The sequence below is a fragment of the Pseudomonas sp. Pseusp16 genome (assembly GCF_047324915.1).
In the GTDB taxonomy this organism is placed as follows: domain Bacteria; phylum Pseudomonadota; class Gammaproteobacteria; order Pseudomonadales; family Pseudomonadaceae; genus Aquipseudomonas; species Aquipseudomonas fluorescens_CD.
The window spans coordinates 6,180,443-6,238,113 of sequence record NZ_CP168522.1 but is presented as its reverse complement, the minus strand read 5'-3'; the positions used below and the strand labels follow the sequence as shown (position 1 = coordinate 6,238,113).

The window sequence follows — 57,671 nt, the reverse complement described above, 5'->3', positions numbered from 1 at the left end:
CGACAACAAGATGGCCGAGTGGGTGGTGCGTCAGCACGGCATCCCTCAGGCGATCTTCGTCGACGACGGCTACATGAACCTCAAGGACCTGGCGAAGAAGCAACCCAAGTACGTCATCGAAACCGCGCCAGGGGTTTACCTGGCGAAGTTGCCGATCGTGGTCGGTCGCCACGGCATTCTGGAAATCGACAAGCAGACCCGGGAACTGCGCCTGTCCCAGGAGGCCGGTTCGTTCCTGGTCAACGACGGCCAACTGTTCGTGCGCGACACCAAAATCACCGGCTGGCGCGAGAAGGACAACGGCCCGGCGACGTTCAACTCTCCGAAGGAGTTCCGTCCGTTCCTGCTCGCCTGGGGCGGCACCGAGACTTACATCGCCAACAGCAAGATCGCCAGTTTCGGCTACGCCAACAGTAAGTCCTATGGCGTGAGTATTTCCCAGTACACGCCGAACATGGCCAAGGTGCTCAAGCGTCCTGAACCGACCGGCTGGATCGTCGGCTCCGAATTCTCGGACATGTGGTACGGCTTCTACTGCTATGAAACCCGCGACTTCGTGGTCAAGGGCAACACCTACAAAGACAACATCGTCTACGGCATCGACCCGCACGACCGTTCCCATGGTCTGATCATCGCCGACAACACGGTGTACGGGACCAAGAAGAAGCACGGGATCATTATTTCCCGTGAGGTCAACGACAGCTTCATCTTCAACAACCGCAGCTACGACAACCACCTCTCGGGGCTGGTGATCGACCGTAACAGCGTGAACAACCTGATCGCCCACAACGAGATCTACCAGAACCACACCGACGGCATCACCCTCTACGAGAGTGCCGACAACCTGTTGTGGGGCAACCGTGTGCTGAGCAACAAGCGCCACGGCATCCGTATTCGTAACAGCGTGAACATTCGCCTCTACGAAAACGTCGCCATGGCCAACGGCCTGACCGGCGTCTACGGGCACATCAAGGACCTGAGCAACACCGACCGTGACATCAAGCTCGACCCGTTCGACGCCCAGGTGTCGCTGATCGTGGTCGGTGGTGAGCTGGCGGCCAACGGCAGCGGGCCGCTGTCCATCGACTCGCCGCTGAGTGTCGAGCTGTATCGCGTGTCGATGCTCGCACCGACCAAATCCAGCGGCATCAGCTTCACCGGCATCCTTGGCGATCGTCAGGATGAAATTCTCGACCTGCTGGTGCGCCAGCAGAAAGCCGTGCTGATCGACCCTGTCGAACGCCAGACCGAAATGCGGGACTGAGGACAATCTTATGCACCCACACTTGATCAAATTACTCAGCCTGTCGGCCCTGACCGCCGGCATTCTCGCGGCCAGCGGCGGTGCGCGTGCCGATGAAGTCCAGGCACCGAAGTTCAGTGCCGAACCGTGCTGCAGCCTGTGCCCGGCCGCCCACGATGCAAAAAACTACACCACCCGTTACCAGCAGAACTTCACCACGCTGGTACAGGCCCAGGGCGACTGGTTGTTCCGCACCCAGGAAGACCTGCGCACCGAATTCGACACCACGCCCGCCGGCTACAAACGCATGAAACAACTGCACGATGCGTTCAAGAGCAAAGGCGTGGAACTGGTCATCGTGTACCAGCCGACCCGTGGCCTGGTGAACCGCAACAAGCTCAACCCGGCGGAGAAAGCCAGCTTCGACTACGACAAGGCGCTGCAGAACTACAAGACCATGCTCGGTCGTTTCGCGCAGATGGGTTATGTGGTCCCGGACCTTTCGCCGCTGACCAACGAATCGTTGCCCGACACCCTGCCCGCCCACGATTTCTACTTCCGTGGCGACCAGCACTGGACGCCATACGGTGCCCAGCGCACGGCGAAAATCGTCGCCGAGAAGGTCAAGCAGTTGCCTGAATTCGCCGACATTCCCAAGCGCGAATTCGAGACCAAAAAGTCGGGTCGCATGGGCAAGACCGGAACCCTGCACAACATGGCCGGTCAACTCTGTGGCACCAGCTACGCGATCCAGTACATGGATCAGTTCACCACCGAGCCGAAGGGCGAAGCGGGCGATGGCGATCTGTTCGGCGATTCCGGCAATCCGCAAATCACCCTCGTGGGTACCTCCCACAGCGGCAAGAACTACAACTTCGCCGGGTTCCTCGAAGAGGCCATCGGTGCCGACATCCTCAACGTGGCATTCCCCGGCGGCGGCCTGGAAGGTTCGATGCTGCAGTACCTGGGCAGCGACGAGTTTCAGAAGAACCCGCCGAAGATTCTCATCTGGGAATTCTCGCCGCTGTACCGCCTCGACCAGGAAACCATCTACCGCCAGATGATGGCGTTGCTGGACAACGGTTGCGAAGGCAAGGATGCGCAGATGTCCGGCAGCGCCACGCTCAAGCCGGGCAAAAACGAGTTGATGGTCAACAGCAAGAACATGGACCTGCGCAACAGCAGCCACCAGGTCGACATCCGCTTCGCCGACACCTCGGTGAAAACCCTGCAAGCCACCCTCTGGTACATGAACGGTCGCCACGAGGACATCAAGATCGACAAACCGGAAACATCCGAGACTGACGGGCGTTTCGCTTTCGAGTTGCGCACGGATGAAGACTGGGCCTCGCAGAACCTGCTGGCCGTTGAAGTCCAGGGCCCCGAAGCCGGTGCCGCACCACAGAAAGTCGAAGCGAAAATCTGCAAACGCAACGTATTCCCGGGCGCCGAGCAGCGTACTGCTTCGGTCGGGCAATGAGGTCTGCTATGCGCTATCCGAACTTTTCAACTCTGTTGGCACCGACGCTCCTGAGCCTGGCGATGTTCGCCGGGGCCACGCAAGCGGCTGCGCCACTGCGTCCACCCCAGGGCTATTTTGCGCCTGTGGATAAATTCAAGACGGGCGACAAAAGCGAAGGCTGCGATGCGATGCCGACGCCATACACCGGCTCGTTGCAATTTCGCAGCAAGTACGAAGGCTCGGACAAAGCCCGCGCGACCCTGAACGTGCAGTCGGAAAAAGCCTTCCGCGAGAGCACCGCCGACATCACCAAGATCGAGCGCGGCACCAGCAAGCGCGTGATGCAGTTCATGCGTGACGGTCGCCCGGAACAGCTGGAATGCACGCTCGACTGGTTGACCGCCTGGGCCCAGGCCGACGCGCTGATGTCCAAGGACTTCAACCACACCGGCAAGTCGATGCGCAAATGGGCGCTGGGCAGCATGGCTTCGGCGTATATCCGCTTGAAGTTTTCCGACTCCCACCCGCTGGCCACCCATCAACAGCAAGCGCAGTTGATCGAAGCCTGGTTCAGCAAGATGGCCGACCAGGTGGTCAGCGACTGGGACAACCTGCCGCTCGACCAGACCAACAACCACTCGTACTGGGCCGCCTGGTCGGTGATGGCCACCTCCATCGCCACCAACCGTCGCGACCTGTTCGACTGGGCGGTGAAGGAATACAAGGTCGGCGCCAACCAGGTCGACGCCGACGGCTACCTGCCCAATGAACTCAAGCGTCAGCAACGGGCCCTGGCTTACCACAACTACGCCCTGCCACCGCTGGCGATGATCGCCAGTTTCGCCCAGGTCAACGGTGTGGATCTGCGCCAGGAAAACAATGGCGCGCTCAAACGCCTGGGTGACCGGGTGCTGTCCGGGGTGAAAGACCCGGATGAGTTCGAGGAAAAGAACGGCAAGGAACAGGACATGACCGACCTGAAAGAGGACATGAAATTCGCCTGGCTCGAACCGTTCTGCTCGCTCTACACCTGCTCGCCCGAGGTGCTGGCGAAGAAACACAAGATGCAACCGTTCAAGACCTTCCGCCTCGGCGGCGACCTGACCAAGGTCTACGACCCAGCCAATGAAAAAGGCAAAGGCTCTTAGGCCAAGTGCTGTCCCTTGTGGGAGCGGGCTTGCTCGCGAAAGCGGTCTGACATTCACCATTGATGTCGACTGACACACCGCTTTCGCGAGCAAGCCCGCTCCCACAGTGAAGATGTGTCGCCCTCCAGATTTTCCTGGGGGGTTTGGGGGGGCCGTTGGCCCTTGACTGTTGATTCAAACAAGGAGAGATCGGGATGGTTTTTTCGTCCAACGTGTTCCTGTTTTTGTTCCTGCCGATCTTTCTCGGCTTGTACTACCTGAGCGGGCAACGCTATCGCAATTTGCTGTTGCTGATTGCCAGCTACGTGTTCTACGCCTGGTGGCGTGTGGACTTCCTCGCGCTGTTCGCCGGCGTCACGCTGTGGAACTACTGGATCGGCCTGAAAGTCGGTGCCGCCGGGGTCAGGACCAAACCGGCGCAGCGCTGGCTGCTGCTCGGTGTGGCCGTCGACCTGTGCATCCTCGGCTACTTCAAGTACGCCAACTTCGGCGTCGACAGCATCAACGCGATGATGACATCGGTGGGCCTGGAACCTTTCATCCTGACCCACGTGCTGCTGCCGATCGGGATCTCGTTCTACGTCTTCGAGTCCATCAGCTACATCATCGACGTTTACCGTGGCGACACCCCGGCGACCCGCAACCTGATCGACTTCGCGGCATTCGTGGCGATCTTCCCGCACTTGATCGCCGGCCCCGTGTTGCGTTTTCGCGACCTGGCCGACCAGTTCAACAACCGCACCCACACCCTCGACAAATTCTCCGAGGGCTGCACGCGGTTCATGCAGGGTTTCATCAAGAAAGTCTTCATCGCCGACACCCTGGCGGTGGTGGCCGACCACTGCTTCGCCCTGCAAAACCCGACCACGGGCGATGCCTGGCTCGGCGCGCTGGCGTACACCGCGCAGTTGTATTTCGACTTCTCCGGTTACAGCGACATGGCCATCGGCCTTGGCCTGATGATGGGTTTCCGCTTCATGGAAAACTTCAAGCAGCCGTATGTCAGCCAGTCGATCACCGAGTTCTGGCGGCGCTGGCACATCAGCCTGTCGACCTGGCTGCGTGACTACCTGTACATCACCCTCGGCGGTAACCGCAAAGGCACGCTGATGACCTATCGCAACCTGTTCCTGACCATGCTGCTCGGTGGTCTGTGGCACGGTGCGAACATCACCTACATCGTCTGGGGCGCCTGGCACGGCACCTGGCTGGCGATTGAAAAAGCCATCGGTCTGAACACCTCGCCACGCAGCTTCAACCCGATTCGCTGGGCACTGACCTTCCTGCTGGTGGTGATGGGCTGGGTGATCTTCCGCGCGGAAAACCTGCACGTTGCGGGGCGCATGTATGGCGCGATGTTCAGCTTCGGCGACTGGTCGCTGTCGGAACTCAACCAGGCCAGCCTCACCGGCCTGCAAGTGGCAACGCTGATCGTGGCCTACGTGACGTTGGCGTTCTTCGGCCTGCGCGACTTCTACAGCAATCAGCCACCGGTCAAGACCAAGCCTGCCGAGAACGTCGACGCCGACGGCCCGGCCGCCGCTACAGCCGGAACGATCAAGGCCGTGCCAGGGGATAACCCGGCAAGCATCCATCAGCCTGGCTACACCGTCGGCGTCGAAGCCCAGGTGCAACCGGCCTACTGGAGCGCTGACTGGTCGCGCTACGTGATGCGTGCGCTGGTGCTGCTGCTGTTCATCGCCTCGATTCTCAAACTCTCGGCGCAAAGCTTCTCGCCGTTCCTTTACTTCCAGTTCTGAGGGATCTGACCATGACCCGCTCATTACGTATCTTCTACATCGCGCTGTTCCTGGTGACCCTGCTGGTGCTCGGTCTGTGGTCGGTGCGCAGCTTCTTCGGCTTCAGCACCAACGCCGATGCGACGGTGCTCAACGGTCGCTGGACCAAAGCCGTGGAAACGCACTACGACGACGAGTTCCCGATCAAGCGCCTGGGCACCAATCTTTGGGCCGCGCTGGATTTCAAACTGTTCAATGAAGGTCGTCCGGGCGTGGTGCTCGGTCGCGATCAGTGGTTGTACAGCGATGAAGAATTCCACCCGGTAGTCAACGAAGAACTGAACCTGCAAGGCAACTACGCGCTGGTCGAAGGCGTGCGCCAGACCTTGAAGGAAAAAGGCGTGCAACTGGTTATGGCAGTGGTGCCAGCCAAGGTGCGCCTGTACCCGGAACACCTCGGTGAAGTGAAACCGGCGAGCATCCACGCCAACCTCTACAAGGACTTCCACCAGCGCCTGGCCGCCGACCGGATTCCGGCCCCTGACCTGCTCGGCCCGCTGCAACAGGCCAAACAGAATGGCCAGCAAGTGTTCCTGCGCACCGACACCCACTGGACCCCGGAAGGCGCCGAGATCGCCGCCAACCGCCTGGCCCAAACCATCGCCGACAAGTACCCGCTGAGCGGCGAGCCACAGCGTTTCGTCACCGAGCCTGCGGAGAAAATCACCCACAAGGGCGACCTGCGTCTGTTCCTGCCGCTGGACCCACTGTTCGAAAACCTGATGCCGGCGCAAGAGTCGCTGCAAAAGCGCAACACCGTGGCAGCGGATGACCAACCGGCCGGTGACGATGCCCTGTTCGCCAACACCGAAGTGCCGGTGGCCCTGATCGGCACCAGCTACAGCGCCAACCCCAACTGGAACTTCGTCGGTGCGCTCAAGCAAGCCCTGCACAGTGACGTGGTCAATTACGCCGAAGACGGCCACGGCCCGATTCTGCCGATGCTCAGCTACCTGAAAAGCGATGCCTTCAAGAACAGCCCGCCACAGGTGCTGATCTGGGAGTTTCCTGAACGATATCTGCCCGTGAACAACGAAATCGGCGACGCCGACCCGCAGTGGGTCGCAGAGCTTAAACAAGCCGGCGCGCGCCAACAAAACGTAGCCATCAACAACAAATCCGAGACGCCCGACCGGGCGCAAAACTGAAAGAGAGGTACACCATGACTTTCACTACAACTCCGCGTCGTCTCGCTAAAAGCTTTGCTCTGGTTGCCGGCCTCAGCGTGCTGTCGATACAGGCCTTCGCTGGTGGCGACGCAGCACTCTACGGCCCGACCGCACCGAAAGGCTCGACCTTCGTGCGCATCTACAACGCCAGCAACGCCGAAGTCAGCGCCACCGTCGGCAGCACCAACCTGAGTGACGTCGCGCCACTGTCCAGCAGTGACTTCAGCTTCATGCCGGGCGGTGACTACAGCGCCAAGGTCGGTAGCCAGACCCTGCCGGTGAAACTGGCCGGCGATCACTATTACACCCTGGTCAACAACGCCAGCGGCGCACCGCAACTGATCGAGGAGCCGCCGTTCAAGAACAAGCAGAAGTCCCTGGTACGCGTACAGAACCTCAGCGACAAGACGCTGACCCTGAAAACCGCCGACGGCAAGACCGACGTGGTCCCGAACGTAGCCGCCAAGGGCCGTGGCGAACGTGAAATCAACCCGGTGAAAGTCAGCCTGGCGCTCTATGACGGCGCAACCAAAGTCGGCGACGTGAAACCGGTCGCCCTGGAACGCGGTGAAGCCGCGGTGCTGTACGTCACCGGCAACGGCAGCAGCCTGTCGCCGGTCTGGGTGAAACGCCCGGTGTCGACGCGCTAATCAATTTTCCGGGTTGACGCATCCCTCTGTGGGAGCGGGCTTGCTCGCGAATACGGTCTGACATTCACCAACGATGTCGACTGACACACCGCTTTCGCGAGCAAGCCCGCTCCCACATTGATCCGGGGCGTCAATCCGGACACGGAACAAAAACAAGAGTGAAACGACACAAACGCGGTAGCTCTAACCAATCGATATTCAAGGAGTAACAACATGATTCCGGTGATCTTGTCAGGTGGTAGTGGCTCACGTCTTTGGCCGCTTTCCCGTAAGCAGTTCCCTAAACAGTTCCTGGCCCTGACCGGCGAGCACACCCTCTTCCAGCAAACCCTGGAACGCCTGGTGTTCGAAGGTATGGACACGCCTATCGTGGTCTGCAACAAGGACCACCGTTTCATCGTCAACGAGCAGTTGGCCGCGCGCAAACTGGAAACCCAGCGCATCCTGATGGAGCCGTTCGGTCGCAACACTGCGCCGGCCGTGGCCCTGACCGCGATGATGCTGGTCAACGAAGGTCGCGACGAGCTGATGCTGGTGCTGCCGGCCGACCACGTGCTGGAAGACCAGAAAGCCCTGCAGCGCGCCCTGGCCCTGGCCACCGTCGCTGCCGAGAACGGCGAAATGGTGCTGTTCGGCGTGCCGGCCACCAAGCCGGAAACCGGTTATGGCTACATCAAGTCGACCAACGACTCGCTGCTGCCTGAAGGCGTCAGCCGCGTCTCGCACTTCGTCGAAAAACCCGACGTGAAGCGCGCCACCGAGTTCGTCCAGTCCGGTGGTTACTTCTGGAACAGCGGCATGTTCCTGTTCCGCGCCAGCCGCTTCCTGGAAGAGCTGAAAAAGCACGATCCGGACATCTACGACACCTGCGTGCTGACCCTGGAACGCAGCAAGCAGGATGCCGACACCATCACCCTCGACGAAGCCACCTTCGCCTGCTGCCCGGACAATTCCATCGACTACTCGGTAATGGAAAAAACCCGACGCGCCTGCGTCGTGCCGCTGACCGCCGGCTGGAGCGATGTCGGCTGCTGGTCGTCGCTGTGGGAAGTCAATGAAAAAGACGCCAACGGCAACGTCAGCAAAGGCGACGTGGTGATCCAGGACAGCCGCAACTGCATGATCCACGGCAACGGCAAACTGGTGTCGGTGATCGGCCTGGAAAACATCGTCGTGGTCGAAACCAAGGACGCCATGATGATCGCCCACAAGGACAAGGTCCAAGGCGTGAAACAGATGGTCAACACCCTCAACGAACAGGGCCGCAGCGAAACCCAGAACCACTGCGAGGTCTACCGTCCGTGGGGCTCCTACGACTCGGTGGACATGGGCGGCCGCTTCCAGGTCAAGCACATCTCGGTCAAACCGGGCGCGTGCCTGTCGCTGCAAATGCACCACCACCGCGCCGAACACTGGATCGTGGTCAGCGGCACCGCCGAGGTGACCTGCGACGAGAACGTGTTCCTGCTGACCGAGAACCAGTCGACCTATATTCCGATCGCTTCGGTTCACCGCTTGCGTAACCCAGGGAAGATTCCACTCGAGATCATCGAAGTGCAATCGGGAAGTTATCTGGGTGAGGACGATATCGAGCGGTTCGAGGATATCTACGGGCGGTCTACGCCGGTTGAGCGTGGGGTTTCGGTGAAGACTATCGCGCAGTAATTGATTAATCAGTAAGGCCCCATCCGACCTGCTGCGTTCCCTATCCGCAGCGGGTTGGATGTTTTTTTTAATCATTGATTACCTTCGATTGACCACAACAATCACCGGGACATAGTCCCTCCCGATGTATTTTTGGGTATGTATTGACTCCACAGCGCCCGGTCTGTCCTCCAAGGTGCGTCCACAAGCTTACCCTGTTGATAAAACAATACTTTGTCTACCACCTTAGACCGATTGCGGTACAAATAACGCAACTCTGACGACGTTAACGATGGCTGGGTTTTTTTCACAACCTGATTCATATCCAACTCATCAAGTATAAAATGAACGGCACTCCCACCCTCAGATTTCAGTATCGTCGACAATCCGGCCTTACTCGCCCGACTGAGGAACTTATGATAAAAAATTGTACCTTCAGCATCGATATATTTCTGAAATGTTTCATTTGCAGAATACCTGCCACCGGCAAGTTCAGATGCAAATTCTTTGGAAAAGCCCCAATAAACCTTGCTCGACGCAATCGAACTTTGACTTGACTTTATACGGTCATAAAACCTGTTTTCAATCTCGACGATTTGACTGGTGATCTGCGCATGCTTCTTCCGCCAAAAGTCGTTTCCTTTTTGCACATTAACGGTTGCACGCTCCCGTAGCTCATGACTTCCAGCGAAAATTACACGTTCCAGTTCCTCCCGGCCTCCGGGAGAGGATAGATGCATAAAGAACTTAGCTTCATAATACGCTAAGCGAAACCGGCCCAGGCTACTTGCAAGATTCCCGGCATCCTTTCTTGTAAAGTACATCGCCAGTACATCGCCGCGATATGTCAATTTCGCGAACCAACTCAAATACCGTTTACTTACTACGCTGGACAGTCCAAAAATCAGATCTCCATACTCAGGCTTAAAAAGCTCCTTAAAATTACTTTCTCTGCCATCTGAGTCTTTAAGACTGGCAGGATTATTTCGTACCATACAATAAAAATTCAACCCGTCGACACTTCCCGCCGGATCCGGACTCAACCAGCGCTGCCACCAGGCTATGTAATACCTGAACCCGTAATAATAAAGCCCCGTCGCATCCCGCTCTTTCCCCGAATAGCGCACCGTTTTATAACTCGCCTCAACCTCCCCTCTTCCTGCAAACCATGCGGTTGTGCCAAACGGATGATAACGCTCCTGGCTGATCACCTCGCCCGCACTGTCGAGTTCCAAGGCGCAGGAACCCAGATGATCACTCAGGCTGTAGCGCAACTGATCGTTGTCATTGTCCTTCGGCGGTGCGGACTCCCAGTGCAATACCCGCACACTACTGCGCCCGGCCTGGACGTTGATCACCTGCAACACTTCGCCCGTGCCAGCATGAGTGCGCAATTCCAGATTGGGTAGATAACGAACTTCGGAGAGAAGTGTTCGAGCATAGGTTTGCGTTGAACGGATTTTGCGTACACGCATGCCGTCGGCGCCGTAGACATAGTGTTCATTGTCATCTTCACCGCCCTCACGTTCCACGGGCCGCACTTCGGATAACTGGTTACGCAGGTCCCAACTCAGGGCCCGGCCCGGTTGCAGGTTCAGCAGATTGCCGTTGCCGTCGAAGCCATTGCGAAAATCCTCTTCGCCGGGCTCCACACCCTCCAGTACCGGCAGGCAACGATTGCTGTGCGCCGCCGCGACCAGTCGATGCCCGTGGCTTTGCGGACCTTCGTGGACCAACTCCAGCAGATTGCCGCCTGCGTCGTAGTGATAGGTCTGGCGATAATTGGCGCGGGGCGCCGGGTCATCGAGGGTCGAAAACTGCGGGCCTTTGTTAGGGCCGCCCGCTTCCCAGCCGGTGGCTTCGATCAGTTGCGACAGGCTGTCGTAGGAGTAGCGGCTGATCGGTTCGACGCGCTGGTTGGCGAAGTAGCGAATCGGCAACGCGGCATCCTCGATGCTCAGCACATTGCCTACCGGATCATAGGCGTAGCGCAGGTCTTGCAGGGCTGTGTTGCCGCGCCGGACCTGGAGGCGGGTCAGGCGGCCATTTTGCGTGTCGTATTCCAGCGTGGCGATCACACCATTGCCAGCGACTTCCCGTTCGGTCTGGCCGTGGGCGTTGTAGTCGATGGCGCTGACCAGGGTTTTTGGTGTGGATGTACCGTTGAGTTGCAGGCGGACCTCGCGCAACTGGCCGTCAAGGGTCTGATGGAATAACTGACGGTGACCCTTGGCATCGGTTTGCTGGGAGACCTCGCCCAATGCATTGACCTGCGAACGAGTGATGGCGCCCTCGCCCGGTTCCAGCAGCAACTCGCGATCCGCCACCGGCTCAGGCCAGTCCGGCAGCGACACTGCTTTCAGAAAATGCCGCGTCTGCTCCAGCACTGCGCCGTGCAATCCAGACTCGGTAAACCGCTGCGTCCCCGCCGGATCATCGTGGCGAATCAATTGGCCGCATTGGTTGCGCTCGGCAGAAGCCTGATCGCTCGCGCCGTAACCCAAGCGCTCCGTGCAAATCGCATCACCGTCCACCGCCTGCTCGAACACCAATACCGGGCGCAACAGAGCGTCGTACCGCATCCTGCGCTGCGAACCCCGGCTATCCCAGGTATGAAGCGATTGCCCCGCCTCCCCCAACAGCGCCACACGCCACCCGGCATCGACGCTGTCCGTACTCAACACTGCACCGGACAGGGCATACGTCGTTTGCAGATTGGCCGCTGCCGAAGCGTCCGGAAACAGCCGCGGGTCCCGCTGCGCAATCGCGCGGCCCGCCCAATCATGGGCCGTACGGTTGACCCTCGCCTGAGGGGGCACGCCGTCGATGTCACGCCAGTACCCCACGGCGCGTACGGGTAACCCACGAGGGTCACTTGCCGTCAGGCTCGGGGTGTGGCGGTGGATTGACAGAGTCGCTGGCACAGTAGCCGCTCCGGAATCACTCCCGCTCATCTAAGCCTGTCGATCAAGTGCCCGGCTACTGTCAGAAATTACAGGGCCGACAGATGGTCTTCCGTACCGTCGACACACCCCGCCCATCGCCAACCCCACCTGTGCTTAGGTAGGATGACCCTCTCTATTCCCGAGATCTACGTCATGTTCATCGGCGTCCTGCTGGTCATCACCTGGCTGATCCTGTTGCTGCGCTATCCGGCCAAGGCCTTGCCTGTTTCCATGGCCGCCGCCGTGGGGCTGGGCATTGTCGCTACCTGGGTCATCTGGATGGACCACCGCGAACTCAAGCAATTGCAACGCCTGGAGTTGCGCATCAGTTACGCGCCGCAGCAATGTCCCGCCGACCGCCCATTGCAATTGACCCTGAATAACGGCAATGACGTGCCGCTGACGGAACTGCGCTGGCGGGTTGCGGCCTATGCACCGGGCGACACGGTGAACCTGGCCGACAATCAATACACCGCCCCGCGCTATCGTGGCCCCGGCGAATTGCAGGCCGGTGGCAACTGGGAAGACTGCTTGCCGCTGCCGCCATTGCGCCCAGGCTACCGTCCGGAGACGCTGGAGTTTCGCGCCGAGCGATTGCACGGTAGTTTTTCCGACTGATCCTTCCTCCATTTTTTTGCACAAGGAATGCGCCATGCCCGTTGCGTTGATCACCGGTTGTTCCAGCGGCATTGGCCGCGCCCTTGCCGATGCGTTCAAGGTCGCCGGTTATGAAGTCTGGGCCAGTGCCCGCAAGGCCGAAGATGTCGCGGCACTCACCGCCGCCGGCTTCACGGCCGTGCAACTGGATGTCAACGACGCCGCGGCGCTCGAAGCCTTGAGCGAGCGAATCAACCAACAGGCCGGTGGCCTCGATGTGCTGGTCAACAACGCAGGGTATGGCGCCATGGGGCCGCTGCTCGATGGTGGTGTGCCAGCCATGCAGCGCCAGTTCGAAACCAATGTGTTCGCCATCGTCGGCGTCACCCGCGCCTTGTTCCCGGTGCTGCGTCGGGCCAAGGGGCTGGTGGTGAATATCGGTAGCGTGTCCGGCGTACTGGTCACGCCCTTTGCCGGTGCCTACTGTGCCTCGAAAGCTGCCGTGCATGCCTTGAGCGATGCCTTGCGCATGGAACTGGCGCCGTTCGGCGTGCGGGTCATGGAAGTCCAGCCGGGGGCCATCGCGTCCTGTTTCGCCAAAAATGCCGGCCACGAAGCCGAACAACTGATCAGTGAACAATCGCCGTGGTTTCCCCTGCGCGAAGGCATACGCGCCCGGGCCAGGGCTTCCCAGGACAAGCCGACTCCGGCCAGCGAGTTTGCCGCCGGATTGCTCAAGGCTGTGCAGCAGGCCAAACCGCCACGGTTGCTTCGTCTCGGCAATGGCAGTCGTGCGTTGCCGCTGATGGCAACGTTGCTGCCCAAGGGCTTGCTCGAATCCGGGTTGATGAAGCGGTTCGGGTTGCGTGGGCAGCTCTGAGACCGCGTCGACACCTTCGCGAGCAAGCCCGCTCCCACATTTGACCGAGTTGTTCCTGAAGAAACACAATCAATTGTGGGAGCGGGCTTGCTCGCGAAGAGGCCCGCACAGTCCCTACAAAACTTCAGGTAACAGCACAATGACCGACTACACCGAATACTTCGACGAAGTGATCCAGGCCCACGTGGCCATCGAACAATGGCTGGCCGAAGAACAGGACATGTCCGAACTCGAACAACTGCTGACCCGTTTTTCGCCGCAGTTTTCCATGGTCTCGCCGCTCGGTCGGGTTTTGGATTTTGACGCGCTGAACGAATTGTTCACGTTGGCGGGCGGCAAGAAGCTCGGGTTCCGCATCGCGCTCAGCGAGTTGCGTGGCATCGCGCTGCACGATGGCGGCGCGACCGTGAGTTACCGCGAGCAACAGACCGATGCGACCGGGCTGCACTCGGATCGTCGCTCCACGGTCGTGTTTGAAAAACAGACGGATGGCCGGGTGATCTGGCGGCATCTGCATGAGACGTTTTGCAAGGAGTAACGCGCGACGCCTGCCTGACGGACCGCGTTGTACCCTTCGCGAGCAAGCCCGCTCCCACACTGGATCTTCAGTGAGCTCAAGATTTGCGCACGAAGGAGATCAAATGTGGGAGCGGGCTTGCTCGCGAAGCAGGCGAACCGGTCCGACAGCTAAGCCCCACCATCCTGCTTAACCACTACCGTACAGGTAATCCCCGCCGCCAACAGCACGCCCTCCGGCACTTCATCGATGTGAATGCGCACCGGCACCCGCTGCGCCAGTCGTACCCAGTTGAAGGTCGGGTTGACATCGGCGATCAGCTCGCGGCTCTCCGGGTTGTCGCGGTCGTAGATGCCGCGCGAGATGCTTTCAACATGGCCCTTGAGCACTTCACCGCTCATCAGTTGCATGTCGGCTTTATCACCCACGCGCACGTGGGGCAGCTTGGTTTCTTCGAAGAAGCCGTAGACCCAGAACGAGTTCATGTCGACCACGGCCATTTTCGCCTCGCCGATGCGCGCGTAGTCGCCGCGATGCACGTTGAGGTTGGTCACGTAGCCGTCTACCGCTGCGCGCACTTCAGTGCGTTTGAGGTTGAGCTCGGCGGCTTCCAGTTGCGCCTGGGCCTGCTGGTAATCAGCCAGGGCCGAGTCGGCGAGATTACTGGCGTCGTCGCGGTTTTCCCGGGAAATCACCAGGTTGTCCATATCGGCGCGACGATGGGCGTTGACCTTGCGCATCTCCCAGGTCGCCTTGCGCGATGCCACCAGGCTTTGCGCCTGTTTCACCGCGAGGCGGTAGTGTTCGGGGTCGATCTGCATCAGCAAATCACCCTTCTTCACCAACTGGTTGTCGCGCACCGGCACGTCCACCACCTCGCCAGTGACGTCGGCGGCAACGTTGATGATGTCGGCCCGCACGCGGCCGTCACGGGTCCACGGCGTGTTCATGTAGTGCTCCCACAAGGAGCGGCCGATCCACAGCGCGAGGGCCAGCACCAACAGGGTCGCGAGCAGGCTGAAAAACTTTTTCATCGGGGCATTCTCAGTGATAGAGAGTCAACGGTAGACAGTCAGCGCCATGGCGCCGAACAGACAGATAAACAGACTCAGGCGCAGTAACGCCGGGTGCCAGAAGAAGCGGTACAGGTCGAACCCGGAGAGGAACCGGTCCAGTGCCCAGGCAAGTGCCGCCGCAATGAAAAACATCAGGGTCATGGTCGGCATGTACACGCCGTGGAAGGCGATTTCACGAGGCATGTTCAAGTCCTTGTGGCTTGCCGCTGGCACTGGCATGCATGTAGCCGGCGAGCGGTGATTGCGGATCGAGCAGAGAGGTGCGGATGAAGTGCAGGTAGCTCTTCACCCGGCGCAACGCCGAGGTATCGAAATGGGGAGCGAAGGGCTCGTCGGTGGACTGCACACGACTGATCGCGTGATCGACGGCGATCAGCGCACGCTCGAGGTTGCTGCCGTTCGGTTGCAGGAACAGCCGCACCAGCGCACGCCCCATCACCCGGATCGCCTGGCGCCATGGCTGGGATTCGGCATAGGCCGGATGCACCGGCAGTATCGCCTGCTCCTTGCGCAACTCGATGATCGCGTGGCCGACTTCCAGCACCACGAACATCCAGCGCAGCAAGTCCCGCTGCACTTGCGGTTGACCCGCCGCGAAGCCGTAGGCCTGATGCACCAGGTCGCGGGTGCGACTTTCGAAACTCGACGCCAGACCCTTGAGCTTGCCGCTGATGGCGTACACCACCTGAGCGCGCAGGTCCTGCTCCAGCCGGCGCCACAACCAGCGGCTATTGGGCGGCAGAATGATCGCCCCGGCCGCTGCGCACACCAGCATGCCGAGGACCATGGCGATGTAGTCGTTGATGAAGGTGTAGGGGTTGTAGACCGTGAGGTTGTCCGGCACCGAACCGGTGCTGAAAAAGATCAGCAAGCCCAGGCCGACACCGACATATTGCGGCCGCGAAGTCAGGAACGAGCCCAGCACGATCACCGGTGCGAGCATCACGCACAGCAACGGAAATCCGTCGATCCACGGGAAGATGAAAAACATCTCGACGAAGCCGATCAGCGCCCCGAGCAATGTCCCGCACGCCATTTGAAAGGCCATGCGTTTCGGGTTCGGGGTGGCGGCGGACAAGCCCACGGTCGCAGCGGCGATCAGGGTCATGGTCGCCCCGCTCGGCCAGGCGGTTGCCACCCAATAGCTGCCCAGTACCACCAGGATGAATGCTGCGCGAATCCCCGATGCCGCAGCGGCCATCCAGTTGGTTTGCGGGGTGAACGGCTCGTCCCAGCGTTCCCGTTCGTGACTGTGATCGGCCAGGGATGCGTGGGTCTGTGCATAACCGTGCAGGTCGTCGACAAAGCGATAGAGCAGCTCGTACGCGGTGTGGAAATCCAGTTGTTCGGCATCGCTCGGCTCGCTCTGCTGGAACGTTGCCCGCAGACAGCGCACTCGCGCCGGCAAGCCTTCCTTGTAGGCGCTCAGCACTGTGACCAGACGTGCCGCATCGGCGCTGGTCAGGGCACGACCGCTGAAGCCGTCGAGCAACTCGGCGAGGTCCTGCAGACCCGGCTTGATGGCCGCCACCACGGTGTCCGCTGCGCTGCTGCGCAAGCGTTCGAGCAACTGGTGCAAGGCATTGAAGCGCGTGGTGATGCTCATGAACTCGCTGTTCAGGCGACTGAGCCGGCCATTACGCCGACGCATGTGCGGGTCTTCAAAAACAGTCACGCTGCGCAAGCCTTCCAGGCCCACGGCTTCGGCGATGAAACGCACATTACCGGCCTCGAATGCCTCACGCTGACTGCGTCCGCGCAAGCCATCGGTGACGAACAGGGCGAATACGCCAAAGCGCTGATACAAGGCATTGCGCATCGCCGCGCTAGCCGATTGCGGCAGGATGGCGGCACTGATCAGGGTCGAACAGAGAATGCCCAACGAGATTTCCAGCACCCGCCAGACTGCCGCCATGAACGCCCCCTCCGGATGGGCCAGCGCGGGCAAGCCGACCATCGCCGCGGTGTATCCGGCGAGGACGAAACCGTAGGCGCGGAAGTTGCGGCAGCGGGCGGCGCCGGCCGTGCAGATACCGACCCAGATCGCCAGCGAACCGAGGAACAGTTCAGTGTTCTGCGCAAACAGCGCAATCAACGCGACCATCACCGACGAACCGGCCAGGGTGCCGAGAAAACGATAGAAGCTCTTGGCGAACACATGGCCGCTTTGCGGCTGCATGACGATGAACACGGTGATCATCGCCGTGCGCGGTTGCGGCAGTTCCAGGCGCATGGCCAGCCATAGCGTCAGGAATGCCGCGAACAGCACCTTGAAAATGTAGACCCAGGTCACGCCGTCGCTGCGTGCCCAGTCGAAGAACCCCCGGCGCCATTCCAGGGAATACAGCCAGCGCAAGGGTGCGGGCAAGGGAGTCATCAAATCCTGCTCAAAAAAATTAAGATCAGACTCAGGACCTGTGGGAGCGGGCTTGCTCGCGAAGAGGGAGTATCAGTCAGCATTTTTTCCGTCTGACAAACCGCTTTCGCGAGCAAGCCCGCTCCCACAGGGTTCGTGTTCAACGCAAAAGGCTCGGGGTTTTCGGCACTTGAGTCTGTTCGGTGTTCGGCACGTCATTGCCGGCACCGAGCCCACCGCCCAACGCCGTCACGAGTTCCGCATGGGCGCTCAAGCGCGCCGCCTGAACCTGCTGCTGCACTTGCTGCTGCTTGAACAGCAGGGTCTGGGCGTTGAGCACATTGAGGTAGTCGGTCAGGCCACGCTGGTAGGCGATCATGGCGATGTCGTAGGTCTTCTGCGCAGTGGCCACCGACTCGGCGGCGAAAGCCTGCTGCTTGTCCATGGACTCGCGGCGGATCAACTGGTCAGAGATGTTTTTCAGGGCATTGACCAGGGTCTGGTTGTACTTGGCCACGGCGATGTCGTACCCGGCGGAGGCTTCGCCCAACTCAGCGCGCAAACGTCCGCCATCGAAGATCGGCAACGAAATCGCCGGACCCACGCTGTAGTTGAGCTTCTTGCCGGTCAAGAACTCCAGCGCCCCGCCGCCGGTGGCCATGTAGCCGAGGCTGCCGACCAGGTCGACGTTGGGGTAGAAACCGGCATGGGCGACATCGATGCCCCGCGCCTGCGCCGCCACTTGCCAGCGGCTGGCAACCACGTCCGGGCGCTGCCCGAGCAACTGCGCCGGCAGCGCAGACGGCAGTTTCAGTGGCGCACCCAGCGACAGCGTTGGCCGCTGCAACTGCGCGCCTTCCCCCGGGCCCTTGCCGGCGAGAGCGGCGAGCTGGTTGCGGCTCAAGGCGATTTCTTCGTCGAGGGCATCGATCTGGCGGTGGGTTTCCGGCAACGGTGTTTCAGCCTGGCTGACTTCGAAATGAGTGCCGATGCCGCCATTCAGGCGCTTCTGTGCCAACTCGAGAATCTGCTGTTGCTGCTTCAAGGTCGCTTCGACGATGTCCCGCTGTGCGTAATGCAGCGAAAGCTCGATGTAGACCCGGGCGATGTTGTCCTGCAATTCAAGCTGGGCCTGACGAGCCTCGGCGACGGTCATGTGCGCCATGTCCACGGCGCGCTCGGTGGCATTGCTTTCGCGGCCCCAGAGGTCGAGGGCATAACTGAAGCCCAGCGCGGCGTTGTTGTCCCAGGTGGTGCTGTTGGCCAGCTCGCCGGGGCCATAGAACTGGTCGGTAGGCCAGTTGTGACGCTTGAGGATGGACTCGCCATTGATCTGCAGCGACTCGTCCGCTTGCGCCACGCCGGCCATGGACCTGGCCTGACGGACCCGGGCGGCAGCCATGGCCAGGCTCGGGCTGCCTTGCAGGGCGAGGTCGATCCAGCGGTTCAGTTGCGGGTCACCATAAGCCTGCCACCATTGCGCGGTGGGCCAGTGCGCATCTTGCGCGGCGCTCTGGATCGCTTCGTCGGTGGCCAGTGAATTGGCCTCCAGCGCCTTGTCCTGCGGGGCAATACCTCCGGTTCCGATGCAGCCGCTGATTGCCAGGGTTAAAGCCAAAACACTGAGCGGCTGAAGCGCTCTGCTGATGCGACGCGGCACTGCTGCGATTTCCTGAAATAGGGAGAGGTACGAGATTTTCTGGAAACTGGAGTTCCGCTTTTGTGGGAACGGGCTTGCTCGCGAAAGCGGTACATCAGTCGACATTGATGGTGAATGTCAGACCGTCTTCGCGAGCAAGCCCGCTCCCACAGGTTATGCGGTGGGTCGAGCCCCGGTTGCCCAAGTTGCGCAATTCTAGGGGGCGGCCTGAAAGGCGATAAGCTGGGATTCCTGTGAATCTTTGTTACCGTAAACGAGATAATCCTTAAGTCTGGGGTCTCAGACTCTGAAACTTCGTGTCACAATTTGCCATCGCACCCGAGAGCCCCCCATGGACACTTTGCAAAACATGCGCGCCTTCAGTTACGTGGCCGAAGCCGGCAGCTTCACCGCCGCCGCCATACAACTGGACACCACCACAGCCAACGTCTCGCGCGCGGTCTCCAACCTGGAAGCCCACCTGCAAACCCGCCTGCTCAACCGAACGACCCGCCGCATCGCCCTGACCGAAGCCGGCAAGCGTTACCTGTTGCGTTGCGAACAGATCCTGGCCTACGTCGAAGAAGCCGAAGCCGAGGCCAGCGACGCCCACGCACGCCCGGCCGGGCAACTGAAAGTGCACACCATGACCGGCATCGGCCAGCATTTCGTGATCGACGCCATCGCCCGCTACCGCAAGACCCACCCGGACGTGACCTTCGACCTGACCATGGCCAACCGCGTGCCGGACCTGCTCGACGAGGGTTACGACGTGTCCATCGTCCTCGCCCGCGAACTGCCGGATTCGGGTTTCGTCTCCCAGCGCCTGGGGATCACCTACAGCATCGTTTGCGCCTCGCCGGCCTACGTCAAAGCCAACGGCTGCGCACAAAAACCCAGCGACCTGCTCAACCACGCCTGCCTGCGCCTGGTCAGCCCGGTGATTCCGCTGGAGAAATGGGCCTTCGACGGCCCTGAAGGCCAGGAAATGGTCACCATCAACAGCTCACCGTTTCTGGTGAACTCCGCCGACGCGATGAAATCCGCGATCATCAGCGGCATGGGCGTTGGCGTCCTGCCGCTGTACGCCGCGATAGAAGGCCTGCGCAACGGTACGCTGGTGCGCGTGATGCCCAAATACCGCTCGCAGGAACTGAACCTGTACGCCATCTACCCGTCGCGCCAGTACCTGGACGCGAAGATCAAGACCTGGGTCGAGTACTTGCGTGGATCGTTGCCGGAATTGCTGGCCGCGCATCAGGCGGAATTGGCGGCGTATGAATTGAGCGGGAGCCTGGGTGGGGTTCGGGTGGCGAATTGAGCCTTTGTGGGAGCGAGCCTGCTCGCGAAGGCTTTGTGTCTGGCGACGTTGTTTTTGTGTACATATCCGTTTCTGCGGTAACGGCGGCTATTGGTTCCGCCCTTACGGCGGGTCACTTTCGAAGAGCGCGAAAGTAACCAAAGCGCTTTGCCCCTTACGTTCGGTGCCTCGCCAAGGCTCGGCATTCCCTCGCTCCGGTCCTGCTCCGTGGGCCTCTCGAGGGGGCAAGAAGATCAAAAGCCAAAGCAAAAGCGAGGCGGCCTGACAGCCGACCTGACCACAACTGAACGCGTTCCCCCCTGTAGGAGCGAGCCTGCTCGCGAAAAACACCAGGACACCGCGGGTATTCAGACAGCCCGCGTCATCGTTGACGTCCATCGCGAGCAAGCTCGCTCCTACAAGGCCGAGCGTTAGCTCGCCTGCCGCTCTTGATTTTGATCCACCCGCCCCCTCGGCAGGCTGAGTGGAGGTGTTCATCCGGGGATGGGCGCGCAGCGCCGTTCGACGCAGTCGAACTCATTGCATGCAGGTCGAGCGCAGCCGACCGGAGGGCAATGCCCCCGGATGAATGCCGGAGCGAAGGAACCCCGAGCCCTGGCGAGGGGCCGGACGTTCGGGGCGAGCGTTTTTTTGCTTACTTTTTTTAGGCGCTTGTAAAAAAAGTGAGTCGCCGTAAGGGCGAAACCACCAGCCGCCACAACCCAAAAAACGGATATATACACGGTCAACCAAGAATATGGTCGGCCCAGAGGCCGCCAAAGCCAAACTGACAGCGCCGTCAGTTAGCCGTCACCCTCCTGACCGGCAAACAGGTTTATAAAGGAAAATACCCACTTACCTACCGACCACCCAGCCCCGGCGCCCCACTCGCATGCGAATCCAGAAAAAACCCGCTCTGCTCGTCGCCCTTCTGATCGTCCTGGCAGCGCTGGGCCTGTGGTATGCCACCAAACCGGCCAAGGCCAAGCTCGCCGCCCCCACGGCCATCCCCGTGCGAGTGGTCGCCGTGGCAGAAAAAGACGTGCCACGTTACGTAAGCGGCATCGGTTCGGTACTGTCCCTGCACAGCGTCGTAGTCCGTCCGCAAATCGACGGCATCCTCACCAGACTGCTGGTCAAGGAAGGCCAACTGGTGAAAAAAGGTGATCTGCTGGCCACCATCGACGACCGGTCGATCCGCGCCAGTCTCGACCAGGCCCGGGCACAACTGGGCGAAAACCAGGCGCAACTGCAAGTGGCGCTGGTCAACCTCAAGCGCTACAAATTACTCAGCGTCGACGACGGGGTGTCCAAGCAGACCTACGATCAGCAACAGGCTCTGGTCAATCAACTCAAGGCCACCGCCCAAGGCAACCAGGCCTCGATTGATTCCGCTGAGGTACAGCTTTCCTACACACAAATACACTCCCCGGTCAGTGGTCGTGTCGGTATTCGCACAGTCGACGAAGGCAACTTCCTGCGCATGAGCGACGCCCAAGGCCTGTTCACCGTGACCCAGATCGACCCCATCTCCGTAGAATTTTCCCTGCCGCAGCAAATGCTGCCGACCTTGCAGGGCCTGATCAACGACCCACAGCACGCCCAGGTCAAGGCCTATATCGGCGCCGACACCGACGGTGAAACCGGCAACCTGCTCGGCGAAGGTCACCTGACCCTGATCGACAACCAGATCAACGCCAGCACCGGCACCATCCGCGCCAAGGCCGAATTCGACAATCCGGGGCAGAAGCTGTGGCCAGGCCTGCTGGTGACGGTAAAGATTCAGACTGCCCTGGACAAAGATGCGCTGGTGGTACCGCCGACCGTCGTACAACGCGGTCTGGACCAGCACTTCGTGTACCGGGTCAATGGCGACAAAGTCGAAGCCGTGCAGGTGCAGATGGTCTATCAAGGCAGCGGCCAGGACATCATCAAAGGCGTGAAGCCCGGTGATGTGCTGGTCAGCGATGGTCAGTCGCGGCTCAAGCCCGGCGCCACCGTGCAAGTACTGACCGAGCCGTCGCAAGTGGTGCAATCGGAGGCGGCGCAATGAAGGGCCACGGTTCGATATCAGCCTGGTGCATCGACCACCCGGTGGCCACGGTCCTGCTGACGTTCGCCCTGGTGCTGCTGGGCGTCATCGCGTTTCCGCGCCTGCCGGTAGCGCCGTTGCCGGAAGCAGAGTTCCCGACCATCCAGGTGGCCGCGCAACTGCCCGGCGCCAGCCCGGAAACCATGGCTTCCTCGGTGGCCACGCCCCTTGAAGTGCAATTCAGCGCCATTCCCGGCGTGACCCAGATGACCTCGAGCAGTGCACTGGGCTCGACCAACCTGACCCTGCAATTCACCCTCGACAAGAGCATCGACACCGCCGCCCAGGAAGTGCAGGCGGCGATCAATACTGCCGCGGGCAAGCTGCCCAAGGACATGCCGAACCTGCCGACCTGGCGCAAGGTCAACCCGGCCGACAGCCCGGTGCTGATCCTCAGCGTCAACTCCTCGCTGATGCCCGGCCCGGAGCTCAGCGACCTGACGGAAACCCTGTTGGCCCGTCAGCTCAGTCAGGTCGACGGTGTAGGCCAGGTCGCCATCACCGGTCAGCAGCGTCCGGCGATCCGCGTCCAGGTTTCGGCGGACAAACTCGCGGCCATCGGCCTGACCCTCGCCGACATCCGCCTGGCGATCCAGCAGACCAGCCTCAACCTGGCCAAGGGTGCGCTGTACGGGGAATCGAGCATCTCGACCCTGTCCACCAACGACCAGTTGTTCCACCCGGAGGACTACAGCCAGCTGATTGTTTCCTACAAGGACGGCGCACCCGTTCATCTGCGCGACGTCGCCAAAGTCGTCAACGGTTCGGAAGATGCCTACGTACAGGCTTGGGCGGGCACGCAACCGGGGGTGAACCTGGTGATCTTCCGCCAGCCGGGGGCCAACATCGTCGAAACCGTGGACCGCATCCAGGCCGCCTTGCCGGCGCTGGAAGCGATGCTCCCCGCCTCGGTGCAGGTCAAGACGCTGATCGACCGCACCCAGACCATCCGTGCCTCGCTGCATGAAGTGGAAATCACCCTGCTGATTGCAATCATGCTGGTAGTGGCGGTGATGGCGCTGTTCCTGCGCCAGTTGTCGGCGACCCTGATCGTCTCGGCGGTGCTGGGGGTTTCGCTGACCGCCAGCTTTGCGCTGATGTACGTCATGGGATTCAGCCTGAACAACCTGACGCTGGTGGCGATCGTGGTGGCCGTGGGCTTTGTGGTCGACGACGCGATCGTGGTGGTGGAAAACATTCACCGGCACCTGGAGGCCGGCGACGGCATGCGCGAAGCGGCGATCAAGGGCGCGGGCGAGATCGGCTTCACCGTTGTCTCGATCAGTTTTTCGCTGGTGGCGGCGTTCATCCCGCTGCTGTTCATGGGTGGCGTGGTCGGACGGTTGTTCAAGGAATTCGCCCTGACCGCCACCTCGACCATCCTGATTTCCGTGGTGGTGTCGCTGACCCTGGCGCCGACCATGGCCGCGCTGTTCATGCGCGCGCCAGTACATCATGCCCACGACAAACCGGGCTTTGGCGAGCGTCTGCTGGCATGGTACGAAAAAGGCCTGCGCCGCGCCCTCGCCCATCAGCGCTTGATGATTGGCGTGTTCTGCCTGTCACTGGGCCTGGCCGTTGCCGGGTACATTCTGATCCCGAAAGGTTTCTTCCCGATCCAGGACACCGGTTTCGTCCTCGGCACCACCGAAGCCGCTGCCGACATTTCCTACGGCGACATGGTGAAAAAACACCTGGCAATGGCGGAAATCGTCGCCGCCGACCCTGCGGTGGAAACGTTCTCGCACTCGGTCGGGGTATCCGGCAGCAACCAGACCATCGCCAACGGCCGCTTCTGGATCACCCTGAAAAAACGCAGCGACCGCGATGTCTCGGCCAGTCAGTTCATCGACCGGATTCGTCCGCAACTGATGAAAGTGCCGGGCATCGTCCTGTACCTGCGCGCCGGCCAGGACATCAACCTCAGCTCCGGCCCAAGCCGTGCCCAGTACCAATACGTACTCAAGAGCAACGACGGCGGCACACTCAGCACCTGGACCCAGCGCCTGACGGAAAAACTGCGCGCCAACCCGGCATTCCGCGACATTTCCAACGATTTGCAACTGGGCGGCAGCATTACCCACATCAGCATTGACCGCAGCGCGGCGGCGCGTTTCGGCCTGACCGCCAGCGACGTCGACGAAGCCCTGTACGATGCATTCGGCCAGCGCCAGATCAACGAATTCCAGACCCAGGTCAATCAGTACAACGTGATTCTGGAGCTGGACACCAAACAGCGCGGCAAGGCCGAAAGCCTCAACTATTTCTACCTGCGCTCGCCCCTGAGCGGGCAAATGGTGCCGTTGTCAGCCCTGGCCAAATTCGACGCGCCGACCGTCGGCCCGCTGTCCATCGCCCATGACGGCATGTTCCCGGCCGCCAACCTGTCGTTCAACCTGGCGCCGGGCGTGGCGTTGGGCGATGCGGTGATCATGCTCAACCAGGCCAAGGCCGACATCGGCATGCCGAGCGCCATCAGCGGCAATTTCCAGGGCGCGGCCCAGGCGTTCCAGAGTTCTCTGGCCAGCCAGCCGTGGCTGATTCTGGCGGCACTGGTGGCGGTGTACATCATTCTCGGCGTGCTCTACGAGAGTTTCGTCCATCCGCTGACGATCATTTCCACCTTGCCATCGGCGGGCCTCGGCGCGGTGATCATGCTGTGGATTTGCGGCCAGGACTTTTCGATCATGGCCTTGATCGGCCTGGTGCTGTTGATCGGTATCGTCAAGAAAAACGGCATCCTGATGATCGACTTCGCCCTCGAAGCGCAGCGCAATGCCGGATTGTCGCCTGAAGAAGCGATCTTCAAGGCCTGTCTCACGCGGTTCCGGCCGATCATCATGACCACCCTCGCCGCCCTGCTCGGCGCCCTGCCGCTGATGCTCGGCTACGGCACCGGCGCCGAGTTGCGCCAGCCCCTGGGGATCGCGGTGGTCGGCGGCTTGCTGGTGAGCCAGGCCCTGACGCTGTTCACCACGCCGGTCATATACTTGTGGCTGGAGCGGTTGTTTCACAGGCCCAAACCTTCGCCAGTGCCAGCGCTGGCAAGCACAGACTGAGGCAGGGTCATGCGCGTTCTGATTATCGAAGACGAGGAAAAAACCGCGGATTATCTGCACCGCGGTCTGACGGAACAGGGTTACACCGTGGATCTGGCGCGGGACGGGGTCGAAGGCCTGCACCTGGCGCTGGAGAGCGACTACGCGGTGATCGTCCTCGACGTGATGTTGCCGGGCCTCGACGGCTTCGGCGTGTTGCGCGCCCTGCGTGCGCGCAAGCAAACCCCGGTGATCATGCTCACCGCCCGCGAGCGTGTGGAGGATCGCATCAAGGGCCTGCGTGACGGCGCCGATGACTATCTGGGCAAACCGTTTTCCTTCCTTGAACTGGTGGCACGCCTGCAAGCGCTGACCCGGCGCAGCGGCGGCCATGAACCGGTGCAAGTGAGCATCGCCGACCTGTGGATAGATTTGATCAGTCGCAAGGCTACACGTGGCGGCACACGGCTGGACCTGACCGCCAAGGAGTTCTCGCTGCTCAGTGTGCTGGCTCGCCGCCAGGGTGAAATCCTCTCGAAAACCGCCATCGCCGAAATGGTCTGGGACATTAACTTCGACAGCGACGCCAACGTCGTCGAAGTCGCGATCAAACGCCTGCGGGCCAAGCTCGACGGGCCGTTCGAAGAGAAACTGCTGCACACCATTCGCGGCATGGGTTATGTGCTGGAGAGCCGTGGTGTCCAGTAATTCAATCGCCCTGCGGCTGAGCGGGATGTTCACGCTGGTGGCGCTGCTGGTGTTTCTGCTGATCGGCTGGGCACTTTATCAACAGGTGGATAAAGGCTTGGGCCTGCTGCCAGAAGCTGAACTCGATGCGCGCTACAGCGTGCTCGAGTCCACGGTCGGCCGATACGGTACGCCCGAGCATTGGGTGAAGATCAACAACAAGCTCAATCTGCTGAGCGAAGAAGACAAGCGCATCAGTTTCTGGATCATCAGCGGCGATCCGCACTATGAGTACGGCAACCTGACCCCACAGGTCCGCGCCTTTGCCCAAGGCCCGCTGGGCACAAGGGACATGCATCTGCCGGACCACCCATATCCGCTGAAAGTGCTGGTCAGCGAGTTCCCGGCCAAGGACCAGCGCCCACCACTGCGCTTCATGATCGCCATCGACACCGAAACGTTTTTCCATACCCAGCATCAACTGCTGATCGCGCTGATCAGCCTGGCGATCGTCGGCGTGCTGCTGGCCTCGGCACTGGGTTACTGGGTGGCGCGGATCGGTCTCAAGCCGCTGATCAAACTGTCCCAGGAAGCGCAGCGCCTGGCCCCGCCATTGCGCTCGGGGCGCTTGCGATTGTCACCGCTGCCGCCGGAACTCGATCAATTCGTCAGTTCGTTCAACTCGACCCTGGAACGGGTCGAGCAAGCCTACTCGCGCCTTGAGTCGTTCAATGCCGACGTCGCCCACGAATTGCGCTCGCCACTGACCAACCTGATCGGCCAGACCCAAGTCGCATTGACCCGTGGACGCTCCGCCGAGCATTACTTCGAAGTGCTGCAATCGAACCTCGAAGAGCTTGAGCGACTGCGTTCGATCATCAACGACATGCTGTTCCTCGCCAGTGCCGACCAGGGCAGCAAGGCGACCAAACTCACCTCCACCTCGCTGGCCGAAGAGGTAGCCACGACGCTGGAATATCTGGATTTCATTCTCGAAGACGCTCAGGTCCAGGTTGAGGTCAGTGGTGACGCGCAAGTGCGCATCGAGATCGCCCACCTGCGTCGGGCATTGATCAACCTGCTGAACAACGCAGTGCAGCATACGGCGCCCGGGCAGGTGATTCAGGTGCGCATTGAAGCGGAAGAACACCAGGTCAGCATCGGCGTCGCCAACCCCGGTTCGCCGATTGCCCGTGAACACCTGCCACGGCTGTTCGAGCGCTTCTATCGGGTCGATGCTTCGCGCAGCAACAGCGGCAACAATCACGGCCTGGGACTGGCCATCGTCAAGGCGATTGCATTGATGCATGGCGGCGATGTGTTCGTGCGCAGCGACCACGGGATGAATACCTTCGGCATCCACCTGCCCGTCTGATCCCTTTTCCTTTGTGGGTGCGGCCAATCAACTGTTGCCATAGACGCAACAGTCCTTTCATGAATCCGCTCTTTTTCCCTTCGCTCCAGATCCTTATCTTTGCCCGCACCAAACAGCACTTGCCAAGCAAGAAGGTTTTAAAGATGTCCAACAGTATGGGTATTGCCAGCGCTTTCGTTTTGTCCTCTTTGTTCCTGTCGCCATTGGCGATGGCGGAAGAATCGCAGACTTTCGTCGCGCATAACGCTGCACGCTCCGCGGCGTTCGAAGAGCACCGGATCGAAATGACGGCCAAGACTGCGCAAGATGCCCAGGCCCCGCAAGCATCCAGCACCCAGGCCCAGCCACGGGCCGAAAAAGACAGCTGATCCATACCTGTCGCGCCTGTTTCCCTCGACGCTTTTCATCGGCTCTTCCCTTCGAAAAGTTGTCTTCAAAGCCGCTGCTGTCAGCGGCTTTTTTTTTGTGGCGACTCAACTTTCGTTGCAATTGCTGCAACGAAAGTCACTGACACGAATGGCAATGATCAATCGTTCGAGCAACAGAAGCGATTCACTCGGCTGCTGCGTTTATGCAACTACGCTTACTACGTCCCTTTAGCAGACGTCAGCCCTATGACCGCAAGCCGCACCCCACATATTCAAGGCCCGCCCGGGCGACCGGAGATCATGGTGATCCTCGGCAGCACCCTGACCGTCATCTCGATCCTGTGCATCGTCACGTTCCTGCTGATCCGCGAACACGCCTATGCCCAGCAGACCGCCACACGCAGCGCGACCACCATTGCGCAACTGATCGATGCCGATGTCCTGCGTACGGTCGAGCTTTATGATTTGACCTTGCAGGGCCTGATCGCCGCCGCCCAACGGGACGACCTGAAACAGGTATCACCGCAGATCCGCCATCTGGTGCTGTTCGACCGCTCCACCACCGCGCGCTACAAAGGCGACATCCTGCTGCTGGACAAGCACGGCGACGTGCTGGCCGACTCATCATTGATCGAACCGAAACCGGGCAACTTCGCTGACCGCGACTATTTCCAGGCCCATGTCGCCAATCGCGACACCGGCATGTTCATCAGCCGACCGTTCAAGCCGCGCTGCGACTGCGATGACAGAGACGAATGGCGCATCAGTTTCAGCCGACGCATTTCCTCACCCACGGGTGAGTTTCTGGGGGTCGCGGTGGCGTCGATGCGCATGAGCTACTTCGATCAGCTGTTCAACAGCCTCGACATCGGCACCGGCAGTACGCTGGCGATCATCAACAATGACGGGATTCTCCTGGCGCAGAAACCGTACCGGGAACAAAACTCCATCGGCAAAAGCTTCTCCAACCGTCCCAACGTCGTACGCATACTGCAGGAGCGCAGTGGGACCTTCGAAAGCGTATCGAGTGTCGACCATCAACGACGCCTGTACACCTTTTCCCGGGTCGGCAATCTGCCGCTGACCGTCATCGTGGCCCTTTCCATCGATGAAGTGTTCGCCACCTGGAGCCGCACGGCCTATGTGATCAGCGGTGCTACCGGGGTTTTGTGCATCGGTTTGTTCTGGCTGACCTGGCTGCTCTGCCGCGAGCTGCGCCTGCGCCAACATGCCGAGCAGGAACTGTCACAACTGGCGGCCACCGATGCATTGACCGGTGTGGCCAACCGTCGATCCCTTGACCAGACGCTGCGCCATGAATGGTTTCGTGCACAGCGCAGCGGCAAGCCGTTGTCATTGCTGATGATCGATGCCGATCATTTCAAGGCCTTCAATGACCGGCACGGGCATCAGGCCGGCGACGATGCCTTGCGGGCATTGGCCGAGGTCATCCGCGCCAATGTCCATCGCCCGGCAGACCTGGTGGCGCGCTATGGTGGCGAGGAATTCTCGGTAATTCTGGCGGAAACCGGCAGTGAAGGCGCGCGGCAGATCGCCGAACATATCCGTGGGGCGGTGCAAAAACTGCCGCTGGTGGATCCGGGTGAGTCGCCGATGAGCGTGAGTATCGGCATTGCCACCTGGACGGCGACCAGCGATACCAGCCTGGAGCAATTGCTGTTCAGTGCGGACAAGGCGTTGTATCAGGCCAAGGACGGGGGGCGTAATCGGGTGGTGTGTGCCCGTTGAATTCCATACTGAATCGACTGGCCTCTTCGCGAGCAAGCCCGCTCCCACAGTTGACCGCGTCCCCCCTGTAGGAGCGAGCTTGCTCGCGATGAGGCCAGCCCAGACAATACAAACTTCAGGGCATAAAAAAAGGCCACCCGAAGGCAGCCTTTAAAAACTAGAGAGGTTTTTTGCTTACACGGCCGCAACCGGGCGCATGTAAGAGATCGGTGCAGTGCTGGCGTCTTCGAACGTCACGACTTCCCAGGCATCTGTCTGCTCAATCAACTTGCGCAGCAGCTGGTTGTTCAGTGCGTGGCCGGACTTGAAGCCCTTGAATTCACCAATCAGGCTATTGCCCAGCAGGTAGAGGTCACCAATTGCATCGAGAATCTTGTGCTTCACGAATTCGTCTTCATAGCGAAGGCCGTCTTCGTTCAGTACGCCATCGGCGTCGACCACAATAGCGTTTTCAACGCTGCCGCCGAGTGCGAGGTTGTGCTTGCGCAGGTACTCGATGTCACTCATGAAACCAAAGGTACGGGCGCGGCTGACTTCTTTTACAAACGAAGTGCTGGAAAAATCCACGCTTGCACTTTGTGTGCGGTCACGGAAAACCGGGTGATCGAAATCGATCTCGAAGCTTACCTTGAACCCGTCGAAAGGGACGAAAGTAGCGCGCTTGTCGCCATCTTCCACTGTCACTTCACGCAGGATGCGGATGAACTTCTTGGCGGCGTCCTGTTCTTCCAGGCCAGCCGATTGAATCAGGAATACGAAAGGTCCGGCGCTACCATCCATGATCGGGACTTCGGACGCGGAGAGCTCGACGTAGGCGTTATCGATGCCCAGGCCTGCCATGGCCGAGAGCAGGTGCTCTACCGTGTCCACTTTGACGTCACCGTTAACCAGCGTGGTCGACATAGTGGTTTCACCAACGTTTTCCGCGCGGGCAGGAATCTGCACCACGGGATCGAGGTCGGCGCGACAAAACACGATGCCGGTGTCGACAGGCGCTGGCTTGAGGGTCAGGTAGACCTTCTCCCCGGAGTGCAGGCCGACACCTGTGGCACGGATAATATTCTTCAGGGTGCGTTGTTTAATCATGGCATGGGCCGCTTCAGCGCAAATTGCGAACTGGTATCAACAAAGGCTGGCGATGATAGCAGACCAGGCCTTTGCTGAACACCAATCACCCTAATACCCCTGATACATTTCATCAATCGGCCTGTCGACGCAGGAAAGCCGGGATGTCCAGGTAGTCCAGGTCATCTTGCGGATTCATCTTCGCGGCAGCCGCAGCACCGGCCTGGGCCTGGTTGCGCATGACGGTCGGACGGTCCAGGTCACGGTAGTTCACCGCTGGAGCTTCCTGACGAACAGGGGCCTGTTGTTGTGGCTGTGCAGACATCGAGGTGTGGACGGTGTTGTCGATGACCTTCACAGGCTTCTCGATTTTAGCGCCCAGGCCTGTGGCAACGACGGTCACGTGCAGCTCGTCGCGCATGTCCGGATCGATAACGGTACCAACCTTGACCATCGCGTGCTCGGAGGCGAATGCCTCGATGATGCTACCCACGTCGGAGTATTCACCCAGGGACAGATCCGGACCGGCGGTAATGTTCACCAGGATGCCGCGAGCGCCTTGCAGGTTCACGTCTTCCAGCAGCGGGTTGCGAATGGCCGCTTCGGTGGCTTCGCGTGCACGGTTCGGACCGCTGGCGCAGCCAGTGCCCATCATCGCCATGCCCATTTCGCTCATCACGGTACGCACGTCGGCGAAGTCGACGTTGATCATGCCCGGACGCTTGATGATGTCGGAGATACCGCGAACGGCACCGGCCAGTACATCGTCAGCCTTGGCGAAAGCCGACAGCAGGCTTGCGTCTTTACCGAGGATGGTCAGCAGCTTCTCGTTGGGAATGGTGATCAACGAGTCGACGCTTTCGGAGAGCATGCGAATGCCTTCGTCGGCGATCTGCATACGCTTGCGGCCTTCGAACGGGAACGGACGGGTCACCACCGCAACGGTGAGGATGCCCATTTCCTTGGCCACTTCGGCGATGATCGGCGCAGCACCGGTACCGGTACCGCCGCCCATGCCAGTGGTGATGAACACCATGTTGGTGCCGGCCAGCACTTCGGCAATGCGCTCACGGTCTTCCAGAGCGGCTTGACGGCCGACTTCAGGGTTGGCGCCAGCGCCCAGGCCCTTGGTCACACCGGTGCCCAGTTGCAGGATGGTGCGCGCGCCGATGTTTTTCAGCGCTTGAGCATCGGTGTTGGCGCAGATGAACTCGACGCCTTCGATGTTGCTCTTGACCATGTGGTTGACAGCGTTGCCGCCGCCACCGCCGACACCGATAACTTTGATTACCGGGCTTGCGGGGATGTTGTCTACGAGTTCGAACATTTTCCCTCTCCTTTACATTCTCTAGTTTTTTCGCCTACTGCGTGCTTCGGTGGAACGGTGTAGCGGTAAATCTTCAGAAATTGCCCTGGACCCACTTCTTCAGGCGGTCCAGCAGCGGAGCCTGTGGCTCTTCGTTGCTGTAGCTGTCGCGGCTGCCGATGCCCGAGAACGAGATGCCGTCGGACTGCTTCTGCAGGCCGTACATCAACAGGCCGACGCCGGTGGAATAGATCGGGTTGCGTACTACGTCATCCAGACCCTTCACGCCGTGAGGCACGCCCAGGCGGACCGGCATATGGAAGATTTCCTCGGCCAGTTCGGTAGCGCCTTCCATCTTCGACGTACCGCCGGTCAGCACGATGCCGGCCGGGATCAGGTCTTCGTAGCCGCTGCGGCGCAGTTCGGCCTGGATCAGCGTGAACAGTTCGTCGTAGCGCGGCTCGACCACTTCGGCCAGGGCCTGGCGGGACAGCTCACGCGGCGGACGGTCGCCAACGCTTGGCACCTTGATGGTTTCACCGGCACCGGCCAGCTTGGCCAGGGCGCAGGCGTAGCGAATCTTGATTTCTTCGGCGTACTGGGTCGGAGTGCGCAACGCCATGGCGATGTCGTTGGTCACCTGGTCACCGGCAATCGGGATCACCGCGGTGTGACGGATCGCGCCTTCGGTGAAGATCGCGATGTCGGTGGTGCCGCCACCGATGTCCACCAGGCACACGCCCAGCTCTTTCTCGTCATCGGTCAGCACCGAGTACGCGGAAGCAAGCTGTTCGAGAATGATGTCGTCGATTTCCAGACCGCAGCGACGCACGCATTTTTCAATGTTCTGTGCGGCGTTGACGGCGCAGGTGACCACGTGGACCTTGGCCTCCAGACGCACGCCGGACATGCCCAGCGGCTCGCGGACGCCTTCCTGGTTATCGATCACATAATCCTGCGGCAGGGTGTGCAGCACGCGCTGGTCAGCCGGAATCGCCACGGCCTGGGCTGCGTCGAGCACACGCTCAAGGTCCGCCGAGCTGACTTCGCGATCGCGAATCGCCACGATGCCGTGGGAGTTCAGGCTGCGGATGTGATTGCCGGCCACGCCGACGAACGCCGAGTGAATGCGGCAACCAGCCATCAGCTGCGCTTCTTCGATGGCGCGCTGGATCGATTGCACGGTGGACTCGATGTTCACCACCACGCCTTTTTTCAGGCCTCGGGACGGATGGGTGCCGATCCCGACGATTTCCAGCGTGCCGTCGTCCGCGACCTCGCCCACCAGCGCCACCACCTTGGAGGTGCCGATATCGAGACCGACGATCATTTTGCCGCTTTGCACGTTTGCCATGGGTCCTGCCTCTCTTAATTCTTCGCGACAGCGGGTACGGCTGCCGTCGGCGCTACAGGTTCCCGCCAGCCAACAGCGAGGCCGTTGGCGTAGCGCAGATCGATGCGCGCAATGTTCGTAATCTGTTCTTTGAGCGTCTTGTCATAGATGGCAATGAAACGGCGCATCTTTTCCACCTGGTTGCCGCGTCCCAGCAGCAGTTCGATACCCGGGCCGGCACTGCCGGGGCCGGTAGTCAGGAACCAGCTGCCGCGATCACGCAGTTCCAGGCGTGCAATCGAGAAACCCAGCGGCCTGAGCATCTGGCTCAATACCTGGTATTGCTGCATCACTTGCTGTTGAGCCCGCTGCGGGCCGAACAGCTGAGGCAAGTGTTCGTAGTTCGCCAACTCACGTGGAGTGAAGGCCTGGCCCTGGTTGTTCAACAGCGACTCGTCGCCCCAGCGGGCCACCGGCAGTTGTTCTTCCAGGCGGATCACCACTTGATCCGGCCACACCCTGCGCACTTCGGCGTGGGCAATCCACGGCATTGTTTCCAGCTCGGTGCGCATGCTCGCCAGGTCGATGGTGAAGAAGCTCGACGCCACGTATGGAGCGATCCGCTGCTGCACCGCTTGCTGGCTGATGTAACTCAAGTCGCCCTGCACATTGATCTTGGTGATCGGCCGGTCGGCATACGGCAGCAGCCGAGTGGCGCCTTCGTAAGTACCGAACCCCAACGCCACCAGCACTACCGGCCAGAACAGGCTTTTCAGAAAGCCGAAATTGGCTTTCGGCAGGCGCGCAGACATCGGCTCTTTGGCCACCATTCGGCTGGCACCCCGCGGCACCGGCTTGCGGCCGGGTGCGGGAGGCTGATGTCTGAGCTGAGCGCCTTGCATGGCCTTAACCTCTCGTCGACTCTTGGTTACCGGCAGTGTTGCCGGCAACGCTCTCGGCCAGAATGGCCAGAACCAGTTGCTGGAAATCCAGACCGGCGGCACGGGCCGCCATCGGCACCAGGCTGTGATCGGTCATGCCTGGTGCAGTGTTGACTTCCAGGAACCAGAACTGCCCTTCGGCGTCCTGCATCACGTCTGCCCTGCCCCAACCGGCGATACCCAGCGCCTCACAGGCTTTGGCCGTGAGGTCCATGAGTTCCTGTTCCTTGGCGCTGTCCAGACCGCACGGAATGCGGTACTGGGTATCGTTGGCGATGTACTTGGCGTCGTAGTCGTAGAAGCAGTGCGTCGTGCCCAGGGCAATCGGTGGCAACACCTGGTCACGCAGGGTGGCGATGGTGAACTCCGGACCGTGAATCCATTGCTCGACCAACACTTGCGAATCGTAGGTACTGGCCGCTTTCCATGCGTCGATTAGCTCGGACGCAGAACTCACTTTGGCCATCCCGATACTTGAACCTTCATGGGCCGGTTTGACGATCAAAGGGAAGCCCAGTTCCGTCGCCGCCGAAATACAATCGGCCTCGCTGCTCAGTACTGCGTGACGTGGCGTCGGAATGCCCAGGCTGTGCCAGACCTGCTTGGTGCGCAGTTTGTCCATGGCCAGGGCCGACGCCAGGATGCCGCTGCCGGTGTACGGAATGCCCAGGCATTCGAGCAGGCCCTGCATGCTGCCGTCCTCACCGCCACGACCGTGGAGGATGATGAAGGCGCGGTCGATCTTTTCGCTCTGCAGACGCTGCAGCAGGTCATCGCCTACGTCGAGGCCGAATGCGTCCACACCGGCGCTCAGCAGCGCGTCGAGTACAGCGTTGCCCGACTTCAGGGAGACTTCACGCTCGGCACTCTTGCCGCCGAACAGCACGGCGACGCGGCCGAAATCTTTCGGCGCGATCGTGGAGACCAGGTTGGCGTAGGCAGCAGTCATTTCAACTTCCCCTTCTCCGGCGCGGCAACGGCCCCGGCGAACAACTCACTCTTCAGCAGTTTTGGTGCGAGACCGCCGATATCACCGGCGCCCTGGCACAGCAGGATGTCGCCGGCGCGCAGCAGCGGCTTGACCACTGGCGCGAGGTCGACACCACGCTCGATGTAGATCGGGTCGAGCTGGCCACGCTGACGAATGCTGTTGCACAGCTTGCGGCTGTCGGCACCCGGAATCGGCTCTTCGCCGGCCGGATAGACCTCCATCAGCAGCAGTACGTTGGCGTCGGCCAGTACATTGACGAAATCGTCGTACAGGTCACGGGTGCGGCTGTAGCGGTGCGGCTGGTAGACCATCACCAGGCGGCGCTCCGGCCAACCACCGCGTACGGCCTTGATCACGGCCGCAACTTCCGTCGGGTGGTGACCGTAGTCGTCGACCAGCATCACATTGCCGCCGTCCACCGGCAGTTCGCCGTAGACCTGGAAGCGTCGACCGACACCCTGGAACCCGGACAGGCCCTGGACGATGGCTTCATCGCTGACGCCTTCGTCGCTGGCAATGCAGATGGTTGCCAGAGCGTTCAATACGTTGTGGTTGCCCGGCATGTTCACTGAAACATCCAGCGGCTCGCGGTCAGGGCGCAGCACGGTGAAGAAGGTCTGCATGCCTTGCTGGCGCACGTTGATGGCGCGCACGTCGCAGTCTTCGCCGAAGCCATAGGTGACTGTCGGGCGTTTGACCAATGGCAGGATTTCACGCACCACCGGATCGTCCAGGCACACCACCGCCAGACCGTAGAACGGCAGGTTGTGCAGGAATTCGACGAAGGTTTTCTTCAGCTTGTTGAAGTCACCGTCGTAGGTCGCCATGTGATCGGCGTCGATGTTGGTGACCACGGCCACCAGCGGCTGCAGGTGCAGGAAGCTGGCATCGCTTTCGTCGGCTTCGGCGATCAGGTAACGGCTGGTGCCAAGCTGGGCATTGGTACCCGCGGCATTCAGGCGGCCACCGATCACGAACGTCGGGTCCAGGCCACCGGCCGCAAACACCGAAGCGATCAGGCTGGTGGTGGTGGTTTTGCCGTGGGTACCGGCAACGGCGATACCGTGGCGATAACGCATCAGCTCAGCCAGCATCTCTGCACGCGGCACCACCGGAATACGGCGTTCCAGCGCGGTAGCGACTTCCGGGTTGGACGTGTTCACGGCACTCGACACCACCAGCACGTCGGCGGCAGCGGCGTTCTCGGCGCGGTGGCCGATGAAGATCTGTGCCCCGAAGGACTCCAGGCGTTCAGTCACCGGCGAGGCCTTGAGGTCGGAACCGGACACGGCATAACCCAGGTTCAGCAACACTTCGGCAATCCCGCACATGCCCACACCGCCGATACCGACGAAGTGGATGCGACGGATACGGCGCATTTCCGGTTGCGGCATGGCTTTCTGACTCTCAACCATGGGCCACCTCCAGGCAGCTATCGACCACGTTACGGGTGGCATCGGGTTTGGCGAGGCGGCGTGCCGCGGTAGCCATTTCGTTGAGTCGTTGTGGTTGCATCAGGACCTCTGTCAGGCGAGCGGCAAGATCCGCTGCACCAGTCGTTCTTTGCGGCATCAGGAAGGCTGCGCCTTCACGGGCCAAATATTCGGCGTTGCGGGTCTGGTGATCGTCGATGGCGTGAGGCAAAGGCACCAGCATCGAGGGCAGACCGGCGGCGGCCAGTTCACTGATGGTCAGCGCGCCTGCGCGACATACCACCAGGTCGGCCCAGCCATAGGCTTGGGCCATGTCTTTGATGAAAGGCTGCACCTGCGCTTCGACGCCAGCCGCGCGATAGCGCTCTGCAGTCACTTCATCGTGGTTTTTGCCGGCCTGATGGAACACTTCCGGACGCAAATCAACAGCAACTTGCGACAGGGCTTCAGGCAGCAATTTGTTCAACGGTTCTGCGCCCAGGCTTCCGCCCAGGATCAGCAAACGCGCCTTGCGACCAGCCAGGGCTGGTCGCGATGTCTCGAGGAACAGCTCGGTGCGCACCGGATTACCGGTAGTCCGGCGGCTGTCCGACAGGGTAAAGGTGTCGGGGAACGCTTCACAGACTCGGGCGGCCAACGGCACCAGCAACCGATTGGCGGTACCGGCCACGGCGTTCTGCTCGTGAACGATCACCGGCACACCGGCCAGTTTTGCCGCAACACCGCCAGGACCGGTCACAAAACCACCAAAGCCCACGACGCAGACCGGTTGCAGACGGCGAATGATCGCCCGCGCCTGCCAGACCGACTTGAGCAACATGAACGGTGCCTTGAGCAGCGACAGCTTGCCCTTGCCGCGCAGACCACTGGCGTTGATCCGGTGCAGTTCGATACCGGCCGCCGGCACCAGGTCGTTCTCGATGCCACGCGGAGTGCCAAGCCAGTGCACGGTATAGCCGCGCGCCTGGAATTCACGGGCACAGGCCAGTGCCGGGAACACGTGGCCACCGGTGCCGCCGGCCATGATCATCACGTTAGCGCCCATGGTTCGGCTCCTCGGCGAAGTCGCTCTCATGGAACTCCATCTCCTCGCTGCCCAGGTGGGTTCGACTTTCCCACTCGATGCGCAGCAACAAGCCGAGACAGGCACAGCAAATAACCAACGAACTGCCGCCATAGCTGAGGAATGGCAAGGTCAGCCCCTTGGTCGGCAGCAAGCCCACGTTCACGCCGATGTTGATCAGGAATTGACCAATCCACAGGAAGGACAAACCGTAGGCGACATAAGCTGCAAAAAACTGCTTGGCCTTCTCGGCCCACAAACCGATGTACATGCCGCGGATACACACGAAGACGAACAGTGCCACGGTGCACAACGAACCCACCGCGCCCAGTTCTTCGGCCAGGACCGAGAACACGAAGTCGGTGTGGGCTTCCGGCAGGTAGAACTGTTTCTGTACGCTGTTGCCCAGGCCAACACCCAGCCATTCGCCACGACCGAAAGCGATCAATGCCTGGGACAACTGATAACCGGCACCGAACTGGTCGGCCCACGGGTCGGCAAAGTTGGTCAGGCGCGCCATTCGATACGGCTGCATTTGAATCAACAGCACCACCGCTCCGACAGCCAGGACCACCATCAGGGAAAAACGGAACAGCCCGACACCGCCAAGGAACAGCATCGCCGCCGCAGCCCCCATCATCACGACGGTGGCACCGAAGTCCGGTTCCATCAGCAGCAGGCCAGCCATCGGCAGCAACACGATGAACGGCTTGAAAAAGCCCATCCAGCTTTCCCGCACTTCTTTCTGGCGACGCACCAGATAACCGGCGAGGTAGATCACCACGAACACCTTGGCGATCTCGGAAGGCTGGACGTTGAAGAAACTGAAGCCGATCCAGCGCATCGAGCCGTTAACCTCACGGCCGATCCCCGGAATGATCACCATCACCAGCAAACCGAACGCACCCAGCAGCATCAGCCAGCCCAGGCGTTGCCAGGTGGCAATCGGGATCATCATGGTGACGATGCAGGCACCCAGGCCCAGCACCACGTAAATAAGGTGGCGAATCATGTAGTAGAGGGCGCTGCCCGACTGCACGGCCGCCACTTCGGTCGATGCAGAGGCAATCATGATCAGCCCCAGGCCGAGCAACGTCAGGCAACCGGCGAGCATCGGGAAATCGAGGTCGATACCGCGCCCGGTGATGATCGGCGACGGGTACGGCTTGATGATGCCTCTCAGGCTCATACCAGATCCTCCACGGCTTGGACGAACTGGTGACCACGGTCTTCGTAGTTCTTGAACATGTCGAAACTGGCGCAGGCTGGCGACAGCAGCACCACGTCGCCCGGCTGCGCGGCGGCGCGGCATTGCTCGACAGCTTCGATCAGGGAGCCGGCGCGGATCAGCGGCACGGCGTCGCCGATGGCCTCGCCGATCTTGTCGGAGTCGCGGCCCATCAGCACCACGGCGCGGCAGTTGGCCGCCACCGGAGCGCGCAGATCCTTGAACTCCGCACCCTTGCCGTCGCCACCGGCTATCAGCACGACCTTGCCCTCGATGTCCGCGCCCAGCCCTTCGATGGCGGCCAGCGCGGCACCGACGTTGGTGGCCTTGGAATCGTTGTAGTAACCCACGCCGTCGAGGTCACGGACCCATTGGCAGCGATGCTCGAGGCCGGCGAAGGTGCGCAGGCTCGACAGCATGGCATCGAACGGCAGGCCGACGGCATGACCCAGAGCCAGGGCCGCGAGGGCGTTGGACTGGTTATGGGCGCCGCGAATCTTCAACTCGCGCACCGGCATCAGGTTCTGGAATTCGAAGGCCAGGTATTTCTCGCCATCTTCCTCACGGATACCGAACGCCTTGAAGTCCGGTTTGTTCAGACCGAAGGTCCAGCACGGCTGGCCCTCGCCGATCAGCGGACGGGTCAGCGCATCCTGACGATTGACCACGAACTGTTTCGCGCCACGGAAGATCCGGTGCTTGGCCAAGTGGTACGCCGGCAGACCGCTGTAGCGATCCATGTGGTCTTCGCTGATGTTGAGCACGGTCGCCACTTCAGCATTGAGCTGGTCGGTGGTTTCCAGCTGGAAGCTCGACAGTTCCATCACGTACAGCTCGACGTCGTCACTGAGCAGATCCAGCGCCGGGGTGCCGAGGTTGCCGCCCACCGCGACGCGCTTGCCGGCCGCAGCCGCCATTTCGCCGACCAGGGTGGTGACGGTGCTTTTCGCGTTGGAGCCGCTGATGGCCACGATCGGCGCCTTCGCGTTACGCGCGAACAGCTCGATGTCGCCGGACAGTTTCACGCCACGGGCGGCGGCGGCCTGCAGGGCCGGGGTCGCCAGCGCCAGGCCGGGGCTCACGTAGAGCTCGTCGGCACGGCACAGGAACTCGACGTCCAGCTCGCCACAACGCACTTCCACGTGCGGATAGTCACGCTTGAGCGTGGCCAGTTCCGGTGGATTTTCCCGCGTATCGGCCACGGCAAACGCCACGCCCCGGTTCGCCAGGAAGCGAACCAGGGACATGCCGCTCTTGCCGAGGCCGACAACGATGCGGAAGTGGTCAGAAGCGATCAGAGACACGAATTTCTACCTCAGCTTCAGGGTGGCAAGGCCGATCAGCACGAGAATCACGGTGATGATCCAAAAACGGACGATCACGCGCGGCTCGGGCCAACCCTTGAGTTCAAAATGGTGGTGAATGGGCGCCATGCGGAATACGCGACGACCGGTCAGCTTGAAAGAGGCGACCTGAATGACCACGGACAGGGTTTCCATCACGAACACACCGCCCATGATGAACAGGACGATTTCCTGACGGACGATCACCGCGATGGTGCCCAGGGCCGCGCCCAGCGCCAGTGCGCCGACGTCGCCCATGAAGACTTGTGCCGGATAGGTGTTGAACCAGAGGAAGCCCAGGCCCGCACCGATCAACGCGCCGCAGAACACAATCAGCTCCCCCGCGCCCGGTACGTAAGGAATCAGCAGGTATTCAGCGAATTTCACGTTACCCGACAGGTAGCAGAAAATGCCCAGGCCGCCGCCCACCATCACCGTCGGCATGATCGCCAGACCGTCGAGGCCGTCGGTCAGGTTGACCGCGTTGCTCGAACCGACAATCACGAAATAGGTCAGGACGATGAAGCCTGCGCCCAGCGGAATGCTGTAGTCCTTGAGCATCGGCAGGATCAGCGTGGTTTCCACCGGAGTGGCGGCGGTCACATACAGGAAGATCGCTGCGCCCAGGCCAAATACCGACTGCCAGAAATACTTCCAGCGGCTAGGCAGGCCGCGGGAGTTTTTCTCGATGACCTTGCGGTAGTCATCAACCCAGCCGATGGCGCCGAACAGCAAGGTCACCAGCAGTACGACCCAGACGTAACGGTTGGTCAGGTCAGCCCAGAGCAGGGTGCTGACACCGATGGAGGACAGGATCAGCGCGCCGCCCATGGTCGGAGTGCCCGACTTGGACAGGTGCGACTGCGGGCCGTCGTTGCGAACGGATTGACCGATCTGACGGTTCTGCAACGTGCGGATCATCCACGGGCCATAGCACAGCGACAAGACCAGCGCGGTCAGTACACCGAGAATCCCGCGCAGGGTCAGGTACTGGAAGACCGCGAAGCCTTTGTAGAACTGTTGCAGATACTCCGCTAGCAGCAGCAGCATTAATGTTTCTCCAGACTGGACCCGCACAAGGCGGCGACGACGTTTTCCATCGCAGCGCTGCGCGACCCCTTGATCAAAATGGTGGTGTTTGTGTCTTGCTCGGCGTCCAGGGCCTTGATCAGCTCAGCCTGCGTGCTGAAGTGAAAAGCCTGAGGACCGAATGCGTTCACGGCGTGAGCCATCATTGGCCCGACGGCGTACAGCGCAGAAACCTTGCCACGGGCGTACGCACCCACGTCGCGGTGCCCCTGCTCCGCCCATTCGCCCAACTCGCCGATATCTCCGAGCACCAGGACGGTGCGACCGGAAAAGCCGGCCAGTATATCAACGGCAGCGCACATGGAGGTGGGGTTCGCGTTGTAAGTGTCATCGATCACGCGCATGCCGTTGCTGGCCAATTGCGCAACGGTGCGCCCCTTGACCGGTTGCACCGCGCCAAGGCCGGAGGCGATACCAGGCAGCGACACACCCAAGGCATGGGCAGCCGCCGCGGCGGCCATTGCGTTAGCGACGTTATGGGTGCCGAGCAGGTTCAGTTGAACGCGCTCCACACCTTCAGGACTGTGCAGATTGAACGCCGGGCAACCACGAGCATCGGTGGCCAGGTCACTGGCATGGAAATCTGCCTGAGTGTTGCTCAGGGCGAACGTCAGCACCTTGCGGGCGCCTGCGCGGGCTTTCCAGATGCCAAACGCCTTGTCATCGAGGTTGAGCACGGCGACGCCATCGGCCGCCAGCCCTTCGATGATTTCGCCCTTGGCCTCAACGATTTTCTCCGGCCCGCCGAACTCGCCGACGTGGGCGGTCCCTGCGTTGTTGAGGATTGCCACGTGTGGCTTGGTCAGCCCCACGGTATAAGCAATTTCACCCAGACGCGAAGCGCCCAACTCGATTACCGCCGCGTTGTGTTCCGGGGCGAGTTCCAGCAGGGTCAGCGGCACGCCGAGGTCGTTGTTCAGATTGCCACGGGTCGCCAGGACCGAACCGCGGGTACGCAGGATGCTTGCGAGCATTTCCTTGACCGTGGTCTTGCCGCTGGAGCCGGTGACGGCTGCGACAGGCTTGGTGAACGCCACACGATTCAGCGCGCCCAACTGGCCGAGGGCCTGGCGGGTGTCCTTGACCAGCAATTGCGGCAACGTGCTATCGGCGACTTCGCGCTCGACCAACGCCGCGACCGCGCCTTTGGCGGCGACTTCATTCAGATAGTCATGACCGTCAAAACGCGGACCGGCCAGAGCAATGAACAGTTGGCCCGGTTTGATCGCGCGGCTGTCGATGCTGACGCCGTCGAAACTGGCATCGGTGGACACCAGGCGAGCATTCAGCGCACCGGTCAGTTCGCTCAGTTTCAAGGCCTCAAGCATGGGCCACCTCCCAAGCGTTCAAGGCATGATCAGCCTCGACCAGATCGGAAAAGGCATGACGCTCGCCATTGATTTCCTGATAGTCCTCGTGACCTTTGCCGGCCAGGACAATCACGTCGTCCACCGAGGCACTGGCGATCAACCGGGCAATCGCCTGACCACGACCGGCAACGAACTCCACTTTATCCACAGCCGTGAAACCGGCGCGGATGTCATCGAAAATCACCGAGGGGTCTTCGGTACGCGGATTGTCGTCGGTGACCAGCACGCCATCGGCCAGGCGCTCGACCACTTCAGCCATCAGCGGACGCTTGCCGCGATCGCGATCACCACCGCAACCGAACAGGCACAGCAATCGGCCTCTGGCGTGAGGACGCAGGGCCATCAGGACCTTTTCCAGGGCATCCGGGGTGTGGGCGTAATCGACCACCACCAACGGCTGCGAGCCACCGCCCAGTCGCTGCATGCGACCGGCCGGGCCTTCGAGCTTCGGCAGCACCTTGAGGATTTCGTCCAGTGCGTAATCCAGACCGAGCAACGCGCCGACCGCCGCCAGGACATTGCTCAGATTGAAGCGACCGAGCAAAGCGCTACGCAAGAGATGCTCGCCCTGTGGCGTGACCAGCGTGGCGCGCACGCCTTCGTCGTCGAATTGCGCCTGGCGGCAATACAGGTAGGCACTGGAATCTTCCAGGCTATAGGTGATCAGTCGCGACTCGCGCTTGTCCGCGGCCAACTGCCGGCCAAACTCGTCGTCGAGGTTGACCACGCGGCATTTCAAATCATTCCACGCAAACAGCCTGGCCTTCGTTTCGCCGTAAGCCTGCATGGTGCCGTGGTAATCCAGATGATCGCGGGACAGGTTGGTCATCACCGCCACATCGAAGGCCAATGCCGTCACACGGCCCTGGTCCAGGCCGTGGGAAGAAACTTCCATCGCCACGGCTTTGGCCCCGGCCTTTTTCAGGTCCGCCAGGGTCGCTTGCATGGCAATCGGATTCGGTGTGGTGTGCAGACCGCTTTCCAGCGCGCCATAGAAACCGCAACCGAGTGTGCCAACCAGGCCGCAGTGCTGGCCAAGCAGGTCCAGTGCCTGGGCGACCAATTGAGTCACGCTGGTCTTGCCGTTGGTGCCGGTGACGCCCACCAGGTTCAGGTGATGGCTCGGCTCGCCATAAAAACGCCCGGCGATGTCCGACAACTGCGCCGCTAGCCCCTTGACCGGAATCAGCGGCACTTCAGCGATCGGCAGGACCGTGGCGCCTTCGACTTCATAGGCCACTGCAGCAGCACCGCGCTGCAACGCGTCGGCAATGTGCGCACGCCCATCGAACTTCCCGCCCGGCACGGCGAGGAACAGATCACCCGCGCGAACATTGCGGCTGTCCAGGGCGAGCTCGCGAATCAGCAGATCGTGGCCGGCGTGAGGGAAAATCTTGTTCAGGCTCAGAGACATCAGCCGCGCCCTCCATTGGCTTTCAGCGGAACGACCGGTGTAGCGTTCGCTTGTTGAGTAGGTGGCAGGTTGTCCGGCGTAATGTTCATCAGGCGCAGGGTGCCCGACATCACGCGGCTGAACACCGGCGCGGAAACCAGGCCGCCGAAGTAACCGGCCTTGGTCGGCTCATCGATTACGACCACGATGGCGTAACGCGGATCGCTCATCGGGCCGAAACCGGCGAACAGCGAACGGTAGGAGTTCTCGGCGTACCCCTTGGTACCAACCGATGTTTTACGAGCGGTACCGGACTTGCCGCCCACGTGATACGCCGGCACTTGCGCACGGAACACGCCGCGCGGGGCCTCGATCACTTGTTGCAGCATGCCTTGCATGGTTTTCGCGACGGCCTCCGGCAGCACCTGGGTAGTCTGCGGCGGCTTGTCGGTCTTGATCAGCGTCAAAGGTGCGAGGCGACCGTTGTTGGCCAGGGCCGAGAAGGCGTGGACCAACTGGATCGCGGTCACGGAGATACCGTAGCCGTAGGACAGCGTGGCGGTTTCTGCCTTGCGCCATTCACGGTAGTTCGGCAGGTTGCCGACGCGCTCGCCCGGGAAGCCCAGGCCGGTGTCCTGGCCAAGGCCGACTTTCTGCGCAAGGCGGAAAATCGTTTCGCCGCCGATGTCGAACGCGACCTTGCTCATGCCGACGTTACTGGAGTTGATCAGAATGCCGGTCAGGTCGAGCACCGGGCCTTCGGTCTTGGATACGTCCTTGATGGTGTACTTGCCGATCTGCAACGAGCCCGGATACACCTCGACAGTGTCGCTCGGCTTCCAGCGGCCGGTTTCGATCGCGGCGCTCATCGAGATCGCTTTCATGGTCGAACCGGGTTCGAACACGTCGATCATCGCGCGGTTACGCATCATTGCCGGCTGCAGGTTGCGACGGTTGTTCGGGTTGTAGGTCGGCTGGTTGACCATCGCGAGAATCTCGCCGGTCTTCACGTCCATGATCACCAGGCTGCCGGCCTTGGCGCCGTTCTCGATGATCGCGTTGCGCAATTCGCGGTTGGCCAGGTATTGCAGGCGCAGGTCAATGGACAACGCCAAGGGCTTGCCGGCCTTGGCGTTTTTGGTGACCTGGACATCCTTGATCAGCCGGCCGCGCCGGTCCTTGATCACCTGGCGCTTGCCGGGGACCCCGGCCAGCCATTCGTCGTAGGCCAGTTCGACACCTTCACGACCGTGATCGTCGATGTCGGTAAAACCGACCATATGGGCGGTGACTTCGCCGGCAGGATAAAAACGCCGGAACTCTTCGATGCCGTAGACACCCGGCACCTTCAGGTCGAGCACGGCCTGCCCCTGCTCCGGCGTCAGCCCACGCACCAGGTAGATGAATTCTTTGTTGGCCTGGGCTTCAAGACGCTCGGTCAGGGCTTTGGGATCTTGCCCCAGCGCTGCGGCCAGTGCTGGCCACTTGTCTTTCTCCAACTGCATTTCCTTGGCGTTGGCCCACAGCGTGGTCACCGGGGTACTGACAGCCAAAGGCTCGCCGTTACGGTCGGTGATCAGACCACGGTGAGCCGGAATCGGAATATGACGCACACTGCGCGCATCGCCCTGACCTTTAAGGAAGTCACGGTCGACCACTTGCAGATCGATGATGCGCCAGCAGATAGCAGCCACCATGACGCCCAGCAAACCCAGGACCACACGGAACCGCCAGGGAAAGAGTGCACCTTCGAGTTTCATCATGGCGCCACCATCTTCACGTCAGCGGCACCGGGGATGTGCATTTTCAATTGTTCGGTGGCCAGCACTTCGATACGGCTGTGGGCGGTCCAGGTGCTCTGTTCCAGAATCAACCGGCCCCACTCGGCTTGCGCCTTGTCGCGCACGCTCAATTCGTTGTACAGCGTGTTCAACAACTGGCGATTCCAGTGGGCGCTGTAAGACACGCCGATGGCCGAAACGAGCACGGCAACAAACAGCAGCAGCATGAAAAAGCTTCCGCCGGGCAATGGCTTGGCGAAAAGCTTGCTCACCGCAGCTTCTCCGCCACACGCATGACAGCACTACGGGAACGTGGGTTGGCTTTGAGTTCGGCGTCGGAGGCCGTCTGCGCTTTGCCATGGACTTTGATTTTCGGTTCGAAGGCGACGTGCCGAACCGGCAGGTTGCGCGGCAGGTTGTCGGCTTCGCCTTTCACCAGCTTGCGCATGAACAGTTTGACGATGCGATCTTCCAGCGAATGAAAGCTGATCACCACCAGGCGACCACCCACTTCCAGGCACTCCAGCGCGGCTTCGAGCCCGGTCTCCAGATCGCCCAGTTCGTTGTTGACGTGAATACGCAATCCCTGGAACGCACGGGTTGCAGGGTTCTTGCCCTTTTCCCACGCCGGGTTGGCGACCTTCAGGACTTCCGCCAGGTCACCGGTGCGCTCGAATGGCTTGATGTCGCGGCGCTCGACCACGGCACGGGCCATGCGACCGGAGAAACGCTCTTCGCCGTATTCCTTGAACACACGGGCGATTTCTTCCACGGGTGCGGTGTTGACGAATTCGGCGGCGCTGATGCCACGGGACGGATCCATGCGCATGTCCAGCGGACCGTCGTTGAGGAAACTGAAACCGCGCTCAGGGTCGTCGAGCTGAGGCGAGGATACGCCAAGATCCAGCAGAACGCCGCTGACCTTGCCGGCCAGACCGCGCTCGGCGACTTCCGAACCGAGTTCGGCAAAGCTGCGCTGCACAACGACAAAGCGGCCGTCTTCGGCCGCTAGCGTCTGCCCGGTGGCAATCGCTTGTGGATCTTTATCGAATCCCAGCAACCGGCCGTCGGGGCCGAGCTGGCTGAGAATCAACCGGCTGTGCCCGCCGCGCCCGAACGTGCCGTCCAGATAGCAGCCATCAGGACGTACGGCGAGAGCCTCGACGGCTTCGTCAAGCAGTACGGTGATGTGGTTAAAGCCGCTATCAATAGTCACAGGATCAAATCACGCAGTTCGTCAGGCATAGCGCCCGGTTGTTGAATAGCAGCCAGGTCAGCGGCAGAAACCGCGTTCCAGGCATCCTCGTCCCACAATTGGAACTTGTTCAGTTGGCCTACCAGCATTGCGCGCTTATCCAACTTGGCATATTCACGAAGACGCGGTGGAACCAGGAAACGACCACTGCCATCGAGCTCAAGGTCGACGGCATTACCAATCAGTAAACGTTGCAGGCGGCGGTTCTCTTCGCGAAGCGAAGGCAGTGCGCGCAGTTTGGTTTCAATAATTTCCCACTCATCGAGGGGGTAAACACACAAACAAGGATCAACGGCATCAATTGTTACGATCAATTGACCGGAACTACGCGAATCGAGCTCGTCACGGTACCGGCTCGGCATTGCGAGACGGCCCTTTGCATCGAGACTGATAGCGTTGGCTCCGCGAAACACGTCAGCGTTTCTCCAAATTCTAGCGTTTTGAGTTCAAAAAACCCACTTCATGCCACTTTCCGCCACTTGCGCACACTATAGGAATGCGCCCACCACACCGTCAAGGCGCGGATCAAAGGAAAACCCTTACAGAACTGAGATTTAGGAGCATTAAAGGAGGGGCAACGAGAATCCGGCACATGAAACTGCCCGATAACTTGAATCAGCGCAGGAGGCTGCATTCGGAAGTTAAAGTAATTTATTAAGAGTAAGATTTTTTCGGTATTACAAAAGTGGTTCTGCTGACGATTGTGCAAGGAGGGAAATGGCTACTACGTGGAGTTTATGCGACCACCCCAATTATGGGCTCATTGCTGCCACCAACGCCCTGCTCAACAATTCAAGCAGAGGAGAAAAAAAGGTGGAGAGTCGATCTGTAAGCCGGGTTCTGTCTTGAACAGTCATTCGTCTACGATGGCCATCACTGGACATCTTTAGCAACCTACCCGGTCCCAGCGCGGGCCACGCCTTGGGACCCTATTTGGTCTTGCTCCAAGTGGGGTTTACCTAGCCACGAACTGTTACCAGACGTGCGGTGCGCTCTTACCGCACCTTTTCACCCTTACCGGCGCCGAAGCGCTTAGGCGGTTATTTTCTGTGGCACTTTCCGTAGGCTCACGCCTCCCAGGCATTACCTGGCACTTCGCCCTATGGAGCCCGGACTTTCCTCCCCCCCCTAATTTTCATAGGGGGCAGCGACTGTCCGATCGACTCTCCGCCGCAAAGGTTACCGGCAGAGCGCCCGAAGAACAAGCGCTAAGCGCCCTTGAGCACGCCTGCGCATCGGGTTTTACTCGCCTTTCTGTTTATCCAGGGCAATCTGGTACAGCACATTCTTTCGCTCGCCGGTGATTTGCGCTGCCAAAGCCGCCGCCCGCTTGAGCGGCATTTCTTCGAGCAACAGGTTGAGGATGCGCATCGCCTCACTGCTGACGGCGCCCTCCTCCTCGGGGGCAGACCAGCCCGCCACCAACACCACGCACTCGCCGCGCTGCTGATTGCTGTCCGACTCGACGAACTCGCGCAGCTCAGCCAGCGGCAGCCCCTTGAGCGTTTCAAACGTCTTGGTCAACTCACGGGCAAGCAGCGCCGGGCGCTCGGGGCCGAACACCAGCTCCATGTCTTGCAGGCATTCCAGAATGCGATGCGGGGCTTCATAGAAGATCAAGGTGCGGGGCTCTTCCTTTACCTGCTCCAGACGCGCTCGCCGCCCCACAGCCTTGGCTGGCAGGAAACCTTCGAAAATGAATCGGTCGGAAGGCAACCCTGCCGCCGACAATGCTGCAATCAACGCGCAGGCACCCGGGACCGGCACCACATCGATACCCGCTGCCCGGGCCTGCCGCACCAGGTGATAACCCGGATCGGAAATCAGCGGCGTGCCGGCGTCGGAGATCAACGCCACGTTGTCGCCGGCAAGCAGACGAGTGATAAAGCGACTACCTTCATCCCTCTCGTTATGCTCATGACAGGCTGCCAATGGCGTCGAAATGCCGAAGTGTTGCATCAAGCGCTGGGAATGACGGGTGTCTTCCGCGGCGATCAAGGCCACTTCACGCAGAATCTTCAGCGCCCGCGCACTGATGTCATCCAGGTTGCCGATGGGCGTCGCCACCACATAAAGCGAGCCAGCAGCGGAATTCAAAGCACCTGGAGCAGTCAAAGCGCACACCTCATGATCGGTAAAAGTCGCCATTGTAGCGCGTAGCGAGACTCACGATACGCGCAAGCAAACGCGGTATCGCCGACCGTTTGTGCACTGACGCAACATTTACACCAGCTAAATTGATCGATTCACGCCACTAACATCGCGCCCCGGCCAGTGCTTGGGTACAATTCCACGCTAATTTGATCGAGTATCAGGAACGCTTACATGATCGCTTGCCTGCGGCTGTTATCTGCCCTCTGCCTCGCTGCCTTGCTGGCGGCTTGCGCCAGCTCGCCCTCCTCCAGCCTTGGCGAACTTCCACGGACACCGGACGCCAGTATCGAGCAACTGCTTGCGAAGGCCGCCCAAAGCAAATCACCGGAAGATGCCGCCCTGCTGCGCCTGAGCGCTGCCGACCTGGCCTATCACCAGGGCAATGCCGGCCAGTCCGCGCAAATCCTGCAACAGGTTCCGATCGAGCAGCTCAAGCCGGGCCAACAGATTTTCGCCAGCACCCTGGCGGCTGAACTGGCCATGACCCGCAACCAGCCCAAGGCAGCGCTTACTGCCTTGAGCCATCCGAGCCTGCAGCGCTTGAGCGAACTGCCCGTAGAGCAACAAGTGCGCACCGGCACCGTTCACGCCCGTGCCCTTGAAGCCGATGGCCAGACCCTCGCCGCTGCCCGTGAGCGCATCTTCATTGCCCCGATGCTCAAAGGTGAAGCCGCGAGCAAAAACCACGAAGCCATCTGGACCCTGATCGCTTCGCTGCCGACCGATCAGTTGCAGCCGAACACCACCGACGATCTCGGCGGCTGGATGGCCCTTGCGCTGGCCGTGAAATCCGCCGGCACCCTGGAGCAGCAGCAGGCCGCCATCGATAACTGGCGTGCGAAGAATCCGAAACACCCGGCCGCCATTCAATTGCCGCAGCCACTGACCCAACTCAAGGAGCTGGCCAGCCAGCCCCTGAACAAGATCGCCCTGCTGCTGCCTCAGGACGGCCAGCTGGCCTCGGTTGGCAAAGCGCTGCGCGACGGTTTCATGGCTGCTCACTACCAGGCACAACAGGCCGGGCAAAAGCCACCCGCCATCGAGTTTTATGACAGCTCGCACCTGACTTCCATGGACGAGTTCTACCGCAAGGCCCAGGCCGATGGCGTGCAACTGGTAATCGGGCCGCTGGAGAAGCCGCTGGTCAAACAACTGAGCACCCGCCCGCAATTGCCGATCACCACGCTGGCGCTGAACTACAGCGAAGGCGATCAAGGCCCGGCACAGCTGTTCCAGTTCGGTCTGGCCGCTGAAGACGAAGCCCGCGAAGTGTCGCGCCGCGCTCGCGCCGACGGCCTGCATCGCGCAGCCATCATGGTGCCGAAAGGCGAATGGGGCGACCGCGTGCTCAAGGCGTTCAGCCAGGATTGGCAAGCCAATGGCGGCACCATCGTCGTCACCGAACGCGTCGATCAACCGGTCCAGTTGGCCCAGCAGATTGCCGACATGTTCCAGCTGCGTCAGAGCGAAGGTCGCGCCAAGAGCCTGCAAAGCACTGTTGGCTCGCAAGTAGCGGCCCAGCCATCACGCCGCCAGGACATCGAGTTCATCTTCCTGGCCGCAACACCGCAACAGGCCCAGCAGATCAAACCGACCCTGAACTTCCAGTACGCAGGCGATGTTCCGGTCTACGCCACCTCCCACGTGTTCAGTGCCAGCGGTGACGTCAACCAGTACAACGACATGAATGGCATCCGCTTCTGCGAGACGCCATGGTTGCTGGACGCCAACGACCCGTTGCGTCGTCAGGTCACCGCCCAGTGGCCACAAGCCGCCGGCAGCCTGGGGCGTCTGTATGCCATGGGCGTGGACGCCTATCGACTGGCACCGCGCCTGGGCCAGCTCAAGTCTCTGCCGGACAGCCGAATCGACGGTGAATCGGGCAGCCTTGGCATGACTCAGAGCCAGCGTGTCGTACGCCAGCTGCCATGGGCCCAGTTCGCCAATGGCCAGGTCCAGCGCCTGCCGGACACCGCTCGCTGATGCCTGACAGGTCACGCTGGCAAAGCGGTAGGGATGCCGAGCGCCATGCGCTCGAGCATCTTCAACAACAGGGTCTGCGCCTGCTGGCGCAGAACTGGTTGTGTAAACGCGGCGAGCTTGATCTGGTCATGCTAGATGGCGATACAGTAGTATTCGTTGAAGTCCGCTACAGAAAAAACACTCAATGGGGTGGCGCGCTCGATAGCATCGATGGGCGCAAACGGCAAAAACTGATTTTCGCCGCGCAGTATTTTCTTCAGTGCGAGTCGCGCTGGGCCAATTCCCCTTGCCGCTTCGACGTGATTGCCATCGACAGCAATCTCGATCAGTTGAACTGGCTACAGAATGCCTTCGACGGCTGATCGCCGGCATTGCGAACCGGACACTATCACCCAACACTTTTGCTCTTTGCTTTGCGGGCTGCACATTCACGTGCCGAACAGCCGCGCTACTTAAGGTCACACAGATGGACATGCAATCCCGAATTCGCCAGCTTTTTCAGGCCAGTATCGACACCAAGCAACAGGCGATGGAAGTACTTGCACCGCACATCGAGCAAGCCAGCCAGGTCATGGTCAACGCCCTGCTCAACGAAGGCAAAATGCTTTCCTGTGGCAACGGCGGCTCTGCCGGCGATGCCCAGCACTTCTCGTCCGAGTTGCTCAATCGCTTTGAGCGCGAACGCCCGAGCCTGCCGGCCATCGCCCTGACGACCGACAGCTCGACGATCACCTCGATCGCCAACGACTACAGCTACAACGAAATCTTCTCCAAGCAGATCCGCGCACTCGGCCAACCGGGCGATGTGTTGCTGGCTATCTCCACCAGCGGCAACTCGGCCAACATAATTCAGGCGATCCAGGCCGCACATGATCGCGAAATGATTGTCGTAGCATTAACGGGTCGTGATGGCGGCGGCATGGCGTCGCTGCTGTTGCCCGAGGACGTCGAGATTCGCGTACCGGCCAACGTCACCGCTCGTATTCAAGAAGTCCACCTGCTGGCGATCCATTGCCTTTGCGATTTGATCGACAGCCAATTGTTCGGGAGTGAAGAATGACCCCTAATCGCCTTGGCCTGTTGGCCTTGACCCTGTGCCTCGGTATCAGTGGCTGCACCTCGGTCGTGACGGCCAGCCGTGAAGCACCGATTGAAGATGACCGCGGTACTCGCACACTGGGCAGCAAGATCGACGACTCCCTGATCGACACCAAGGTTGGCGTGAACGTCGCCAAGGCCGATCCGGCCCTGGACAGGGATTCGCACATCGTCGTCACCAGCTTCAACGGTGTCGTGCTGCTTGCCGGGCAAACGCCACGCGCAGACCTCAAGGCCAAGGCTGAACAGGCCGCTGCCGCGGTCCAGCGTGTGAAGCAGGTGCACAACGAACTGCAAATCCTGCCACCCTCCTCGTTGCTGGCACGCCAGAACGACACCTGGCTGACCACCAAGATCAAGACCCAGATGCTCGCCGATGCGAACATCCCCGGCTCGCGCATCAAGGTCGTCACTGAAAACGGCATCGTCTACATGCTGGGTCTGCTGACCAAGCAGGAAGCCGCGCAGGCGACCAACCTGGTGCAAGGGGTTTCCGGTGTGCAGAAGATTGTGAAGCTGTTCGAGTACATCGACTGATCTACAACCTGTAGGAGCGAGCTTGCTCGCGATGGACGTTTGGCGAATGCGTTCATTCAGACTGCACGCGTCATAGTTCACGTCCATCGCGAGCAGGCTCGCTCCTACAACGTAATAAAAAAGGCGATCCTTGCGGATCGCCTTTTTTATTACTTGACCACTTTCAGACTGGGCCGACCGCTTGGACGCGGCGGCTCGCTGTCCGGTGGTGGAAGATCGTCATCCGGTTCGATCTCTTCGTCCTCGCCCATCGGCGATTCCAGATCAAACACCATGCCCTGGCCATTCTCCCGGGCGTAGATTCCCAGGATCGAAGCGATTGGCACGTACAGGGTGTGCGGCACGCCACCAAAGCGCCCCTCGAAGCTGACCGCCTCGTTATCCATGTGCAAGTGACGCACGGCTTGTGGCGATACGTTCAGGACGATCTGCCCGTCACTGGCAAACCCCTGTGGAACCTGTACCGACGGGTACTCGGAATTGACCAGCATGTGCGGGGTGCAATCGTTGTCCACAATCCACTCATAGAGCGCGCGGACCAGATAAGGTCGACTGGAGTTCATAGCGGCTCCTTAAGCCTTAGCGCATGTCGCGTTCGACACCAGACAGACTCGCCTGGAAAGCCTCACGCGCAAACTGGCGCTCCATATAATCAAGCAGCGGCTTGGCTGGCCGCGGCAGTTCTATACCCAGAATCGGCAATCGCCAGAGTATTGGCAGTAGGCAGCAATCCACCAGACTTTGTTCCTCACTGAGGAAAAACGGTTTGTCGGCGAACAGCGGCGACACACCCGTCAGGCTTTCGCGCAACTCTTTGCGGGCCACGGCACGGGCCGCCTCCTTGGTCCGCGAATCCAGAATCAGATCCACCAGGCCACACCAGTCACGCTGAATGCGGTGCATCAGCAGGCGACTGTTGGCACGCGCCACGGGATAAACCGGCAGTAGCGGCGGGTGCGGGTAACGCTCATCCAGATATTCCATCACCACAGTCGACTCCCACAACGCCAGGTCGCGATCGACCAGGGTGGGCAAGCTACCGTAAGGGTTCACTTCAATCAGTTTAGGTGGCTGGCGTCCAGCTTCCACGTAAATGATCTCGGCGCTGACACCCTTCTCTGCCAGTACGATGCGCACTCGGTGGGAATAGTGGTCGGCGGGGTCGGAGTAACAGGCCAACCGATTGGTCACGCCCATGGCGATCCTCCTCGCTTGTAGAAATAATCGAACGCGGAAAAACGAGCGCGCCCAGAGGGCGCCTCCCGTAACGACTGGATAACCAGTTTCGCTACATCCTCAGAGGCGCCCTTGGGCGCGCGCGATTAACAGCAATAGCTTGAAGCTTTATCAGTGCACGTCTTTCCAGTATTCGCGCTTGAGCAGGTAAGCGAATACAAAGAAGAACGCCAGGTACAGCAATACATACGTACCGATGCGCTGATGTTGCAGCTTAACCGGGTTAGCCGAGTAAGCCAGGAAGGTTACCAGATTCTTGACCTTCTCATCGAACTGCTCTGCAGTCAGGGCACCGCTTTTCGGCACGATGGTCAACTGATCGCACGCTTCATGGGTCAGCGCCGTACCGGTCAGAGGATCATATTGCTTCTTGCCGTCTTCGACGATCTGAACCTGTTTGCAACCAACCACCTGGCGACCTTGCAGGCCGGCCAGGACGTTAGGCATACCCACGTTCGGGAAGACCTTGTTGTTCACACCCCATGGGCGCGCCGGATCTTCGTAGAACGACCTCAGGTAACCGTACAGCCAGTCAGTACCGCGAACACGGGCAACCAGGGTCAGGTCCGGTGGCGCCGCGCCAAACCAGGTCTTGGCGTCCGCCGGCTGCATGCCGATGCTCATGTGGTCGCCGATCTTGGCTCCGGTGAACATCAGCTTCTCCATCATCAACTCATGGGGAATGCCCAGGTCGTCGGCAACACGCTCGTAGCGCTGAAACTTGGCACTGTGGCAACCCATGCAGTAGTTGGCGAACGTACGCGCGCCGTCTTGCATGGCTGCTTTATCGGAAACGTCGATGTCGACTTTTTCCAGCTCGGGGCCACCGTGTTCAGCTGCGAAAGCGAACACTGGCAGCGCGGCAAGCATCAATACAGCAAATAGTTTTTTCATCAGCCAGTCACCCTTTCCGGAACCGGTTTGGTCTTCTCGAGCCTGGTGTAGAACGGCATCAGAATGAAGTAGGCGAAGTACAGGAAGGTACACACCTGCGACAGCAGCGTACGCTCAGGGGTTGGGGCCAATACGCCCAGCACGCCCAGGATCACGAACGCGATGCAGAACACCCAGAGCCAGATCTTGCTCAGCCAGCCCTTGTAGCGCATCGACTTGACCGGGCTACGGTCCAGCCATGGCAGGACGAACAGCACGGCAATGGCAGCACCCATGGCGATCACACCCAGGAGCTTGTCCGGAATCGCACGCAAGATGGCGTAGAACGGGGTGAAGTACCAGACCGGAGCGATGTGCTCTGGGGTCTTGAAGGCGTTCGCCACTTCAAAGTTCGGCTTTTCGAGGAAGTAGCCGCCCATTTCCGGGAAGAAGAAGACGATCGAGCAGAAGATGAACAGGAACACCACCACACCGACGATATCTTTCACGGTGTAGTACGGGTGGAAGGCAATGCCGTCCAGCGGTATGCCGTTTTCGTCCTTGTGCTTCTTGATGTCCACACCGTCCGGGTTGTTCGAACCCACTTCGTGCAACGCCAGGATGTGCAGCACCACCAGACCCAGGATAACGATCGGCAGGGCAACCACGTGCAAGGCGAAGAAGCGGTTCAGGGTAATGCCGGAAATCAGGTAGTCACCACGAATCCACTGGGTCAGGTCGTTGCCGATGACCGGGATCGCACCGAACAGCGAGATGATCACCTGGGCACCCCAGTAAGACATCTGGCCCCACGGCAGCAGGTAGCCCATGAAGGCTTCGGCCATCAATGCCAGGTAGATCAGCATGCCGAAAACCCACACCAGTTCACGCGGCTTCTGGTACGAACCGTAGAGCAGGCCACGGAACATGTGCAGATAGACCACGATGAAGAACGCCGAAGCGCCGGTGGAGTGCAGCAGACGCAGGATCGAGCCGTACTCGACATCGCGCATGATGTATTCGACGGAAGCAAACGCCTCCTCCGCCGACGGGTTGTAGCTCATGGTCAGCCAGACACCGGTAACGATCTGGTTGACCAGCACGAGCAGTGCCAGGGAGCCAAAGAAGTAGAAGAAGTTGAAGTTCTTCGGAGCGTAATACTTGCTGAGATGGTCTTCCCACATCTTGGTTGCGGGAAAGCGTGCGTCAACCCAATCCATGAACTTGCTCATCACGCTTTCTCCGTATCGACGCCAATGATAATGATCTCATCGGTCTCATAGGAATGCGGGGGAACTGGCAGGTTCAAAGGCGCAGGTTGCGACTTGTAGACGCGACCAGCCAGATCGTAGTGGGAACCGTGGCAAGGGCAGAAATAACCGCCCACCCAGTCTTTACCCAGATCCGCAGGTGCCACTTCAGGACGGAAGGTCGGCGAGCAACCCAGGTGCGTGCAGATACCAATCAGCAGCAGAACCTCAGGCTTGATCGAACGGGTTTCCGGATCAACGTAAGTCGGTTGTGTCGAGTTCTTGGAGGTCGGATCAACGAGCTGGCCCTCGATCTTCTTCAGATTCCCCAGGATTTCCGGTGTACGGCGGACAATGAACACCGGCTGACCGCGCCACTCAGCAATCATCTGCTGGCCTGGCTCGACTTTGCTGACATTCACTTTCACCGGTGCACCTGCGGCTTTCGCCTTGGCACTGGGAAACCATGACCCCACGAACGGGACCGCAGCCCCCACCGCTCCTGCAGCACCCACCACGGATGTGGCTGCTACCAAGAAGCGACGCCGGCCTGCATTCACGCCGTCATTGCTCATTCAGTCCTCTCCCATCAGCTTTGTGGCCTGTTAAATCAGGCATCTACTAAGTAAATCTATGTACTTATAAAAATTTTGCCGAATGGTAATGAAAAGCCCCAATCCTGACAAGGTAATTACCGGAGCCCATCACCCCCAAGCCTTGTAGTATAGGGCGCCTACGGATGTGGCAAGTTGTCACAGCGCAATTCTTTGATAAATCGCAGACATAAAAAAACGCCCAGCTCCGTGAGGATACTGGGCGTTCTTTTTTGAACGTGAAAGCGAATTAACGCTTCGAGTACTGCGGACGCTTACGCGCTTTACGCAGACCGACTTTCTTACGTTCAACTTCACGAGCATCGCGGGTTACGAAGCCGGCTTTACGCAGGGCGCTGCGCAGAGTCTCGTCGTAGTCCATCAGAGCGCGAGTGATGCCGTGGCGGATTGCGCCAGCCTGACCACTTACACCACCGCCGATCACGGTGACGTAGATGTCGAACTTCTCGACAGTCTCAGTCAATTCCAGCGGCTGACGAACTACCATGCGGGCAGTTTCGCGGCCGAAGAAATTATCCAGCGAACGGTTGTTGATGGAGATGTTACCAGTACCCGGACGCAGGAAAACGCGTGCGGTTGCGGTCTTGCGACGGCCAGTGCC

Annotated in this window: 49 protein-coding genes and 1 other RNA gene (2 of these 50 running past the window's edge); 21 read left to right on the top strand and 29 right to left on the bottom strand. The window is 60.5% G+C overall.

What is annotated here, in order from left to right:
• The 7 genes from algG to ACEN8Q_RS28345 form a co-directional block, all read left to right on the top strand.
• Window positions 1–1,264, top strand: partial view of a mannuronan 5-epimerase AlgG gene (gene algG / locus ACEN8Q_RS28375; protein WP_413425835.1) — the 3' portion only. It extends 329 nt beyond the left edge of the window; 1,264 of the gene's 1,593 nt are visible here — the last part of the coding sequence; its start codon lies beyond the left edge, outside the window; its stop codon occupies window positions 1,262–1,264.
• Between the two features lie 10 nt (window positions 1,265–1,274).
• The gene (locus tag ACEN8Q_RS28370) at window positions 1,275–2,723 is read left to right on the top strand and encodes an alginate O-acetyltransferase (protein ID WP_413425837.1); all 1,449 of its coding nucleotides are present in this window, start codon (window positions 1,275–1,277) and stop codon (window positions 2,721–2,723) included.
• Between the two features lie 8 nt (window positions 2,724–2,731).
• Window positions 2,732–3,853 carry a mannuronate-specific alginate lyase gene (locus ACEN8Q_RS28365; protein WP_413425839.1) on the top strand — a complete coding sequence of 374 codons (1,122 nt, stop codon included), beginning with the start codon at window positions 2,732–2,734 and terminating at the stop codon, window positions 3,851–3,853.
• 194 nt (window positions 3,854–4,047) lie between these two features.
• Window positions 4,048–5,613, top strand: a complete 1,566-nt coding sequence (locus tag ACEN8Q_RS28360; protein ID WP_413425841.1) for an MBOAT family O-acyltransferase — start codon at window positions 4,048–4,050, stop codon at window positions 5,611–5,613.
• Between the two features lie 11 nt (window positions 5,614–5,624).
• Entirely contained in the window at window positions 5,625–6,800 is a 1,176-nt protein-coding gene (locus ACEN8Q_RS28355) for an alginate O-acetyltransferase (RefSeq protein ID WP_413425843.1), read from the top strand.
• Window positions 6,801–6,814: 14 nt separating this feature from the next.
• Window positions 6,815–7,471 (top strand): alginate O-acetyltransferase AlgF, encoded by a 657-nt coding sequence (locus ACEN8Q_RS28350; RefSeq protein WP_008018613.1) that lies wholly within the window; start codon window positions 6,815–6,817, stop codon window positions 7,469–7,471.
• Window positions 7,472–7,684: 213 nt separating this feature from the next.
• The gene (locus ACEN8Q_RS28345; RefSeq protein ID WP_413704042.1) at window positions 7,685–9,136 is read left to right on the top strand and encodes a mannose-1-phosphate guanylyltransferase/mannose-6-phosphate isomerase; all 1,452 of its coding nucleotides are present in this window, start codon (window positions 7,685–7,687) and stop codon (window positions 9,134–9,136) included.
• Window positions 9,137–9,237: 101 nt separating this feature from the next.
• On the opposite strand, the gene ACEN8Q_RS28340 is transcribed toward ACEN8Q_RS28345, so the two are convergent.
• Window positions 9,238–12,039 carry an RHS repeat-associated core domain-containing protein gene (locus ACEN8Q_RS28340; RefSeq protein WP_413704041.1) on the bottom strand — a complete coding sequence of 934 codons (2,802 nt, stop codon included), beginning with the start codon at window positions 12,037–12,039 and terminating at the stop codon, window positions 9,238–9,240.
• Between the two features lie 174 nt (window positions 12,040–12,213).
• On the opposite strand from ACEN8Q_RS28340, the gene ACEN8Q_RS28335 reads away from it, so the two are divergent.
• The 3 genes from ACEN8Q_RS28335 to ACEN8Q_RS28325 all read left to right on the top strand — a co-directional run bounded on the left by ACEN8Q_RS28335 (window position 12,214) and on the right by ACEN8Q_RS28325 (window position 14,075).
• Window positions 12,214–12,678: a multidrug transporter gene (locus ACEN8Q_RS28335; protein WP_413425858.1), complete on the top strand. Its 465-nt coding sequence runs from the start codon at window positions 12,214–12,216 to the stop codon at window positions 12,676–12,678.
• Window positions 12,679–12,712: 34 nt separating this feature from the next.
• The gene (locus tag ACEN8Q_RS28330) at window positions 12,713–13,537 is read left to right on the top strand and encodes an SDR family oxidoreductase (protein WP_413425849.1); all 825 of its coding nucleotides are present in this window, start codon (window positions 12,713–12,715) and stop codon (window positions 13,535–13,537) included.
• A gap of 139 nt (window positions 13,538–13,676) precedes the next feature.
• Window positions 13,677–14,075 (top strand): DUF4440 domain-containing protein, encoded by a 399-nt coding sequence (locus ACEN8Q_RS28325; protein WP_413425851.1) that lies wholly within the window; start codon window positions 13,677–13,679, stop codon window positions 14,073–14,075.
• Window positions 14,076–14,224: 149 nt separating this feature from the next.
• On the opposite strand, the gene ACEN8Q_RS28320 is transcribed toward ACEN8Q_RS28325, so the two are convergent.
• The 4 genes from ACEN8Q_RS28320 to ACEN8Q_RS28305 all read right to left on the bottom strand — a co-directional run bounded on the left by ACEN8Q_RS28320 (window position 14,225) and on the right by ACEN8Q_RS28305 (window position 19,146).
• The gene (locus tag ACEN8Q_RS28320) at window positions 14,225–15,088 is read right to left on the bottom strand and encodes an efflux RND transporter periplasmic adaptor subunit (protein WP_413704040.1); all 864 of its coding nucleotides are present in this window, start codon (window positions 15,086–15,088) and stop codon (window positions 14,225–14,227) included.
• Window positions 15,089–15,112: 24 nt separating this feature from the next.
• The gene (locus ACEN8Q_RS28315) at window positions 15,113–15,313 is read right to left on the bottom strand and encodes a DUF1656 domain-containing protein (RefSeq protein ID WP_413704039.1); all 201 of its coding nucleotides are present in this window, start codon (window positions 15,311–15,313) and stop codon (window positions 15,113–15,115) included.
• The gene (locus ACEN8Q_RS28310; RefSeq protein ID WP_413704038.1) at window positions 15,303–17,507 is read right to left on the bottom strand and encodes an FUSC family protein; all 2,205 of its coding nucleotides are present in this window, start codon (window positions 17,505–17,507) and stop codon (window positions 15,303–15,305) included. Before ACEN8Q_RS28310 ends, ACEN8Q_RS28315 begins: the two co-directional genes overlap by 11 nt.
• Before the next feature lie 139 nt (window positions 17,508–17,646).
• A complete protein-coding gene (locus ACEN8Q_RS28305) occupies window positions 17,647–19,146 on the bottom strand; it encodes an efflux transporter outer membrane subunit (protein ID WP_413704037.1) in 1,500 nt (499 codons plus the stop codon).
• A gap of 331 nt (window positions 19,147–19,477) precedes the next feature.
• On the opposite strand from ACEN8Q_RS28305, the gene ACEN8Q_RS28300 reads away from it, so the two are divergent.
• The 7 genes from ACEN8Q_RS28300 (at window position 19,478) to ACEN8Q_RS28270 (ending at window position 29,734) form a co-directional block, all read left to right on the top strand.
• Complete coding sequence (locus tag ACEN8Q_RS28300) at window positions 19,478–20,446, top strand: LysR family transcriptional regulator (RefSeq protein ID WP_413428901.1); 969 nt, start codon at window positions 19,478–19,480, stop codon at window positions 20,444–20,446.
• An 871-nt stretch (window positions 20,447–21,317) separates the two neighbouring features.
• Window positions 21,318–22,478, top strand: coding sequence for an efflux RND transporter periplasmic adaptor subunit (locus tag ACEN8Q_RS28295; protein ID WP_413428116.1), 1,161 nt, complete (start codon window positions 21,318–21,320; stop codon window positions 22,476–22,478).
• Window positions 22,475–25,576 (top strand): multidrug efflux RND transporter permease subunit, encoded by a 3,102-nt coding sequence (locus ACEN8Q_RS28290; protein ID WP_413428115.1) that lies wholly within the window; start codon window positions 22,475–22,477, stop codon window positions 25,574–25,576. The genes ACEN8Q_RS28295 and ACEN8Q_RS28290 overlap by 4 nt, the downstream gene beginning before the upstream one ends.
• Before the next feature lie 9 nt (window positions 25,577–25,585).
• Complete coding sequence (locus tag ACEN8Q_RS28285; protein ID WP_007998286.1) at window positions 25,586–26,263, top strand: heavy metal response regulator transcription factor; 678 nt, start codon at window positions 25,586–25,588, stop codon at window positions 26,261–26,263.
• Window positions 26,253–27,617, top strand: a complete 1,365-nt coding sequence (locus tag ACEN8Q_RS28280) for a heavy metal sensor histidine kinase (RefSeq protein WP_413428114.1) — start codon at window positions 26,253–26,255, stop codon at window positions 27,615–27,617. The genes ACEN8Q_RS28285 and ACEN8Q_RS28280 overlap by 11 nt, the downstream gene beginning before the upstream one ends.
• Before the next feature lie 143 nt (window positions 27,618–27,760).
• On the top strand, window positions 27,761–27,985 hold the full coding sequence (locus ACEN8Q_RS28275; RefSeq protein ID WP_413428117.1) for a hypothetical protein: 225 nt from the start codon (window positions 27,761–27,763) through the stop codon (window positions 27,983–27,985).
• Window positions 27,986–28,231: 246 nt separating this feature from the next.
• The gene (locus tag ACEN8Q_RS28270) at window positions 28,232–29,734 is read left to right on the top strand and encodes a diguanylate cyclase (RefSeq protein ID WP_413704036.1); all 1,503 of its coding nucleotides are present in this window, start codon (window positions 28,232–28,234) and stop codon (window positions 29,732–29,734) included.
• 174 nt (window positions 29,735–29,908) lie between these two features.
• On the opposite strand, the gene lpxC is transcribed toward ACEN8Q_RS28270, so the two are convergent.
• From lpxC to rsmI, 18 genes are all read right to left on the bottom strand, one after another.
• Window positions 29,909–30,820, bottom strand: coding sequence for a UDP-3-O-acyl-N-acetylglucosamine deacetylase (gene lpxC, locus ACEN8Q_RS28265; protein ID WP_008016709.1), 912 nt, complete (start codon window positions 30,818–30,820; stop codon window positions 29,909–29,911).
• A 112-nt stretch (window positions 30,821–30,932) separates the two neighbouring features.
• A complete protein-coding gene (gene ftsZ / locus ACEN8Q_RS28260; RefSeq protein ID WP_223548556.1) occupies window positions 30,933–32,126 on the bottom strand; it encodes a cell division protein FtsZ in 1,194 nt (397 codons plus the stop codon).
• Between the two features lie 73 nt (window positions 32,127–32,199).
• Window positions 32,200–33,459 (bottom strand): cell division protein FtsA, encoded by a 1,260-nt coding sequence (ftsA, locus tag ACEN8Q_RS28255; RefSeq protein WP_007989901.1) that lies wholly within the window; start codon window positions 33,457–33,459, stop codon window positions 32,200–32,202.
• 14 nt (window positions 33,460–33,473) lie between these two features.
• A complete protein-coding gene (locus tag ACEN8Q_RS28250) occupies window positions 33,474–34,340 on the bottom strand; it encodes a cell division protein FtsQ/DivIB (RefSeq protein ID WP_413428112.1) in 867 nt (288 codons plus the stop codon).
• Between the two features lie 4 nt (window positions 34,341–34,344).
• Entirely contained in the window at window positions 34,345–35,328 is a 984-nt protein-coding gene (locus tag ACEN8Q_RS28245) for a D-alanine--D-alanine ligase (RefSeq protein WP_413704035.1), read from the bottom strand.
• Window positions 35,325–36,785, bottom strand: coding sequence for a UDP-N-acetylmuramate--L-alanine ligase (gene murC / locus ACEN8Q_RS28240; RefSeq protein ID WP_413428110.1), 1,461 nt, complete (start codon window positions 36,783–36,785; stop codon window positions 35,325–35,327). The genes ACEN8Q_RS28245 and murC overlap by 4 nt, the downstream gene beginning before the upstream one ends.
• Window positions 36,778–37,848 (bottom strand): undecaprenyldiphospho-muramoylpentapeptide beta-N-acetylglucosaminyltransferase, encoded by a 1,071-nt coding sequence (gene murG, locus ACEN8Q_RS28235; protein WP_413428109.1) that lies wholly within the window; start codon window positions 37,846–37,848, stop codon window positions 36,778–36,780. Before murG ends, murC begins: the two co-directional genes overlap by 8 nt.
• On the bottom strand, window positions 37,838–39,055 hold the full coding sequence (ftsW, locus tag ACEN8Q_RS28230) for a putative lipid II flippase FtsW (RefSeq protein WP_413428108.1): 1,218 nt from the start codon (window positions 39,053–39,055) through the stop codon (window positions 37,838–37,840). The genes murG and ftsW overlap by 11 nt, the downstream gene beginning before the upstream one ends.
• Window positions 39,052–40,398: a UDP-N-acetylmuramoyl-L-alanine--D-glutamate ligase gene (gene murD / locus ACEN8Q_RS28225; protein WP_413704034.1), complete on the bottom strand. Its 1,347-nt coding sequence runs from the start codon at window positions 40,396–40,398 to the stop codon at window positions 39,052–39,054. Before murD ends, ftsW begins: the two co-directional genes overlap by 4 nt.
• Before the next feature lie 6 nt (window positions 40,399–40,404).
• The gene (mraY, locus tag ACEN8Q_RS28220; protein WP_007989886.1) at window positions 40,405–41,487 is read right to left on the bottom strand and encodes a phospho-N-acetylmuramoyl-pentapeptide-transferase; all 1,083 of its coding nucleotides are present in this window, start codon (window positions 41,485–41,487) and stop codon (window positions 40,405–40,407) included.
• Window positions 41,487–42,854 (bottom strand): UDP-N-acetylmuramoyl-tripeptide--D-alanyl-D-alanine ligase, encoded by a 1,368-nt coding sequence (locus ACEN8Q_RS28215; protein WP_413704033.1) that lies wholly within the window; start codon window positions 42,852–42,854, stop codon window positions 41,487–41,489. The genes mraY and ACEN8Q_RS28215 overlap by 1 nt, the downstream gene beginning before the upstream one ends.
• Window positions 42,847–44,310, bottom strand: coding sequence for a UDP-N-acetylmuramoyl-L-alanyl-D-glutamate--2,6-diaminopimelate ligase (locus tag ACEN8Q_RS28210; protein WP_413704032.1), 1,464 nt, complete (start codon window positions 44,308–44,310; stop codon window positions 42,847–42,849). The genes ACEN8Q_RS28215 and ACEN8Q_RS28210 overlap by 8 nt, the downstream gene beginning before the upstream one ends.
• Window positions 44,310–46,049, bottom strand: a complete 1,740-nt coding sequence (locus tag ACEN8Q_RS28205) for a peptidoglycan D,D-transpeptidase FtsI family protein (protein ID WP_181456704.1) — start codon at window positions 46,047–46,049, stop codon at window positions 44,310–44,312. The genes ACEN8Q_RS28210 and ACEN8Q_RS28205 overlap by 1 nt, the downstream gene beginning before the upstream one ends.
• Window positions 46,049–46,342 carry a cell division protein FtsL gene (gene ftsL, locus ACEN8Q_RS28200; RefSeq protein ID WP_008016694.1) on the bottom strand — a complete coding sequence of 98 codons (294 nt, stop codon included), beginning with the start codon at window positions 46,340–46,342 and terminating at the stop codon, window positions 46,049–46,051. The genes ACEN8Q_RS28205 and ftsL overlap by 1 nt, the downstream gene beginning before the upstream one ends.
• A complete protein-coding gene (gene rsmH / locus ACEN8Q_RS28195; protein ID WP_008016693.1) occupies window positions 46,339–47,286 on the bottom strand; it encodes a 16S rRNA (cytosine(1402)-N(4))-methyltransferase RsmH in 948 nt (315 codons plus the stop codon). Before rsmH ends, ftsL begins: the two co-directional genes overlap by 4 nt.
• Entirely contained in the window at window positions 47,283–47,738 is a 456-nt protein-coding gene (mraZ, locus tag ACEN8Q_RS28190; RefSeq protein ID WP_007917012.1) for a division/cell wall cluster transcriptional repressor MraZ, read from the bottom strand. The genes rsmH and mraZ overlap by 4 nt, the downstream gene beginning before the upstream one ends.
• Before the next feature lie 400 nt (window positions 47,739–48,138).
• An RNA gene (rnpB, locus tag ACEN8Q_RS28185) (RNase P RNA component class A) lies at window positions 48,139–48,492 on the bottom strand.
• Window positions 48,493–48,567: 75 nt separating this feature from the next.
• Window positions 48,568–49,473, bottom strand: a complete 906-nt coding sequence (gene rsmI, locus ACEN8Q_RS28180) for a 16S rRNA (cytidine(1402)-2'-O)-methyltransferase (protein WP_413427714.1) — start codon at window positions 49,471–49,473, stop codon at window positions 48,568–48,570.
• 177 nt (window positions 49,474–49,650) lie between these two features.
• On the opposite strand from rsmI, the gene ACEN8Q_RS28175 reads away from it, so the two are divergent.
• The 4 genes from ACEN8Q_RS28175 to ACEN8Q_RS28160 all read left to right on the top strand — a co-directional run bounded on the left by ACEN8Q_RS28175 (window position 49,651) and on the right by ACEN8Q_RS28160 (window position 53,097).
• Window positions 49,651–51,462 carry a penicillin-binding protein activator gene (locus ACEN8Q_RS28175; RefSeq protein WP_413427715.1) on the top strand — a complete coding sequence of 604 codons (1,812 nt, stop codon included), beginning with the start codon at window positions 49,651–49,653 and terminating at the stop codon, window positions 51,460–51,462.
• Window positions 51,462–51,824: a YraN family protein gene (locus ACEN8Q_RS28170; protein ID WP_413427716.1), complete on the top strand. Its 363-nt coding sequence runs from the start codon at window positions 51,462–51,464 to the stop codon at window positions 51,822–51,824. Before ACEN8Q_RS28175 ends, ACEN8Q_RS28170 begins: the two co-directional genes overlap by 1 nt.
• 104 nt (window positions 51,825–51,928) lie before the next feature.
• A complete protein-coding gene (locus ACEN8Q_RS28165; protein ID WP_007972584.1) occupies window positions 51,929–52,522 on the top strand; it encodes a phosphoheptose isomerase in 594 nt (197 codons plus the stop codon).
• Window positions 52,519–53,097, top strand: a complete 579-nt coding sequence (locus tag ACEN8Q_RS28160; protein ID WP_413427717.1) for a BON domain-containing protein — start codon at window positions 52,519–52,521, stop codon at window positions 53,095–53,097. The genes ACEN8Q_RS28165 and ACEN8Q_RS28160 overlap by 4 nt, the downstream gene beginning before the upstream one ends.
• A 149-nt stretch (window positions 53,098–53,246) precedes the next feature.
• Here the strand turns inward: ACEN8Q_RS28160 and ACEN8Q_RS28155 are convergent, their stop codons facing one another.
• The 6 genes from ACEN8Q_RS28155 to rpsI form a co-directional block, all read right to left on the bottom strand.
• Complete coding sequence (locus tag ACEN8Q_RS28155; RefSeq protein WP_085715923.1) at window positions 53,247–53,660, bottom strand: ClpXP protease specificity-enhancing factor; 414 nt, start codon at window positions 53,658–53,660, stop codon at window positions 53,247–53,249.
• A gap of 16 nt (window positions 53,661–53,676) precedes the next feature.
• Window positions 53,677–54,294, bottom strand: coding sequence for a glutathione S-transferase N-terminal domain-containing protein (locus tag ACEN8Q_RS28150; RefSeq protein ID WP_007989864.1), 618 nt, complete (start codon window positions 54,292–54,294; stop codon window positions 53,677–53,679).
• Window positions 54,295–54,444: 150 nt separating this feature from the next.
• On the bottom strand, window positions 54,445–55,227 hold the full coding sequence (locus ACEN8Q_RS28145) for a cytochrome c1 (protein ID WP_413427718.1): 783 nt from the start codon (window positions 55,225–55,227) through the stop codon (window positions 54,445–54,447).
• Complete coding sequence (locus tag ACEN8Q_RS28140) at window positions 55,227–56,438, bottom strand: cytochrome b (RefSeq protein ID WP_008016686.1); 1,212 nt, start codon at window positions 56,436–56,438, stop codon at window positions 55,227–55,229. The genes ACEN8Q_RS28145 and ACEN8Q_RS28140 overlap by 1 nt, the downstream gene beginning before the upstream one ends.
• On the bottom strand, window positions 56,438–57,031 hold the full coding sequence (gene petA / locus ACEN8Q_RS28135; RefSeq protein WP_008016685.1) for a ubiquinol-cytochrome c reductase iron-sulfur subunit: 594 nt from the start codon (window positions 57,029–57,031) through the stop codon (window positions 56,438–56,440). The genes ACEN8Q_RS28140 and petA overlap by 1 nt, the downstream gene beginning before the upstream one ends.
• 268 nt (window positions 57,032–57,299) lie before the next feature.
• Window positions 57,300–57,671 carry the 3' portion of a 30S ribosomal protein S9 gene (gene rpsI / locus ACEN8Q_RS28130; protein WP_003228056.1) on the bottom strand. The gene runs 21 nt beyond the window's last position, so the window shows 372 of its 393 coding nt (coding positions 22–393); its start codon lies beyond the right edge, outside the window; its stop codon occupies window positions 57,300–57,302.

Coding starts and splice junctions, on each gene's coding strand:
- ACEN8Q_RS28155 (WP_085715923.1), bottom strand. CDS start 53,660: ATGAACTCCAGTCGACCTTATCTGGTCCGCGCGCTCTATGAGTGGATT.
- lpxC (WP_008016709.1), bottom strand. CDS start 30,820: ATGATTAAACAACGCACCCTGAAGAATATTATCCGTGCCACAGGTGTC.
- ACEN8Q_RS28160 (WP_413427717.1), top strand. CDS start 52,519: ATGACCCCTAATCGCCTTGGCCTGTTGGCCTTGACCCTGTGCCTCGGT.
- petA (WP_008016685.1), bottom strand. CDS start 57,031: ATGAGCAATGACGGCGTGAATGCAGGCCGGCGTCGCTTCTTGGTAGCA.
- murG (WP_413428109.1), bottom strand. CDS start 37,848: ATGGGCGCTAACGTGATGATCATGGCCGGCGGCACCGGTGGCCACGTG.
- ACEN8Q_RS28345 (WP_413704042.1), top strand. CDS start 7,685: ATGATTCCGGTGATCTTGTCAGGTGGTAGTGGCTCACGTCTTTGGCCG.
- ACEN8Q_RS28275 (WP_413428117.1), top strand. CDS start 27,761: ATGTCCAACAGTATGGGTATTGCCAGCGCTTTCGTTTTGTCCTCTTTG.
- ACEN8Q_RS28170 (WP_413427716.1), top strand. CDS start 51,462: ATGCCTGACAGGTCACGCTGGCAAAGCGGTAGGGATGCCGAGCGCCAT.
- ACEN8Q_RS28310 (WP_413704038.1), bottom strand. CDS start 17,507: ATGACTCCCTTGCCCGCACCCTTGCGCTGGCTGTATTCCCTGGAATGG.
- ACEN8Q_RS28175 (WP_413427715.1), top strand. CDS start 49,651: ATGATCGCTTGCCTGCGGCTGTTATCTGCCCTCTGCCTCGCTGCCTTG.
- ACEN8Q_RS28145 (WP_413427718.1), bottom strand. CDS start 55,227: ATGAAAAAACTATTTGCTGTATTGATGCTTGCCGCGCTGCCAGTGTTC.
- ACEN8Q_RS28365 (WP_413425839.1), top strand. CDS start 2,732: ATGCGCTATCCGAACTTTTCAACTCTGTTGGCACCGACGCTCCTGAGC.
- ACEN8Q_RS28320 (WP_413704040.1), bottom strand. CDS start 15,088: ATGAAAAAGTTTTTCAGCCTGCTCGCGACCCTGTTGGTGCTGGCCCTC.
- ACEN8Q_RS28315 (WP_413704039.1), bottom strand. CDS start 15,313: ATGCCTCGTGAAATCGCCTTCCACGGCGTGTACATGCCGACCATGACC.
- ACEN8Q_RS28370 (WP_413425837.1), top strand. CDS start 1,275: ATGCACCCACACTTGATCAAATTACTCAGCCTGTCGGCCCTGACCGCC.
- ACEN8Q_RS28300 (WP_413428901.1), top strand. CDS start 19,478: ATGGACACTTTGCAAAACATGCGCGCCTTCAGTTACGTGGCCGAAGCC.
- ftsA (WP_007989901.1), bottom strand. CDS start 33,459: ATGGCAAACGTGCAAAGCGGCAAAATGATCGTCGGTCTCGATATCGGC.
- ACEN8Q_RS28140 (WP_008016686.1), bottom strand. CDS start 56,438: ATGAGCAAGTTCATGGATTGGGTTGACGCACGCTTTCCCGCAACCAAG.
- ACEN8Q_RS28165 (WP_007972584.1), top strand. CDS start 51,929: ATGGACATGCAATCCCGAATTCGCCAGCTTTTTCAGGCCAGTATCGAC.
- ftsZ (WP_223548556.1), bottom strand. CDS start 32,126: ATGTTCGAACTCGTAGACAACATCCCCGCAAGCCCGGTAATCAAAGTT.
- ACEN8Q_RS28150 (WP_007989864.1), bottom strand. CDS start 54,294: ATGGGCGTGACCAATCGGTTGGCCTGTTACTCCGACCCCGCCGACCAC.
- ACEN8Q_RS28360 (WP_413425841.1), top strand. CDS start 4,048: ATGGTTTTTTCGTCCAACGTGTTCCTGTTTTTGTTCCTGCCGATCTTT.
- mraY (WP_007989886.1), bottom strand. CDS start 41,487: ATGCTGCTGCTGCTAGCGGAGTATCTGCAACAGTTCTACAAAGGCTTC.
- ACEN8Q_RS28330 (WP_413425849.1), top strand. CDS start 12,713: ATGCCCGTTGCGTTGATCACCGGTTGTTCCAGCGGCATTGGCCGCGCC.
- ACEN8Q_RS28335 (WP_413425858.1), top strand. CDS start 12,214: ATGTTCATCGGCGTCCTGCTGGTCATCACCTGGCTGATCCTGTTGCTG.
- ACEN8Q_RS28295 (WP_413428116.1), top strand. CDS start 21,318: ATGCGAATCCAGAAAAAACCCGCTCTGCTCGTCGCCCTTCTGATCGTC.
- ACEN8Q_RS28215 (WP_413704033.1), bottom strand. CDS start 42,854: ATGCTTGAGGCCTTGAAACTGAGCGAACTGACCGGTGCGCTGAATGCT.
- rsmI (WP_413427714.1), bottom strand. CDS start 49,473: ATGGCGACTTTTACCGATCATGAGGTGTGCGCTTTGACTGCTCCAGGT.
- ACEN8Q_RS28210 (WP_413704032.1), bottom strand. CDS start 44,310: ATGTCTCTGAGCCTGAACAAGATTTTCCCTCACGCCGGCCACGATCTG.
- ACEN8Q_RS28350 (WP_008018613.1), top strand. CDS start 6,815: ATGACTTTCACTACAACTCCGCGTCGTCTCGCTAAAAGCTTTGCTCTG.
- ftsW (WP_413428108.1), bottom strand. CDS start 39,055: ATGAGCCTGAGAGGCATCATCAAGCCGTACCCGTCGCCGATCATCACC.
- ACEN8Q_RS28245 (WP_413704035.1), bottom strand. CDS start 35,328: ATGACTGCTGCCTACGCCAACCTGGTCTCCACGATCGCGCCGAAAGAT.
- ACEN8Q_RS28250 (WP_413428112.1), bottom strand. CDS start 34,340: ATGCAAGGCGCTCAGCTCAGACATCAGCCTCCCGCACCCGGCCGCAAG.
- ACEN8Q_RS28290 (WP_413428115.1), top strand. CDS start 22,475: ATGAAGGGCCACGGTTCGATATCAGCCTGGTGCATCGACCACCCGGTG.
- ACEN8Q_RS28285 (WP_007998286.1), top strand. CDS start 25,586: ATGCGCGTTCTGATTATCGAAGACGAGGAAAAAACCGCGGATTATCTG.
- ACEN8Q_RS28270 (WP_413704036.1), top strand. CDS start 28,232: ATGACCGCAAGCCGCACCCCACATATTCAAGGCCCGCCCGGGCGACCG.
- ACEN8Q_RS28205 (WP_181456704.1), bottom strand. CDS start 46,049: ATGAAACTCGAAGGTGCACTCTTTCCCTGGCGGTTCCGTGTGGTCCTG.
- murC (WP_413428110.1), bottom strand. CDS start 36,785: ATGGTTGAGAGTCAGAAAGCCATGCCGCAACCGGAAATGCGCCGTATC.
- ACEN8Q_RS28355 (WP_413425843.1), top strand. CDS start 5,625: ATGACCCGCTCATTACGTATCTTCTACATCGCGCTGTTCCTGGTGACC.
- ACEN8Q_RS28325 (WP_413425851.1), top strand. CDS start 13,677: ATGACCGACTACACCGAATACTTCGACGAAGTGATCCAGGCCCACGTG.